This is a genomic window from Acinetobacter sp. YH12142 (assembly GCF_013418435.1).
Lineage (GTDB): Bacteria > Pseudomonadota > Gammaproteobacteria > Pseudomonadales > Moraxellaceae > Acinetobacter > Acinetobacter amyesii.
The window spans coordinates 1-41139 of sequence record NZ_VPCB01000023.1 but is presented as its reverse complement, the minus strand read 5'-3'; the positions used below and the strand labels follow the sequence as shown (position 1 = coordinate 41139).

Annotated in this window: 26 protein-coding genes and 4 pseudogenes; 13 read left to right on the top strand and 17 right to left on the bottom strand. The window is 40.7% G+C overall.

The window, feature by feature from the left end; all coding sequences use genetic code 11:
- Positions 1-63: 63 nt before the first annotated feature.
- The 3 genes and pseudogenes from FTU77_RS14550 to adeS form a co-directional block, all read left to right on the top strand.
- Positions 64-432 (top strand): annotated as a pseudogene (locus FTU77_RS14550) (IS1-like element ISAba3 family transposase); the annotation flags it as partial.
- 271 nt (positions 433-703) lie between these two features.
- Positions 704-1432: an efflux system response regulator transcription factor AdeR gene (adeR, locus tag FTU77_RS14545; RefSeq protein WP_032073130.1), complete on the top strand. Its 729-nt coding sequence runs from the start codon at positions 704-706 to the stop codon at positions 1430-1432.
- Positions 1422-2528, top strand: coding sequence for a two-component sensor histidine kinase AdeS (gene adeS / locus FTU77_RS14540; protein WP_032073131.1), 1107 nt, complete (start codon positions 1422-1424; stop codon positions 2526-2528). The genes adeR and adeS overlap by 11 nt, the downstream gene beginning before the upstream one ends.
- A 103-nt stretch (positions 2529-2631) precedes the next feature.
- On the opposite strand, the gene FTU77_RS14535 is transcribed toward adeS, so the two are convergent.
- The 3 genes from FTU77_RS14535 to FTU77_RS14525 form a co-directional block, all read right to left on the bottom strand.
- The gene (locus FTU77_RS14535) at positions 2632-4146 is read right to left on the bottom strand and encodes an MFS transporter (protein ID WP_032073148.1); all 1515 of its coding nucleotides are present in this window, start codon (positions 4144-4146) and stop codon (positions 2632-2634) included.
- Positions 4147-4259: 113 nt separating this feature from the next.
- Positions 4260-7364 (bottom strand): multidrug efflux RND transporter permease subunit, encoded by a 3105-nt coding sequence (locus FTU77_RS14530; protein WP_270915313.1) that lies wholly within the window; start codon positions 7362-7364, stop codon positions 4260-4262.
- Positions 7361-8524, bottom strand: a complete 1164-nt coding sequence (locus FTU77_RS14525) for an efflux RND transporter periplasmic adaptor subunit (protein WP_032073150.1) — start codon at positions 8522-8524, stop codon at positions 7361-7363. Before FTU77_RS14525 ends, FTU77_RS14530 begins: the two co-directional genes overlap by 4 nt.
- Positions 8525-8950: 426 nt before the next feature.
- Between FTU77_RS14525 and FTU77_RS14520 the strand changes: the two genes are divergently transcribed.
- The gene (locus tag FTU77_RS14520; RefSeq protein WP_180022882.1) at positions 8951-9547 is read left to right on the top strand and encodes a LysE family transporter; all 597 of its coding nucleotides are present in this window, start codon (positions 8951-8953) and stop codon (positions 9545-9547) included.
- 27 nt (positions 9548-9574) lie between these two features.
- Here the strand turns inward: FTU77_RS14520 and FTU77_RS14515 are convergent.
- A pseudogene (locus tag FTU77_RS14515) lies at positions 9575-9973 on the bottom strand (helix-turn-helix transcriptional regulator); the annotation flags it as partial.
- A 64-nt stretch (positions 9974-10037) separates the two neighbouring features.
- Between FTU77_RS14515 and FTU77_RS14510 the strand changes: the two are divergent.
- The 4 genes from FTU77_RS14510 (at position 10038) to FTU77_RS14495 (ending at position 14007) form a co-directional block, all read left to right on the top strand.
- On the top strand, positions 10038-10742 hold the full coding sequence (locus FTU77_RS14510; RefSeq protein WP_043963410.1) for an IS6-like element IS1008 family transposase: 705 nt from the start codon (positions 10038-10040) through the stop codon (positions 10740-10742).
- A gap of 60 nt (positions 10743-10802) precedes the next feature.
- Entirely contained in the window at positions 10803-11648 is an 846-nt protein-coding gene (gene repM, locus FTU77_RS14505) for a replication initiation protein RepM (RefSeq protein ID WP_180049802.1), read from the top strand.
- A 1083-nt stretch (positions 11649-12731) separates the two neighbouring features.
- Entirely contained in the window at positions 12732-13070 is a 339-nt protein-coding gene (locus FTU77_RS14500; RefSeq protein WP_114237945.1) for a hypothetical protein, read from the top strand.
- Between the two features lie 136 nt (positions 13071-13206).
- Positions 13207-14007 (top strand): DUF2310 family Zn-ribbon-containing protein, encoded by an 801-nt coding sequence (locus FTU77_RS14495; protein WP_114237944.1) that lies wholly within the window; start codon positions 13207-13209, stop codon positions 14005-14007.
- Positions 14008-14200: 193 nt separating this feature from the next.
- Here the strand turns inward: FTU77_RS14495 and FTU77_RS14490 are convergent, their stop codons facing one another.
- Genes FTU77_RS14490 through FTU77_RS14475 form a run of 4 tightly spaced genes read right to left on the bottom strand, consistent with a single transcriptional unit; the run spans position 14201 to position 20645 of the window.
- Entirely contained in the window at positions 14201-15067 is an 867-nt protein-coding gene (locus FTU77_RS14490) for a hypothetical protein (protein WP_004676005.1), read from the bottom strand.
- Positions 15058-16302, bottom strand: coding sequence for a hypothetical protein (locus FTU77_RS14485; protein ID WP_005100615.1), 1245 nt, complete (start codon positions 16300-16302; stop codon positions 15058-15060). The genes FTU77_RS14490 and FTU77_RS14485 overlap by 10 nt, the downstream gene beginning before the upstream one ends.
- On the bottom strand, positions 16299-16931 hold the full coding sequence (locus FTU77_RS14480; protein WP_004676008.1) for a hypothetical protein: 633 nt from the start codon (positions 16929-16931) through the stop codon (positions 16299-16301). Before FTU77_RS14480 ends, FTU77_RS14485 begins: the two co-directional genes overlap by 4 nt.
- A 24-nt stretch (positions 16932-16955) precedes the next feature.
- Complete coding sequence (locus tag FTU77_RS14475) at positions 16956-20645, bottom strand: ATP-binding protein (protein WP_257222008.1); 3690 nt, start codon at positions 20643-20645, stop codon at positions 16956-16958.
- A gap of 491 nt (positions 20646-21136) precedes the next feature.
- On the opposite strand from FTU77_RS14475, the gene FTU77_RS14470 reads away from it, so the two are divergent.
- The 4 genes and pseudogenes from FTU77_RS14470 to FTU77_RS14455 all read left to right on the top strand — a co-directional run.
- The gene (locus tag FTU77_RS14470; protein ID WP_004827010.1) at positions 21137-21784 is read left to right on the top strand and encodes a hypothetical protein; all 648 of its coding nucleotides are present in this window, start codon (positions 21137-21139) and stop codon (positions 21782-21784) included.
- The gene (locus tag FTU77_RS14465; protein WP_159153672.1) at positions 21781-22503 is read left to right on the top strand and encodes a hypothetical protein; all 723 of its coding nucleotides are present in this window, start codon (positions 21781-21783) and stop codon (positions 22501-22503) included. Before FTU77_RS14470 ends, FTU77_RS14465 begins: the two co-directional genes overlap by 4 nt.
- The gene (locus FTU77_RS14460) at positions 22485-23195 is read left to right on the top strand and encodes a serine/threonine protein phosphatase (RefSeq protein WP_004827016.1); all 711 of its coding nucleotides are present in this window, start codon (positions 22485-22487) and stop codon (positions 23193-23195) included. Before FTU77_RS14465 ends, FTU77_RS14460 begins: the two co-directional genes overlap by 19 nt.
- 196 nt (positions 23196-23391) lie before the next feature.
- A pseudogene (locus FTU77_RS14455) lies at positions 23392-23628 on the top strand (hypothetical protein); the annotation flags it as partial.
- Positions 23629-23752: 124 nt separating this feature from the next.
- Here FTU77_RS14455 and brxL read toward each other — a convergent pair.
- Genes brxL through FTU77_RS14420 form a run of 7 tightly spaced genes read right to left on the bottom strand, consistent with a single transcriptional unit; the run spans position 23753 to position 37833 of the window.
- A complete protein-coding gene (brxL, locus tag FTU77_RS14450) occupies positions 23753-25792 on the bottom strand; it encodes a protease Lon-related BREX system protein BrxL (RefSeq protein ID WP_159153674.1) in 2040 nt (679 codons plus the stop codon).
- A 29-nt stretch (positions 25793-25821) separates the two neighbouring features.
- The gene (gene pglZ, locus FTU77_RS14445) at positions 25822-28446 is read right to left on the bottom strand and encodes a BREX-1 system phosphatase PglZ type A (RefSeq protein ID WP_180056098.1); all 2625 of its coding nucleotides are present in this window, start codon (positions 28444-28446) and stop codon (positions 25822-25824) included.
- Positions 28447-28489: 43 nt separating this feature from the next.
- Positions 28490-31984: a BREX-1 system adenine-specific DNA-methyltransferase PglX gene (pglX, locus tag FTU77_RS14440; RefSeq protein ID WP_180056097.1), complete on the bottom strand. Its 3495-nt coding sequence runs from the start codon at positions 31982-31984 to the stop codon at positions 28490-28492.
- A 46-nt stretch (positions 31985-32030) separates the two neighbouring features.
- Positions 32031-35711: a BREX system P-loop protein BrxC gene (gene brxC / locus FTU77_RS14435; protein WP_180056096.1), complete on the bottom strand. Its 3681-nt coding sequence runs from the start codon at positions 35709-35711 to the stop codon at positions 32031-32033.
- Positions 35712-35752: 41 nt separating this feature from the next.
- Positions 35753-36328, bottom strand: a complete 576-nt coding sequence (locus FTU77_RS14430; protein ID WP_005403808.1) for a DUF1788 domain-containing protein — start codon at positions 36326-36328, stop codon at positions 35753-35755.
- A 16-nt stretch (positions 36329-36344) separates the two neighbouring features.
- Positions 36345-36956, bottom strand: a complete 612-nt coding sequence (locus FTU77_RS14425) for a DUF1819 family protein (RefSeq protein ID WP_180025626.1) — start codon at positions 36954-36956, stop codon at positions 36345-36347.
- A 10-nt stretch (positions 36957-36966) separates the two neighbouring features.
- Positions 36967-37833, bottom strand: a complete 867-nt coding sequence (locus FTU77_RS14420) for a WYL domain-containing protein (protein ID WP_160255371.1) — start codon at positions 37831-37833, stop codon at positions 36967-36969.
- Positions 37834-38041: 208 nt separating this feature from the next.
- On the opposite strand from FTU77_RS14420, the gene FTU77_RS14415 reads away from it, so the two are divergent.
- A complete protein-coding gene (locus FTU77_RS14415; protein WP_005403805.1) occupies positions 38042-38371 on the top strand; it encodes a DUF4236 domain-containing protein in 330 nt (109 codons plus the stop codon).
- A gap of 273 nt (positions 38372-38644) precedes the next feature.
- On the opposite strand, the gene FTU77_RS14410 is transcribed toward FTU77_RS14415, so the two are convergent.
- Both FTU77_RS14410 and FTU77_RS14405 read right to left on the bottom strand, forming a co-directional pair.
- Positions 38645-39877: an ATP-binding protein gene (locus FTU77_RS14410; protein ID WP_160255372.1), complete on the bottom strand. Its 1233-nt coding sequence runs from the start codon at positions 39875-39877 to the stop codon at positions 38645-38647.
- 550 nt (positions 39878-40427) lie between these two features.
- Positions 40428-40739 (bottom strand): annotated as a pseudogene (locus FTU77_RS14405) (HNH endonuclease signature motif containing protein); the annotation flags it as partial.
- Positions 40740-41139: the final 400 nt, after the last annotated feature.

The following is a 41139-nucleotide window of genomic DNA, read 5'->3' as shown; positions in this document are numbered from 1 at the left end:
TTTGGTAGTGTTTCAAAAAGTATGCTGAAGAAAAAGCCGATTGGATTTTGATAAAATAGAGAAATGCAAATAACTCTAGCAATCAAATGTCCAACCTGCCTCAGTGATAGTATAAAGAAAAATGGTATCAAAGTAGATGGGAAACAAAACTATCAGTGCAAAGACTGTAAACGTCAGTTTATTGGTGATCATGCACTGAGCTATCTAGGATGTAAGTCAGGTATTACTCGTAAAATATTACAGTTGATGGTCAGAGGCAGCGGTATACGAGATATTGCTGAAGTTGAGCGCATCAGTATCGGTAAAGTTTTACGTACTTTAACTGAATCAACCTATGAAATTCAGCCTCAGCAAAGTCATTATGAATCTCTCGAAGTAGATGAGTTCTGGAATTTTGTTGGAAATAAAAAGAATAAACAATGGCTTATTTTTGTTCAAAAGTCATATTTTACCTCGGAGAAACCGGACATTTTTATTGGTGAGAATATAGACACTTTAAATGGGTTCTAACACTCTCTCGTTTCGTATAACAGCCATTATGTTAAATGAATGATAATTGACATTTTGTTCATTAATACTGATATGCAACGAATTTTATTATATGTCACCCCTCAATTACAAATATAAATGACTGCTCGTCTAATCATCTCCATTACACAATTAAATGTTAAAATGCATAGCTACTTCATCTAAGATAAAATATATGTATCCAAATCTACAGCACAGCTTCGAAAACAGCGTCATTCTCGTTGTAGAAGATGATTATGATATTGGTGACATTCTTGAAAAATACATAAAAAATGAAAACATGCAGGTCATCCGTGCATTGGATGGACAACAAGCTTTAGAGTGCCTAAAAGCCAACTCTATCGACCTGATTCTCCTTGATATTAAATTACCCAAACTAAATGGCTGGGAAATTCTACAAATCATCCGTCAAACAAGTCATTTACCTGTCATTATGCTGACTGCCTTAGATGATCAAGTGAATAAGATCATGGGGCTAAAAATGGGTGCTGATGACTTTATTATTAAGCCATTTAACCCAAACGAAGTGATTGCACGAATACAAGCCGTACTTAGACGAAGTACAAGCCAAAATATGGAAATAACTAATATTATTCGTTATAGAAATATTGAAATTAATCCAGATCATCATCAAGTTTACATTTCAAATGGTCAAAGAAATCAGTTGCTCAACCTTACGTTAACTGAGTATAAGATACTGTTTTTGATGGCAAAAACACCGAATAAAGTCTTTACACGTAATGAATTGATCCAAAACTGTATGCCTGAAAGTGATGCTTTAGATCGCACTGTAGATAGCCATATCAGCAAATTACGCAAAAAACTTGAAGAAAATGATGTAAATGGCTTATTAATCAATGTCCGTGGCGTGGGGTATCGCTTAGATCAAAATCATGAAATTTAACTTTTTTAAAAATTCTGTTGGAATTAACTTCCAGTTTATTATCATGATGAGCCTATTCAATTTAGGCATTACGCTGTTATCTTTCATGATTGGCTATTTTGTTTATAGCTGGGCGATAAAAATAGGTTTTCTAAATACACAAGTTATTAATTCAAATGAATTTTCAGTTACCTCCGTTGACTTTATCTGGCTGTTTTTAGTGCTATTAACAGGCTTTTTTCTTTCTACTATCCTCGCCTTTAAATATGGAAAACGCTATACACAGCCAATTAGTGATTTAGCAGATGTTATTCAACAAATTCAACAAGGCAATTTAGCACTCAGAATTAAACAGCCACATCATGATATTCCACATGAAATCAAGTCTCTTATTGAGAACTTCAATGAAATGGCAAACCAACTTGAAGTATCAGTTAAGAATTCAACTGTTTGGAATGCTGCAATTGCACATGAATTACGAACACCTGTGACAATATTACAAGGTCGCTTGCAAGGTATTGTCGATGGTATATTTATTGCCGATAAAGCTTTACACCTAAGCTTATTGAACCAAGTCGAAGGCTTATCTTACCTTGTGGAAGATTTACGGACACTGACACTTATTGAAAATAAACAATTACGATTAGAACTAGAAAAGACCAATTTAAAAAATAGTATTGAAAAATGTCTGCAGATGTTTAATGAACGGTTTCATGTTAAAGGTTTAACTATTGTTTTAAATTTGACGGATAAATTGGTTTGCGTTGATATAAGAAGGATGGAACAGGTCTTTATTGCATTGTTCTCTAACTTTCTAAGATATTCGAATGCTGGAAAAATAAATATTACATCTGTAACCACAGCAGAACATTGGGTATTGACGTTTGAAGATGAAGGTCCTGGTATTGATGAATCGCATCTTAAACACCTGTTCAAACCCTTCTATCGACTGGAAGACTCTAGATCATGTCTAGATGGCGGTACTGGATTAGGCTTGGCAGTGATTGATGCAATTATTGAAGCACACCAAGGTCATATTTATTATTCTAAATCCAAAAACTTAGGTGGCAGCTGTTTTACTATTCAACTAAATCGTAAGACATCAACTCATTTATAATGTGTTAAGTTCAGATTAATACGGCTTAATTTAAACCATAAATTTAAGATAAATTGATGTCTGAACTTAACCATTCTGTTTGATGATCCTCAAATAAATTTCATCACAATGAATTCTCATCTCGATATTTAGCTAGCATAAAAAATACCACAATGGAGAGTATCCCGATGATAATCCCTGCTGTTAATAATAAATTAACATGAGCTGAACTGAAGGCAATTTTACCTGCGTTAATCAATGCTGTACCTTGTTCAACGGGTAACTGGCTCGCCACTAAATAGGTATCACCAATCGAAAGTCTGGCTTTTTCTGCTAAAACAGCAGTTAAATCTGACGGCACTTGAAGATGACTGCCAAATATATAGGCCATGAAAACACCAAATAAAGTAATACCTAGTCCTGTACCCAGTTCATAACCTGTACTTTCAAGTGAACCTGCCGCACCGCCCTTTTCTGCAGGTACTGAGCCCATGATCGCAATGGATGAAGCTGTTAAACCAATACTCAGTGTTAATCCAATCGAAGCTAAAATAAAGGGAACGATGATTCCCGGATGATGAAAATCTGAATAACTCAAACTGACCAACGCAATTGCTGCCAATATTAATGACATGGTCGCAACCAGACGGAGTCCAAATTTATTGGATAAAAAACCAGCAATAGGCCCGCCAATAGCGGCCGCAACCATAATCGGAACCATAAAAAGACCGGCTTGCAGCGGTGTTAAACGAATGACATATTGCAGCTCCATTGCCAAAGTTAACTCAACCCCTGCCAAAGCGCCTGCAGCAACCATTGCCATAATAATGCCGGCTAAAATAGCAGGACGTGAAAATAGCGAAAGATCTAGCATCGGCTGAGGAGAATTCAGCTGTTTGCGTACAAATATGGTTAATAAGCCGATAGATAAAACGACCAAAGGCAAGACAATCAACAACGACTGTTTACCGCCTAAGCCTGCTTTTAGTGCATATACAAACGAAATCAAACCGACAATCAGCAATAGCGCTTGACCAAATGCCCAATGTCCAGGGGTTATAGCTTCTTTTCGGGACAATAAGAAATAGCACATTGGTGCGACAACCAGCATGATTGGGACGTTAATCAGGAAAACTGAACCCCACCAGAAATATTCTAACAATCCCCCACCAATGAGCGGTCCAATGGCGGCACCGGCTGATCCGATTGTGCCCCAAATACCCAGCGCAATGGCACGTTCGCGACTGTCTTCGAAGGTTCTGCGAATAATACCCAATACACAGGGCATAATCATGGCACCGCCTAATGCTAATAAAGCACGTGCGGCAATCAGCATAGAAGCCGTTTGGGAAAATGCCGCAAGGACTGAGGCAATTCCAAATATAACCAAGCCAATCAGCAGAATCTTACGATTGCCGACACGATCAGCCAAAGTTCCCATCGGAACTAAAAGTCCAGCCATAAGTAATGGATAAATATCAATAATCCATAAGACTTGGTTACTTGTGGCACTCAGCGATTGGGTTAATGAGGGAACCGCAACATGCAGTACAGTCATATCAATCACAATCGGCAGAAATGCAAGCACGACAGCGAGCAATATCCACCAGCGTTTCGGATCAAGATTGGTAGCTTTCATGATTAAACCTATATTGATGGTTTATTAAATCAATTCTGAAATAAAGATGTAAATGAAAGATTTGTTGTGGGCTAAACTCGTTAACCCACAGCTTTTATTCTCAGTTTTGATGCTTAATGTGCCGCTTTACGTTTCGAGAATTTCTCAACCATGCTCATGACGACAATAAAGAAAATCGGTACAAAAATAACAGCTAGAATTGTTGCGCTGATCATGCCGCCAAAGACGCCTGTACCAATCGCTTTTTGAGTTTCAGAACTAGCGCCACTGGCAATGACTAAAGGAATAACGCCACAGGTAAATGCCAAAGATGTCATTAGGATTGGACGTAAGCGCAATTTAGCGGCTGCAACGGTTGCCTCCACTAAACCCATTCCTTCTTCTCTTAGTGCTTTTGCAAACTCAACAATCAAAATAGCATTCTTTGCAGATAGACCAATAATCGTGATCATGCCGACCTTAAAGAAAATATCATTTGGCATACCACGTAACATTACTGCTAAAAAGGCGCCAATCAACCCTAGAGGGACAACTAGCATCACAGAGAATGGAATTGACCAGCTTTCATAAAGCGCTGCCAAGACAAGGAAAACGACTAACATCGACAACAGTAATAAAAACAAGGTTTGTGATTCCGACTGTTTTTCTTCTAGAGAAATCCCAGTCCACTCATAACCCACACCTTTCGGAAGTTGTTCAATCAAATTTTCCATCTCAGTCATGGCTTGTCCTGAAGATATACCTGCTGCTGGACTGCCAGAAATACTCAATGATGGACGACCGTTGTAACGATTGTATTGTTGTGGGGAATGTTGCCAAATTGGAGTAATTATTTCAGACATTGAAACCAATTTACCGCTTTGACTGTTCACCTTAATCTGAAGAATATCTTCAATACTCATGCGTGATTTGGCATCAAGTTGCACAATGACTTGCTGCATACGGTCATGATTTGGAAAATCATTGATATACATCGAACCCATTGAGGTTGAAATAATATCGGTCACATCACTGAAATTAACACCTAATGCCTGCAATTTATCTCTATCAATTTTAAGCTGTACAGAACTGCCATCTGGCAAACCTTCAGGATAGACCTCCGCCACGATTTTACTTTGTGCTGCTAATGCTAAAAGCTGATCTTGTGCTTCTCTTAAAGCAGGCATGCCAATATTGCCACGATCTAATAATCTCAGTGAAAAACCAGATGAGTTACCCAATTCATCAATTGCTGGTGGTAACACAGACATGGTTTGACCTTCTGAACTTTCAGCCATCGCTATATTGGCATTATTCACGACTTCTTGTGCCGTAATAGTACGCTCTTCGAATGGCAATAGATTGGTAAAATACATCGCTGTATTCTGACCAGATCCACTAAAACCAAAACCTAAGACCGCCATATTGTCTTTAATCCCCGTTTCTTGGTCTAAATAATTTTGAAACTCAGCAACGACTTTACGGGTACGTTCTTGAGTTGCATCCGCAGGAAGTTGAATCGAAGTCATAAACCACCCCTGATCTTCTTCTGGCATAAACGCAGTCGGAACGTGTTTAAAACTAAAAATCAGCACAATGACAATGCCTAAGAAACATAACATTGCGAGGGTTTTATGTTTAATTACTTTAAATAAACTGCGTTCATAGCGATTGTTCAGCTTCTCAAAACTGCGATCAAACGATGCAAAAACACCCTTTTTCTGATGGTCTTGATCAATCGGTTTTAACATCGTTGCACATAACGCAGGGGTTAATGTCAGTGCAAGGAAAGCTGAGAATAAAATTGAAACCGACATGGTAATGGTGAACTGACGATAGATAATCCCCACTGAGCCTGACGCCAATGCCATCGGCAAGAATACAGCGGCTAACACTAAGGTGATGCCAATAATCGGATTGGTAATTTCCTTCATGGCTTTAGATGTGGCTTCAACTGGAGATAAGCCTTCTGTCGCCATAATGCGTTCAACATTCTCAATGACCACAATCGCATCATCGACAATAATCCCGATCGCAAGCACCATACCGAACATGGTCAGCACATTAATCGAAAAACCAGCAAGCAGCATGACTGAGAATGTGCCAAGCAATGCAATCGGTGCAACAATCGCCGGAATTAAGGTGTATCGAACATTGTGTAAAAAGATAAACATGACAATAAAAACTAATGCCATAGCTTCAAGCAATGTCATGATTACTTTTTCAATCGAGATTTTTACAAAAGGTGCAGTGTCGTAAGGTATAGAGAATTTCATACCATCAGGCAGTGCTGAACCTAACTGTTCAATTTTCGCTTTAACACCTTCTGCAGTCTTGACAGCGTTGGCACCAGGACTCATTTGTATCGCCACAGCTGTAGAGGCTTTGCCATTTTCTAAAATCGCAAAGTTATACATCTGTGCCCCGATTTCGACACGAGCGACATCCGACAGTCGAACATTGGCGCCATTTTGTTGAGCACGTAAACTAATTTTCTTGAATTGCTCTACAGTTTCTAATTGACCTTGAGCAGTTAAAGGAATAGTAATTTGTTGCCCCGTCAAAGCAGGAACATCACCAATACGACCTGGTGATATCGGCAAGTTTTGGTTTTGGATGGCTGTATTCACATCTTGAATACTCAATCCATAAGAAACCAAACGATCTGGATCGACCCAAATCCGCATGGCTTTTTCAGCACCAAAATTTTGGACTTTACCAACACCGTCAACCCGCTTTAATTCTTCAATCACATAGCGAGTCATATAGTCACTGACATCAATTTCACTATATTTGCCATTCGGTGAACTTAAGCCCACCATCATTAAAAAACCAGACGACGCAGCATCGACCATCAGCCCTTGTTGTCGCACTGTTTGAGGTAAGCGTGACTCAATGGCTTTAATTTTGTTTTGCACATCAATTTGTGCAAGTTCTACATCTGTACCTGGTTTAAATGTTGCGGTGATTGTTGCTGTTCCAGAACTATCTGAACTTGAACTGTAATAAAGTAAGTTTTTGACACCTGACATTTCCCGCTCAATCAAGGTCACAACACTATCATTCAATGTTTTTGGCGTAGCACCTGGATAGATTGCCGTAATACTAATCTGTGGTGGCGCAACACTTGGGAATCGTGCAATAGGTAACTTGGGGATGCTTAGTACACCCAACAGAATAATAAATAAAGCAATCACCCATGCAAAAATAGGACGCCTAATGAAAAATTGGGACATTATTGCTGTCCTCCATTTTCCTTAATATTTGTAGGTTGCCACTGCTTAATTTTTAATTTTTGCTCAGGCTGTATACGATCAGCCCCTTCAACAATGACTTTCTCACCTGCTTGTAACCCTTGTTTGATCACATAGTTATTTTGATAACGTTGACCAAGCTGAACAGGCTTGCTTTGCGCTAAACCTTTTTGATTAACAATCGTAACATTGGCTTTACCACTAATATCATGTTGAATCGCTTGTTCTGGAACTAGGAGCGCATTTTCAACTTGAGCTCGGCTCATATTGACTCGAACATACATGCCTGGCAAAAGTTTTTGATTTTCATTATTGGCTAAAATACGGATTGTGACATCACCCGTATCAGGATCAACTTTAGTATCCGAAAATAGGATTTCACCTGTAACGTTATAAGGTTTACCCTGACTATTTAGGATTTCAACCGTATGTTTGGTATTTGACACGTCACCTTGCTGTAAAGCTTCCTGTAGTTTTTCATAATCACTAATTGATTGCTTTACATCAACATAGACTTTATTAATCTGTTGTATTACGGCCATTGCATTAGTATCACCTTGACCAACTAATGCACCCTCAGTCACTAAGATTTCACCAATCGTTCCCGAGATAGGGGCTGTAACAGTCGCATATTTAAGATTAAGTTGTTGTCTGCTTAACATGGCTTGCATTTGCGCCACATCGGCTTTTGCTTTTTGATAATCTGCTTCGGTATTGTTGTATTCCTGCTGACTAACCGCATTTACTTTTACTAATTCAGTGTAGCGTTTTAACAGCACCTGCAAACGTGTCACCTCAGCTTGTGCACGGTTTAAAGTGGCTTGATTGCTTTTTACATCTGCCTGAAATATTTCAGAATTCAATTTAAAAAGCGGTTGACCTGCTTGCACATAAGAGCCTTGCTTAAAAAGTACTTTATCAACAATTCCACCTACTTGCGGGCGAATTTCAGCAATACGGTAAGCGACAACACGGCCTGGAAGATTTTCAATTAAATTCATGGAATGCGGTAATACCGTGATGGTACTGACAACCGCTGGTGGCATTTCTGTTGGGGACTGTTCAGCATCTTTGGCTTGTGTACAGCCGATTAAAAGTACAGTTGTAATAAGTATTGAACCTATTAAATGATAATGTGTTGACATGCTTTTTCAGAGGGGGGGTTTTAGATACTACTATTTTGAAATAGCAGTGTTTATGAATTGCTGATGTTGTGTGGAGATTGTGTGGAGATTGTGTGGAGAGATTAAAAGATTTATTTTTTAATGACACGCTTAAACAGCGTGGCTTGTAAATTAGTATAAATAATTTTGTTGTTCTACAATTTTGATCGTATCTTAGTTTTTTCTCATAGTTCATGAACTTTAAAATTCTAAACCAAGACTAATATTTATATAAGCAATTGAAAATACAATACATAGTTTCTTTATACACTTATGAAGTGAACTTTAGGTGAACATAAGTTAAATAGAAATTTTTAATTAGTTCAGCACAAACGTACAATCTTTAAGGCCTATAACTCGATACCGTTCTCTCTTTGATGTTTATTGCTATCTAATTGAGTGAACTCTGTGGAAATATTTCTTTATACATTAAGCGTTATGTATAGCCCAGGCCCTGTAAATTTTATGGGGCTAAATTCTGGCCTTACAGGTCAATTAAAAAAGACTATAGGATTTTACCTAGGCATTGGTTTCGCCATGTTGATCTTATTCGTATTGTTTGGCTATATAGGTGAAGCTGTTATTCCACATGGATTGATTCATTATATTGCTTTAGCGGGTGCAATTTATACATTCTACTTGGCTATAAAAATGATTAGGGCGAATGTAGAAACAACTCAACAGCAAGAAAGCCATCTAACATTCTTAAATGGCTTATTTATTCAGTTATTAAATCCAAAAGCCATTCTCGTCATTCTACCTGTTACGACAATTATGTACCCTGCAGCCAAAATCACAGGAATCATGATCTTGATAGTTTCTTTACTGATTTCACTTGGTGCTGTTGGCGCACCATTCACCTATGCTCTGGTTGGAAAATTATTAGGCAACAAAATTGCTAATCCTATCTGGTTTAATCGGCTAAATAAGCTGATGGGTATACTCTTGATTTTATCAGGGCTTTTTATGTTCAAAGATTTTCTTAATGGAATAAATCTGCTGTAGGACAAATTAGCCGTTCAAATCGAACGGCTATCTTTTAATATTTATCATTTTCCATTGAGTGGGAGTTAAACCAAATGTTTTTATAAAATGTCTGGTCATATGACTCTGATCAAAAAAGCCTGCATTTAAAGCAGCATTAACAATAGACTCCCCTTGAGCAAGGTAGAACTTAACTGTTTCTAAGCGACGCATGATCATATAACGGTGTGGGCTAGTTCCAAATAATAATCGGAAATCACGAGAAAGGCTCCAGCGGTCACGATCAGCATGTTTCTCTAAATCTGACAAACTTAAGTTTTCATGTGGATACGCCAAAATACACTCACGCGCTCTCTCTGCTGCCTTGTAGTCAAATTTTTTGTTTTGGTTAGATGAAGTATCTGAAATTTCACACAGTGTAGTTGCCAAATCAAATAGAGCATCTTCCGGCACTGTTGCAAATAGGCTGACATGATAAGCTAAATATCTTATTTATTTCGAGATACAGCAGATGAATCCCTTCCACGGTCGGCACTTTCAAGGTGAAATCATTCTTTGGGCTGTTCGTTGGTATTGTAAATATGGCATCAGCTATCGTGAACTTCAAGAAATGCTCGCTGAACGAGGCATAAATGTGGATCACAGTACAATTTATCGTTGGGTTCAGCGTTATGCTCCAGAAATGGAAAAACGGTTACGCTGGTATTGGCGTAACCCTACAGATTTACATTCATGGCATATGGATGAGACTTATATCAAAGTGAAGGGGCGATGGACTTACCTGTATCGTGCAGTTGATCAACGTGGTCATACGATTGACTTTTACCTTTCCGCTAGACGGAACAGTAAATCAGCCTATTGTTTTTTAGGAAAGATCTTCAATACGGTGAAAAAATGGCAAATTCCACGGGTCATCAATACAGATAAAGCAGCGACCTATGGCCATGCTTTATCACGGTTAAAGCGAGAAGGAAAATGTCCAGTAGATATTGAGCACAGGCAGATTAAGTATAAAAATAATGTCATTGAATGTGATCATGGTAAGTTAAAGCGAATCATCAGGGCCACATTAGGATTCAAATCTATGAAGACTGCTTATGCCACAATTAAAGGTATTGAAGTCATGCGTGCACTACGTAAAGGACAAGCATCGTCATTTTATTATGGTCAGCCTCAGGGTGAAGTGTGTCTAATCAACAGGGTTTTCGGTCTCTAAGCACTTTTTAAAGGGAACATCATCGACTCAAATCTCTATTTGCAACAGTGCCCTCGTAAGTTGGGCGATAATATTGAAAGTGTATTGAACAAGACTTTAACTATTCATGCCCAATCTTATATGCAACAGTTTGACGTGGCTAAACATACGGCTTATGAAGCCCTAAAGCGTGGAGTCAATGGTTTATTTGAAGCGGAATTTAATTACACCCAGTTTGTTGAGGGTAGTCAAAAAATTGAGTTTGTCCGCAGTCGCTTTGTGCAAAAGATTAGTTACGTTAATGATTTAGGATTGGTAAGATTAGTATTCGCCAATGACGTTGTACCATTAATTGTAGGATTGGAAAAAAAATTTACCAAATACGAGATAGAGCAAATTAAAGGCTTACAGAGCCGATATGCTATTCGCCTGTATGAGTTTTTGATTAAATGGCGGTCTGTGGGCAAAACCAATGAAATCTCGTTAGATGAGTTAAGAAATCATTTTGGGTTATTGAGTGATGAATATGTGCGTATGCACCATTTCAAAGCAAGAGTTTTAGATTTGGCTATTAGTCAAATTAACGAACACACGGATATTATTGCTGAATATGAGCAACACAAGCAAGGTCGCACTATTACAGGATTTACCTTTAAATTTAAACAAAGAACCAAGCCCAAAACGGTAAAAGCTGAAAAGACAGAGCGTGATCCACATACAGTAGATATGTTTATAACCATGACCGATAATCAACGCTTTGCCTTCGCTAAAAAAATATCTCAATTACATGAGGCATCGTATTTGGCACAAGGGCAAGCAGGTCGAAGTTACGATGTGTTTGCTGAACAAATTGCTGAAGCATTATTAGATAGTGAAAAGCAGAAAGTATATTTACCCTTCTTATCGAAATTAGGGTTTAAATTTTAAGATTTTTATTCGCTGTTTACAGGTTGTGGTAGAAGTAGTCCTTGATATCAAAAACAAAAATTATTTTAAGGGAATAAAGGCTTCTGACTATCACCAAATGATAAGTTATCTGAGTTCTATTCAGTGAAAAACTGCTATATTAGGGGTCAGCACAGAAAACGGAAATTATAGGGCGGTAAGTACATTTATTTACTTCTATGTAGTTGTTATTTAAGAACTTCGTTAAAAATCTTTCAATTAAATTGCATGTTGCCAATCTCTAGCAGACAGGCAAAGCATAAAAATATAAATCTTTGATTTTAATAAATTAATTAGTCGACAAAATTCCTTGTCGTACTATTTTCTCCAAATTCTGGGGTAACCCCTATCAAATCAAAAACTCGATGATATGCGTCATTTAGTTGATCAAATACCTTCTTACGGCAGTCAATCTATACCTAAAATAAACGATCCTAGTTGGGAGGGGTTATTAGATGATCGGAGAATATCTTGGAATATGAACGACATCACCATAATAGAAAGGCTAGTACTTATTTATTATACTTTTAGTATGAAGGTTCTTAGTGTTTTCAATCAAGAATTTGCAGAGAGAGGAGTTTCTTTTTCATACTCTGATTAGTATGCCTATGGCAAACCAATTTCACTGCTTCGGTACCCTAGTGAGGACTAGAACCTTAGGCTGTAGGCTAATGATATTGGTATATTGAGTTATTTAGGTAGTCGCGGTGTACTTCATGGTGTATAGAAAGTTAGTTTTTCGAGCTAATAAAGCCATTTTGACAAAATTTAAGAAGTATTTTAGAAAACTAGATAGTTACACAGAATTTAGGGTAGTCTCAAAATGAAAGTTATAACTAATGGTTCTTTAACATCTTCTAATTCCTTTGGTGAAAAATAAGATTCCATTTTATGCTTAACTCTCAACTTTTTTTCGCTAAATCATTTATTTTACGAAGGTTAGACTTTCAATATTAAACTTACAATTCTTGTAATACAGCCATTCCAATAGGCTTAAGAAGTTGAGAGTGGCATTTCTTGCATAGAATTATTTTGTATTAAATAAAATAACTAAAGGTTTGGCTCGTGAAGATCTCAATAAGAAAACTGTATGTAATTAGCTTAAGTGCATTAATTACTGTGGCTTGTTCCAGTCAAAGTGAATCAGAAGGGATGCTAATTATAAATAACAAAACCTCCGAAGATATAACTAAGGTTAATTTAACTTATAAAACCACTAATAAATCAGAAAATATAGGTAATTTATCTCCTAATCAATCATTTAAGTATCCTATAAAATATTCTGACACCGAAGACTCTATAGTAATTACATATACTGATAGTAATAATACAGTGCATAAGGATGTAGCTGTTCCTTATTTCGGTAAATATGATAAGAAAAATTATAGTTATAATATCAAGTAGTTTAAGTATTATTAATATTTAGAGTGTACGGCATTGACGGTATAGGTTAAATTGACACTACAAGACAGCACTTTAACCAATTTCAACAGCAACATCCCCAAATATATTTAATATAAATTAAGCATGAGATATAAAAATGCACGCCTTTGATATTATCATACCCCAATATACAGGTATCGCTGAAGATGATGATAGCCACGACCATGATGTATTTTGTTATTTAGGAAATTTAGAAGGCAACGGACAAATATTACCCCGTAACCATCATTTAGCTGTTAGCCAAAATGATATTACTCGCGTGACTGTGGTGTGTCCTGAAATGGATGCCCTTGACCGTAAAAATATGAACAGCTATGCCCAAGAAATGCACAATAAAATCGAACAGTTAGCAGGTAAACCCATTCAAACCTTGTATATCGGAGAAGACCATGACTATCCTCTTCCCCGTTATGCCGTACCAACGCAATCTGAATTTTACATGTTGCGTTGGGGCTGGAGTTCGCCTTTACTAGATGGAGTAACCTTACAAGGCATTCCTCTATATAAAATCCCATATACCCAACCTGATCACCCTTGTTATGATAATGTGTGGTCATGGTATCGTCAGGCTGAAGCGTTATATCGTTTGTGGCTTGGTTCTCAACCAGTAAGTGAAGCCTTTGCCTTAGAGCAAATGCAAAATCCCAATTCTGAGCATAGCAAAATAGGTCGAGAATTGTGCCGTATCATTGAACAAAGCACAGGTGTACCCACCTATTATTTTCTAATGAATTACCGTGATTGGACACAGGCAGAAGATATGGAACAAAAATGTCCACTGACAGGGCAGGATTGGCTATTGCCTGCCAATACCTATCACTATATTGATTTTAAATGCGATGAGAGTCGTTTGGTGAGTGAGTTGAGTCAAAATTGGTCGGATGAAAGCGAGGACTGACCGAATGAAAAATTATTTGTGGTAAGCTCATAAAGCCTATCAAGCATAGAGATAAAAATAACACCCAAACTATCTGTAACCAACCGTGAATCGTCTCGATATTTTCGGAGAGTGTTTTACTGGAATCAGGTACAGGACAAGTTTATTTTCAGTATAGTCTAAAGTAACACCTTGAACTTTTGCAACAGTGCCCTTAAATTGCTATACACACCAATGGACCAAGCCGGTTCACGTTCTCTTGCATAACTGCAACTTTATTGAAGTTCACATGCTTCAAGATCGCTTTCATCGGCTCCGACATGCCTTCGGTTTCCGACAAATCCGAAATGTACTCTGACTGGTCTACATACTTATAGAAGTTGTTATCAGGGTGTTGTTCTTTAATGCTTTGCCAACATTGGGGAACCATCACAGAGACTGGTCTGATCAGGTTGAAATTATTGGCGATATTCAACCCATACAGGTCGAAATCGGTATACACCGCTACCGGACATTCTTCTGGCAGAACTTCAAGCAACTGATTGACTGACCGGCAGTTCTTACCATGCCCCCTGTAAAGGAATAGGCTGTCTTGCCATTCGAGTGGAACTTGCTGATACCAGTCCGAAATCCGTACAAGCATAGTGCCATTCTCAATAATGATCAGCTTCCTGATTTTTTCTACTGCAAGATGCTCTAAGGACACGGCTGTTGTCACGCCAGGATGTGCAATGTGCATCTCACCGGACTTTAACGGTAGTTGTGCATTGATCGCAGCAAACCAAAGCTGCTCACCGAAAACGCTGGCATTGCCAGACTTTTCATCTATACGATGATCAGCAAGCGATATTCGGTCTGCATTGGAGTCATACGTTACCTCTGGCTCCGTTTTTACATGCTTTCCGTACAGAACCCGAAGCACATCAAGATCTGATTCACTTAGATGCAGCTCACGTTTGATGATGCTACCGATCTGCATGTCTTTGTTCAGCATTGTCCATGTCTTGTTAAGCTTCACCACTCTGGTTTTAAGCTGTAAAACCGTCTGAATGATTGAGAGTTCTCTTTGCCCTAAGCGCATTGCATCACCTTTCCGTTGCTGTCTTTGCGACGAAACACGATATCTGAAATGTAGTAGTTGCCATTATATTTAGCATCCGTTTCACCCACTAACTGCAACTCAAGATGGTTTGAGTGGTTGAGTTCAAACTCATACAGGAGGCGACTAATCCAGTATTCAAATTTGCATCCAGGCTCTAGGCGTATGTAGGCGTTCTTTGCTGATATTTCATTGATTGCCGGACTGCCAAAAGCGTCAAAGAAGAAAAATGCAGCTTTATCCAGAGGTGAGACTGCCTTCACTATCGTATGCGTTGCCTTCTCTACCGGTGGGCGTTTTTTTTCAACAACTGGACCATCTTTTTTAACACGCTTCTGATTGGCTGTCTGAGCTACCGCAGATAAAGTGTTCTCAAAATCCTCAAGGTAGATATCGGCACGAGCTTTCAGCTTGATAAGTGGTACACGACGGAAGCTATCAGGTGCCTTGTTGAAATCAATATCGGCATTCAGCGTCCGGTTGTTGGCAAAATGACGGTGCAGCGCATCAATCAGATTGATTCGCTCCTGGGTTTTTATGTCCTTTTTCCATTCAAAGAGTTGCTTGTCCAGTCGGTGATGGCTGTGGTTCATTTCTTCAATGGCTTCAAACACGCTTGGCTTGAGACGTTTGGAGATCACTCTCTGCAAGTCTGCATCACCTACCGCCAATTCATCCATCGTATTTGGTGAAAGGATTTCCAGTGCCGTAATTAGCATTTTGGCAGTCTTTAAGCTTTGTTCAGCCTTACGCATTTTCATGTCGTAGTTGTTGAACAGCGACAGATACTCAAAGCACTGATCGGCAAAATTGGTCATGTTCTCGCTGATATTGTTTGAAAGCTCAATAATCAGGTCACTTGCTTCAACCTTTAATACTTCGGCACTTTCCGGGTCCTCGACTTTTGACAAGGCATAGTCGGTACTCACCGTTTTGATACGATCAATCAGACCGCTAATGTCGGGTGCGGAAATGTTGCGTTTCTTTCTGTTTTTATAGAAATTCACAAACTCAATGACGAAGTTTCTTAGATGCAGCGTGTTTTTTTCTGCATCCAGATACCCAAGATCGCAAGACAGCAAATTATCAATCAAGGATTTGTTTGATTCATTGACCTGAATAGACGAACTGGTAAACATGATTGCTTCGGCAATAGCATCAATGTTTGCAGAGAAAACCTTCGCCCCACGTTCAGCCGGATTCACGAAGTCGATCATAGTAACTCGCCCTGCTCCACATCATCTGTTTGAGTGATATCAATCGCATTGTGTTCGGCAAGGTACTCAGCTTCATCGTAGAAAATCGACCAACGTGAAGTTGCCAAAAACTCAGTACCCACAACCCCAACCGGCACTAAATATTCGCGCTGTACCAAAAACTGAATAACACCGTTGATCTGGTCTTTCACTGTGCTTGCGGTCTTACCCAACTTTGCAGAGAGTTCTTTTAGCCCTTTTTGGACATGCTTGGACTTCTCCACTTCAACCAGGATTTCACCAGACGTAATTCTGTCGCCTCCAATCAGAGGTTCATTGCGCCCCCCTGCCTTTCTGAACAGTCGCAGCCAGTCCACAAGTGGCTCCATTTTGCTGACGTTTTCCTCAAACTGTTTGGTGATGACCTTTTTGATCTCAGGGTCACTTTCAATATCAAGGTAAATCAGGAAATACCCACCACCGCACGGTGTCTGAATACACTTTTTGCCTAGAAAACTAATATGGTTGTTTAGTTGATCTAAAAATTCGACATCATTCAAAAACTCAAAGTTCTCAAAATCACTCCACTGGTCAATTAGATAACCTTCTAATAATTTGGTCGCTACTTTTGTTAATCGTTTATCAGCCATTTAAAATTCTCCACTTTTTCCCTATTAGACTGGTTCTGCTGCAAGCAATGGGTTATCGCCTTCGATTTCCAGTGGAACAACAGTGCTGACACCATTGGCTCCAACAATGTAGAGATTCTTAAACTTGTGGTTAGAGGTTGAGTTTTCCGGTTGAGCACAGACCAGATAGATTTTGTTATGGTCCATCATGTCGAACAGCAAATTGGTGTTGATCGCATCAAAGTTGCCAATCTCGTCAAGCGGGATATGGATGTAGGTCGAGTTATCAGGGCATAACTTCCGTGACAATGCGAGGAACATGATCAGCACCAGAATACGTGACGTTCCTGTACTCCCTGCACTGGTAAAGTCGTTGTCAGTACGCAGCTCGGCAAGACGACCATTGTTCATCACGCTCATTTTCAGACGTACCATAGAGCGGATATCATCAGTATGTCCTTTGGTGCTTTCAATTGCCTTTAAGGTGTATTCACAGCAACGAATGAAATCCTCGCTCGGAATGGAGCTGCTTTGCATGTTTTCAAAGGATTGATAGTCCTCACACTGCAAAACAAACTGATTGAGCTGATCTAGGGTGTTCTTGTCATTCAGCACACTTTCCAGATTCATTGAGAAGTCAGTGAATGCCTTGAACTTGTTGCTACGGTTCAGGTAACCAGACAGTTCCGTAGATACGCTCTTTAAACGCTTATTTAGATTAAGGATTTCCTGAATATAGTTACGCAACTGAGCCGATTTATTACGGAAAATGTTTGTGACTGCATCATGCTTTTTCGGCAAGTCGTAGTCCATGATGCTTTCGATGGTAGACATGGAGTTAATGGTGTTCATGGTTTCACTGGTAGTCCCCATACTCTCCATCTTTTCCTCAAACAGCTTGAACAGAGAGAAGGCTTCATATTTGCGCAGTAATGCCTTAGAAGCGTTTGTCTGCAAGCGTAATTGATAAATCTGTTTCTTCTGTGTATCAGCCAACGTACCCAGATCACGAGAGAAGCTGTCGAAGCTTAAAAACTCAGGTCGATCTACCTCTACCAATAGGATATCGTCATCGAACAGGTTTTCGATTTCACGCCCCTGTTTATCCAGCTTTTTGATTTTCTCCCTGAAATCTTGTGCACTCGCTTCAAGATTGTCCACTCTTGTACGAAGGGAGGTTCGGACTTGTTCAAGCTCACTTTCCAGTTTGGAAAGATTGTGGCTGTATTCAGATACAAGTTTCAGAGCTTGGTTCATGTCCTCGATATGGTTCTGCTTGTACTGATAGTGGTTTTTCTTCCACATATCGTACTCAGCCAAAATGCTTTCATAGCCTTTGACTTTGGTGTGCTGTGCAATCGCAGCCTTGATCTTCATTTCTGCCTGTTTCAGGATATTTTCATCCACGCCTTGCTCACGCAGTTTGCTGTGATACAGGTTGGTCAAATCATCCATCTTGGCTTGATAGCTGCTCTCTAGCTGCTTTTCCTTTGTGGCAATCAGATCAAGCTTGATACGCAAGTCTGCATAGGACGCATCATAGCTCTCCTTTAAGCCATTTTTTTCAAGCATGTTGGCTGATCGAAGCTCACCACGTTTCTTCGGCTCAATCTGATTGTTGAAAGTTTGCAGCTCGTATTTCGCTCTATTTACAGCTTCTTGCTCAATACGTGTAGCTTCTGCCTTCTTCGCTTTCAGCTCTTTCTCAGTCTGGTCATAAACCTGTCGGGCTTGCTGCTTCTCGTTTTGCAGGGTATTTAACTCATTTTCGAGTTTAACAACTGCAATATTGGTCTCGTTGATCTCTCTATGGATGGACTGAGCCAGATGCGATTGCTTGTCGTACTGCTCAACCAAAGAAGCCGTGTAAATCTCGGCATCTTTCAGACGTATTTGTAGTTGCTCAAGACTGTCGGCTTCCCCTGGAATCTCCAACTTGTTCAGGTCTATTTCAAGACCATAGAGGCTTAGGGCATTGGCATTCACGCCAGTTTGCCAGACAGGGTTCAGGTTGGTTTTGAAGAAAAGCTCAGGATTGATGACCTTCGCAATGGTAGTACGCCAGTCCACATCTTCATTCGGTGCATCATTCAGGAACCGTAGCAAGGTGTCTTTCTGGAACAGGGTTGTACGCAGATTCTCTTCTGACTGCTTGGCTTTCTCAAGCTTGGCTTTTAATCCATTAAGATCATACTGCGCCTTGTTTTGATCAAAATTAAGTTGTTTAAGCTTGTTTTGAGCCGCTTTCAATTCGTCAGACTTTGCAGACAAGGTATTCTCTTTGACTTCATAAGCCAACTTGAGGCGCTGTAGCTGTAGGTTTTCTTCATCCGTAAACAGTGTTGATTGGTGCATGCGCTCCATAGCTGCTGACTGGATATCCAGAAGCCTTTGACGTTCACTGGAAATTTCTTGATCAAGAATTTGGAGCTGTTCAGCCTGTTTGCGCTCAAGCTCTTTCACCTTGAGATCAAAGCGGTTTCGCAACTGGTTGATTGCCTCCTGAACCTCGTTAGATTCAGCATTAAGGGCTTCACTGGATGCCATTTTTTCACGAAGCAAATCTGCTGAATGCTTGTCGTACTCGCGGTTGATATTTTCGTAGCTTTCAGTCAAAAACTGTTTGTATTTCTTCGCTTCTTCAATCTCGTTGAAGTAGTGCGCACGTTTCTTATATTCCTGTTCCATGACGGAAATATTCATGTCTTGATAACGTCTTTCCGCAACTTCAATATCATGAATTGCCTGTTTAAAGTTACCTGCAGACTTTTCTTTTACTGCAATCAGCTCTTTGACTTGTACAATCTGGTTATTCAGGTTACGGACTGTCTCATTCCCTTTGTTCTTTACCGCATAGATTTCATGCTCTATCGAACTGATCTGCTGCTCGTAGTTCACCACATGGTCCCGGAGTACCAACAGGTGTGCATGAAGCGCATTAAAGGAGGCTAAGACCGCATTCTTTAACTGAATGCCAGAGATAATCTTCTGCTTTTCCGATTGAAGGCTTTGTAGGGCTTTCACATCATTGATGGTTGCTAACCAATCTGCGGTAGAGGTTGGTTTTGTTTTGATTTTCTCGTTGTCCAAATACGCTTCAATTAACATGGTTTTGAAGTTTGAGACAACATTGTTCTGGTTAATCGTTACCTGGGTCAGATTGCTCAGGAATTTTAGCTGTTGTTTGCTTCCAGACAGTGAATAGCGGTTGCATAAATCACGAAGGTTTCTTTCACCTGTCAGTCGTGATTTATCTGCAGTCAGCGTATAGATATATTCAGGGATGCTGTCGATCTGACGGCTCACATCAACGCCAGATTTATAAACCTGATCAAATACGTCTTTCACATTCTGAGAAAGACCCAAGATTTCCAGACTGCTCTCACTTAATAGCGTATCTTCCGCGCATCCATCAACAAATCGGTAGTTGTGCTTGCCCTGATTATTATTGCGATACAGCACCACACACTTTGTACCTGAGTGAGCAAGGTATTCAAAAATCACCATGCTTCGACTGCTCGGCAAATAGTAGTCTACGAAATTTTTCTTGTTTGCAGCTTTCTCTATTAACCCATTTGGTGAGGCACCAAAGAAAATAGGAATCAGGTTCAGGAATGAGGTTTTCCCTGCACCGTTGATACCGGTAATGTTTGTATGACCACCACTAATATCAACTCGGAATAGTTTAGATGAAAGAAAAGAATCATAAAGAATGATTGACTGTAAACCTTTCATAGAGGTTTCTTGAGGGTTAATAATACTCATTATATACCTTTTATAAATATTCATAAGTCTAATGGATACTTCAATTTTAAATAAAAACTGTAACTTTCCCTGATCTTATACTTTTATTAAATATAATGGCGGTTATCCGACATAGACACCAACTATCCCCAATTTCTGCGGATAAAACCGGGACAACTTTTAGCCATTTTTGTACGCCCTGGCGCACAGAGATTTAGGGATTTTGCGGCTAGGGCAGCTGCGGTTTTTTACTTATGATGAAGTCATACAGGAACAGGACGTTCCGGAACATAAAACAATAACGATAAGTTCTAGCATCAGGATTATTAGGTAGACAGCCCTACCTAGCACCAAACATGAAAAAGCCCGACAAGATGTCGGGCTTTTTTATTTAATATTATTTTTAAAAAATACTTGCAAATAGTGTAATGAGTTGATCAAATATGAATTCAGTCCACGGATTAAGGACAAGGTAACTTAATATGATTAAACCTCAAGACATTCTAGTTCTCGTAAAACTGATCTCTATTGAGAATCAGCACCAGATATTCAAAGAATACTATTCAGAAGCACAACTTGAGTGGGATAAATTAGAAGATGAGCAGTTAGATATCTTTTTAAAATTAAGTGCTTTTTATGATTCTTTATCAATCAGAGGGTTGGCTGAAGCAGTAGTTATTAGTAAAAGTGAGGTTGCAGAATCTTTAAAGCGTTTAATCAAGATAGGGCTATTGATCGTAACCTCTAATTCACCATTTAAGCGATTAGAGCTAGTAGAAATGCAATGGAAAACCAATAGAAGAGCTCTCTTAGACCTAATTATTTACAGTTTTCAATACTTTTTCCATACAGAAGTTGGTGCTATTGATATTGGTATTCCTACTGTTTTCAATAATAAAAAACTTTCAGATCATTTATCGTATTCTTCTTCATTACCTTATATTTGGCCCGCTCAAAGCTATCAATCAATTTCAGGATTAGCAGTTGAACCATTATATAAATCTGTACCATATGCAGCGTTAGATGATAATTTCCTGTATGAAGTTTTTGCTCTTATTGATGTGTTTAGAATAGGTTCCCCAAGGGAAAAGAAAATAGCTGAAAAGTTATTACGTGAGTATCTACAATGAATAATGCTTTAACACAAATGAAGATGCTAGAGCAGGTTATAAGTGCTTTAAGCGAGGATCTTATCAAAGACCTAGTATTTATTGGAGGGTGCACTACTAGCCTGTTTTTAGATCCAGAAAATTTATCTTTATCAACTAGATACACTCAAGATGTTGATTTAATTGTAGATATAAAGACTACAACCCAATGGTATGAGTTAGATGAGAAAGTCAGAAAACTAGGGTTTAAAAATTATCAAAGTTCAGATCCATTTGAAAAGAACACGGACTTCACTTGTCGCTACCAACTAGGGGAAGATCTAATTGTAGACTTTATGCCCACTGATGAAAAAATTTTAGGCTTCTCTAATTCTTGGTATCTAGAAGCTTATAAGAAAAAAGTAGAGTATAAGCTAGGAAATAATTTAATTATCAATACCTTAATGCCTGAATATTTCTTAGCAACCAAGTTTGAAGCATTACATGGCCGTAAAGAAGATCCCTTATATAGCAAAGACTTAGAAGATATCATCACAATTTGCTTGGGACGATCCTCCTTAGTTGAAGAAGTCTATAATGCTCCAACAGAACTCAAAGATTACTTATCTGACCAATTTAAAAAACTCACTGAATTAACTGATTTTGAAATCATAATGGAAGATCAATGTAGATTTGGCTCAAGAGAAAGAGCTTTACAAGTAATTCAAGCGATCATAAAACAATGGCCAAAAGCATATTAATAAACTCCTTTTCCTTATGTCAGAATCTTAGCGCACCAGAAAAATTTGGAATCGATGCTGTAGGGAACCTTACTGATAATGAAAATCTATATTTTTGTTACGTAGTGGATGGTCATGGGGGATGTAAAAACAGCGACATACTAGTTAAAAATTTTCAGGCTTATGTGCTTTCTTTGAAGGACGTCTTTGCTCAATTAAATAATACTACACAAGATATACATGATTTTTTTGAACGTCTAACAGAGAATTTTTATATAGAACATCGGGGAAAATTGCGACCTGCAGCAATGAGTATTTTGATGGTTATTTTTAGTCAGACTCAAATTTATTCAGCACATTTGGGTGATTGCAGACTTGGGAAAATCAATAATGAGCAACAAATCAGTTGGATTACTTATCCTCATAATTTAGCGATGAGCTTAAATAATCAAACAGATCCCCAAAGTATCGAAATGATACTTAGGTCTTCTTCAAATGATAATATTGTCACCAAGTCATTTAATACAAAAAAGTTAAAACCCTTGAGCTTTAAGACCTTAGATATTGAAAAAAAATCCACATATATTCTAGCATCCGATGGATTTTGGAAGCTTTCAGAAAATGATATAAAAACAATAATTTATAGCAAAAATTTATCCGAAGTATCTTCATTATTTGATGATATTTCTCTATGGGTTATATCATTCATTTAACATAAAGTCTCATATACCCAATTCGGATGTTAAAATCAAATAAACCTAATTTTTATAAGCAGATACTCGCTATGAACCGTACCGGGTTTGTCGGAGAATTTTTATTTAAGTTAGGCCACCTGACCTAACGGGTTAATCTTATCATTGTACATTGCTTCAAACTCAAAAGGCGATACATTGTCAACGGCATTCTAAAATTGCCCCCTTTTACCTTACAAATGGCAAAGTAAAATTGACCCCTGAAATCAGAGAAAGAGCGGTTCAATTACTAATTGAATCTGAAAAAGATTATCCTTCTACTTGGGCAGCAATCACAGCTATTGCTCCTAAAATCGGTTGTACTCCTGAAACATTGCGTGTTTGGTATCAAAAATATTTAGATCAACAAAATCCTGTCAAAATACAACAGATATCTGATCAAGAAAAAATGAAGGGTAATCCCCCACTAAAATACTAGCTCTTTAAAAGAGGCAGTATTATGCTTTTACAACATGGTGTTTAACTTGAGAAACTGAATTTAAAACAATCTACTGTAACTCTTCCAGACAGATATGAAATTAATCCACCCCTAGCCCCTTAAACACAGCATCTACCGGATCTGCATAAAAGCTGGTCTGGAACTTGGTAAACAGTTCCACAGGAATCGTTGGGATATCTGCCGCACTACTCATTGGCAAAGCAACCTTCTTGGCACCAGCATCAAAAGCAACTTGCAGACATTCGGCAATACTTTCCACCGGTGTCACAGAACCACCCAAGCTCATATCACCCAGTACCACCATCTGACTTTGTACCGATCGTCCTAACAGGCCAGAAGCGAAAGCCACTAAACTTGGTAAGGCAAGATGGCTGAGCGGCCCGGTATTCTGTAATTCAACCACATGTAAGTGGAAGTCATGTTCCAGCACCTTACTGCCACCCGATATTCTGGATGCATTGGCCTTGAAGTAGTCAAATGCGATTTTGACCTGCTCCTTGGCACTGCTTGAATTCCATAAGCCTGATGTCGCCAATTTTCCAGAACCTTTGGTCACTTGAAGTTCTAAGCGGTATAACCCCGGCATGCCTTTATTACTCAGCCCGATGGTATACAGAAAACCTGGCTTGGCTGGACCTTCAGGAATCAGTCCGCCACCCCCCTGCTCTTTGACGGAAACAAAGTGCTCTTCTAGGGTGTCATTGTCGATATAGCTAAAATGCACATCATAGAATTCCATCCCTCCAATTTTCTTCAGCTGTTCTTTAACCCGACGGCGCACCTGCAGTGCATATTGAAGACATTGCCGTACATCTTCTTTATTAAACTGACCGTGTGGGTAGAGCAGCTTCATCAATCCAGAAACCGTCTTGCGAACGGCGATCACATCACGCTGATTCAGGTTATTTCCGAGTTTGAAGTACTTCTCAATGGAATCTGCAAAGCTACGCTTGCGCATTTCCCGGAAGAATTCAGCCAGATAATCAACAATCAGGCCATAACGGTTGGTGAAGAACTCCGGGCGCATCTTGGGAATTTCCCAGCCGGGGATGTAAGCATGAAAACGATCGAAGAATGCCGAATCAATCATGGCTTCAGGGAACGGCGCCAAGAGATGGCTTGTTTTAACCAGAGATTCCACACTTTGGTTAATATTACCCACAAAAACCATCGAAGCTGAGGCTTCCATCTGTTCACGACCACGGGCAAAAGATCCAGAGGCCATGTAGTCTTTCATGATCTGTACGCCATCTTTGTCCTTAAAGGAAATACCAGCGACTTCATCAAAGGCCACCACATCCCAGAGTCCAACCAGACCAATACGGCGGCTACTCATGTTATAGAACAGATTGGCGACAGTGGTTTGCCCACCTGAAACTAGAATACTATTCGGTGAACACTCTTTGTAAATATGGCTTTTCCCGGTACCGCGTGGTCCAAGTTCACAGACGTTATAGTTATTTTCAACGAACGGAACCATACGCGCTAATAGGTGCCATTGCACGTCCTCTTTTAACGAAGCCGGTTCCATGCCGATCGAACGGATTAAACTCTCGCGCCACTGATCAGTGCTTAATGCTGCTCTGCCACTGAAAAGTTCATCCATATTCATATTCGGCATTTGAATCGGCTTGAGTAAACTCACCCCAAATGGAGAATTGGTTTGTCCTTCTTCATAATAGTAACTGAGCGTAGCAATGACCCAGATACCACCAACAAGTAATTTTTCATACTCTTTGACGATGCCTGCCGAGATTTCGGCATCTTTGATGCCCAGATTACTAAATGATGCTTCGTATTTGTCTTTACGCTCATTCAGTTTTACAGTCACCCGATCAATGACCTTATAACTGCCCCGTTCACGGACCAGGGATTTCACCTTCTCGGCTTCATCCGGTCGGACGTAGTTCTCAGCCAGTACGGTCTTTACGTTACGTAGTCCCTGTTCAATGATCTCTGGATCATCCGAGGCACAGTACATCCCCAGCAGGTATTCGAGTACATAGACAGGGACATTTGCCCCTTCTTTGATCAGTTTAGTCAGATCCTTACGTACCACCCGCCCAGCAAAGTGTTCATTCAGCAGCTGATCCAGTTCTTTATCGTTAGCAGATTCCATGTAGGCTACGCTCTATCGTTAATTCGTTATCAGGAGAAGTCATCGGTAAATGCCAGATCAATGGTGACCTTATAGCGTTGCATTTCGATATTCAGGTCTTTGTCCTTCAGCACTAGGAAGTAATCCTTCTTACGGTCAAAATCAGTACCGGATAATGACAGTCTGACCTGTTTGACCCGATCGGCAACAGAGTCGGTACTGCTATCAAAAGTCAAGGTTTCTTCACTGGAAACTTTAAGATCCCCATCATAAATGGCAATGGATAAAGTCACTGGCATGACCAGCTCACTGACAGCTTCGGTTTGCATCAAATCAAACTTCTGGATGTTATTGACCATCTTCAGCGTGGATTTGGTAGAAATGACCTCAACTTTACGCTTGGTCCGCTGTCCAGCCTTTTCACCACGCAGCTGTTTTACTGTCAGTACAGGCACTACGATTTCCTGAGGCATGATTCCGCCATGTACGAAACGTGAGCCTCCCACAAAATGGAAACGGTTCGCCCCTTTTGGAATCCAGAAATCAGTCGCAGATAGTGTGCCTGCCGTAGCTTGGGTTGAGCCTTTCCATGCTTCCTTGCTCTCTGGTAAACCATGCCCAATCACATAGCGTTTTTTGCTTTTCAATGCATTGGTCGGTTTTTCAGTCAAGCTTGAACGATCCGCAGATTCCAGTTTACTTTGCTGGAACAAGAAGCCATGGTCGGCTGTGATCAACAGGGTAGAAATATTGAAATGCATCAAGATTTTGCGGCTAAGTTCGGTCAGTTCTTCAATGGCATGTTCCACCGCCATAAAGGTTTCTGATTCTGTAGAGGCACTGTCTCCCCGAGCATCAATCACGTTGTGATAAACGTAAATCAAATCATGGTCTTTAAGTGCTTCACGGCCTTCATCACGCGACCAACCTTTTACCGTTTCAGCGGTAACCGCCAATCCATTATAGGCAGCCAGAATTTTGGATCGTGCTGCAGTCCCTTTGCTGGACTGCCCATCTACTAAAACATCATCACCTGCGGCCTCTTTGTACTCCAAAGTCTGATGCGGCAACAACGAGGCCATGCCAAGTGTGGTGTAACTTGGGACAACGCCCAGCTGTGAAGACAATGTCGCTTCAGAATAACGCTTTTCATTGATACGATCACGCAGCTCTACCGCAGCTTCATAGCGAAAAGCATCACTGATGATCACCACAATACGGCGTTTCGTTGCAGAATTCAGCAAGGGTCTGACATGGGTATCATAGAAGTTTTGCTGATTTGGGATATCTGCCATTTTCCAGACATTCAGACGTTGCTCTGCTTCAATCCGCTCTCCCCAGTTGCGCGCCATGTGATCGATATACCAGTAGGAATAGCAATTTTCGACTTCTTCATCGAGTTTTTTCAGGATATCGACATGAGCGCGTTGAGAAGCAGCACTGTAGTGGCGATAAGCCATATCAAAGCGATACAACTCCTGCTCGTAGGCTTTATACAAAGCTTCACTCGAGTCGAAATAGAAACCGGCATCAAACTGCTGTCGCAGGCTAAACAGCTCAATGGCTGCCTGCAACGCTGTATAGACAGTACGATATTTACGGCGTGTTGCATCATCCTTATGTTTGGAAGCCCAATAGCCATCCAGACGGGTAGAAATAATCGTTCTGAAATGTTCCAGTTCAGCTTTGGTTGCTGCAGGGATCTGGCTGGCCAGATCGACAATGATCTTTTGTTCAATCACTTCAAAGGTCATGACATCGAGCAGCTGCTCCAGATCAAAGACCCCGACCTTCTCCTGGATCCGCAGTGCATTGGCCACGGTCTGAGAGAGTGTATCGAAGGTTGGGTAGTATTTAGAACTGTCTCTCCAGCGCGACAAAAAGGCTCTAGCCGTCGCACGGGAGCTGACGGATGACATCACCAGTTCTTGAGCCCATACGGGGATATCGCCCAAGCTTTCACAGAAACCTGTGCTCATCAAACGGATAAAGAACGTACCGAGCTTGAATGGTGCTTCCCCATTCAACTCTTCAACCGATGCTGGATAACCAATTTCCGCCTGTAATGCTGTGACTAAAGCTGGCACTAGTTGGAATTTTTCCAGTTCAGCAAAGGAGTCTGGATTTACTTCCAGAGCCAGGTTCTGCTGTACCATTTCATCTGCCAACGCCAGGACAATATGCATCAGTTCGGCACTGTCAGCCTTGACCACAGCTGCAATCATGGCCATATCCAGATTCTGTTCATCTGCATCAGACTGGATATAGCGTTTCAATGTACTCAGACGGGCTTTGGCTTTAAGGAATTCTTCACGTTTGGCCAGATGTTCTCTTAGACTCTGCTGCTGTAAACCCAGCTCATTGAAAATAATCGAGAAACGATCGGCATAGAAGCTACGTGAATACAGCTTGATGTCCAGTAACCAGTCTTTTTCGGTTTCAGGCTCAGCACTTGGGAAATACAGCAAGTATTTGCCCTGCTGATCTTCAAGTTCCAGTTTAAGCTTAATCGCGAGACTCGATTCTTCTGCCATATTTAGAATCTGGACATCATTTAGCTCTAGGGCTTTGATTTCTTCAGTAAATGACTGTTCCGCATCATACCAAAAGACAATTCGATGCTGTTCAGTATAAAAGGCTTGTTCCAGGCCTTGTTGAAGTTGACTTAAGTTCATGCAACCACCTCTGCATGATCTAGTGTGGAAGAAAAGCTATTCATTACTTCTCCCCCGTCACTGCTTTCACTTCAGCCAACAAGTCCCCAAACCTACCATAGTTCACTTTCACCCCATCATCGAGATCCAGTGATATACGCTGATCGGCATAGTGACGTAATTTTTCTTCAAAACTACTGAGTTCAGCCTGTTGCTTATGCAAGTCTTGCAGTTTTTTCTCGATGCGTTTGATTTCAGCCGCAGAGTCACTGCTTTCTTTTGCTGTTTCTAGAGAATTAGCATAGGCAGCCATTTTGGAAATCAGTGGCATGACATATTCAGTACGCATACGTGCCAAAGTGCTTTCGTTATAGCGGTGCAAGTACACTAACGCCTGGAAAGCCCCCTGTTTACCACTGCTGAATAGCCAGTAGATCGGGCGCTTTTTATAGGTCTGCATGTGATCTTTATAGAACTTGCTGGCGAGGTAACGGCGAATGGTGTCTTCAGCCGTTTCACTGGCTTTTTTATCTAAGCTTTCTGCGAGCCACTGCATATTGGCATCCAGTGTCTCTTTCCCCCAAACGGCAGTTAAGAACTCTCGAATACGGTGCGTTGCATCATCTTCAAACCAGTGCATTTCGGTCAATGGAATAATACCGTCAGCATCTGCCGGGAATGTTTGATAACGGCTAGCATCAAAGTCTTGATTACCTGCATGGGCATAGATCAGACCTGGTTCATCCAGACTATAACGCCCCATCATGCAGCCAAGTGCATAAGAGACTAAACGCTGGCTGTCTTTTTCTCGGTCGGCACGGGTTAAAGTGATTTGTGCATCCGGTACATCTGGTGTCAGTTCATCCTGTAAACCATAAGCGTCAATAAACAGCTTATTATTTTCTTCTTCCAGACGTTTCATCTCAGCCACGGCGTCAGCATTTTGCTGTTGCCATGTGTTAAAAGCTTGTTCTAGAGTTGGTTGTTGAGTACGAATAATTGGATATTCATGAAAGTCGATTGAAGTTTCATAATGATCCCAATCTTGCTTTGAAATGTGCAAACATTTTTTAACAATATCATCAATTAATCGATTATAGCCTCCATCTTTTCCGCAGACAGGTAAATTTCTGATATCTCTTAATTGATAGTTTAATGTTTGATTAAAAACCCCTATCAATTTAGTTGCAACTGGTGTGTTAAATAGACCTAAGAAAAAGTTTAAGTCTTTTTCATCTTCAAAGAATATTGAACTTCCACCAACATCAAAAACAGCATTTTCAGGTAAGTATCTAAAACTTGGTAAAGAAGAAGTTATAAACCCCCAAGTAACTCCTTCCTTGTACCATAAATATTCAGGAATAATCCTTGGTACTTTTGAGGTTCTATAGTGGTGGATAGCCTCAGGGCTCCAATTCACTAAATTATCTAAATTTCCATACCATCTTCTAAAACCTCCTCCTTTTGCATAAAAAATCCATTTTTTATTTTTGCCAATTTTATTAGCATCGACTTCCCATAAAAATCTCAGAAATTTATTATTATCACCTGTTAAACATTGGCTACTTTCTTGTACAGAATATTTTGAAACAGAAGTATTTGAAAATATTTCTTTAATAGTAGAATTTGCCCAATAAGCAATTGGACTTCCAGGGATTTTCTTAAAGCCATCTGGTTGCGTATTATAAAACCATCCACACTTGGGATTTTTAATAGCTTCTAAAGTCTTCGGTGCTTGATTTTCTGAACCTTTAAAATCAGATAAACTAATGTATGAACCAGTAAATTCTACGATATGTGCTTTTGCTAATGTAAATGTACAAATTGGAACCGTTGCACCATCAAAACCAGAGTACTCTAACTGAATCAAGCTGGTAATTGTTGTATGATCAATAAAATATTCACGTAAATTTTCATAAGCAGAAATAAACATCCATACAAAAGGAGACATAAAACCAAGCTGCCCACTTTCTTTTGTTAGTTGTAAGTCTCGAATCATAAAAGCTGAAAATAAATCTCTTTCATAACCTTGATAGTTCTTTTTTAAATAGGTTTTAAGATTTGGATTTAAATATTTATTACCCATATACGGCGGGTTTGCAATTACTGCATCATATTGTTTAGCAAGTAATATAGCTTGTTGTACTAAAGGCAATAACTCTTGTGCTGACTGTTGTGCAAAAATATCCCCTGACTCTAAAGCTGTATTCAGCTTGGTTTCTAAATCAGGCAGCTTTTTAGCAAATGCTTGAGGAATTTGAATCAAAGAACCAAAGTTCGAAGCATGTTCAAATAGGTCCAACAGTTCTTTTAAATCTGCCTGTGCAATATTGGCACTAGCTAAATCTTGGCTAAATGCTTCTAAACGTTCAGGTTGACTGTCTTGTAGCGCAATAATATTCAGCTTTGGTGGATTGCTAAATAAACGGCGGTCATCTTCACGCGCTTTCATCAACAGTGCAAAACTGGCGAGCTGTGCTGCACGGGTATCAATATCAATCCCGTACAGGTTGTTTTCCAGAATCAAACGTGGAATATCACGACTGCGGTAACCACGTTCCAAATAAATCGCTTTTAAGCAATCGTAGGCTTCCACCAGAATATGCCCCGAACCACAGGCCGGATCGAGCACGGTAATGCTTTCAGGGTTTAAAGTATCGCCATCTTCACTAATGCGTACATCAATCAGCTGTTTCAGCTGGGCATTGACTTCATCACTTTGCTCAGCCGGCTGAATATAGTATTCCCACTCACTGGCCAGCGTACTATCAGGCTGTGCCATCATCCATAGACGACCAACACTGTTTTGCACCAGATATTTCACAATCCAGTTTGGGGTGAATAACTGTGTCGCGGCAGGAATGTCCTCACTCTTGACGACTTTACCAATCACCTGATCTTTCTTTTCAGAAATATAGAACTGATACAGCCAACCAATAATCTGCACATCCGACCAGTCTTCTTCTGGAATGCTGCTGACCAGATCACGAATCAAAGAATCGGTTTTGGTCAAATTGTCAGGTAATAGTAGTTCAGATTCATCAGACACCTGTTCGAACAGGAGTGGCATGACCTGATTCAACGCATGACACTGCGCTAGTAACAATTCACGATAGAGTTCTTCGTCTTTATTGCCATCCAGCTTGAGTTCAGCCACACGGCTGGCATCTAAATTCGGTAGCTCAATGTCCAGACATTCTTCCAGAATCTGTGGCAAGCCTGCACTACCATCGGCACTGCTGAGCACACGGCGACCATGATCCAGTAAGCCTTTGCATTCCATGTAACGAATGGCACAGAGACGGTTAAACCAACTGTAAGCGATATAATCAATCGTCTGCTCAAAACTGCTGGTTTGAATGCGCTTGATCAGCTTGTCACGTGGTTTCATGACGGATAGCGGAAAAACCTGATCGCCAATCAGCAGCAAGTCGCCTTTCTGTTCTGCCGGTAAAATGCGGTCTGCGGTGATGCCATATTTGGCGGCCTGCTTGCGCATCGCTGCGATAAAATCGTTACGTGCTTGCGGTGCGTATTTTTTAATATGACTGGTATTCATCTTTAAACCTTTAATTAATGGCTGATGCCGATATCCCTAACCCAAGTTAGCGGATACGCACACGCTTTTTATCACTCACAATTTTTTTCAATTCAGCTTTGAGTGCGTCTACAAACTGATCCACTGATTCTTCTGTTTCCAGATAGACACTGCTGGAGGTTTTGCTGTAAATGCTGGCGACATCGACTTCTACCACCGGTTTCGGTGGCACTACGGCTGTCACAGGCTGTACCGGACTCGCAGCAGGTGTTGATGTAACTGGGCTAGCGGTGGTTGCAGTGTTGGTTACACTCTCTGCTTTGCTCTGAGCCAGTTGTGCCGCTTTGGCCTGACGCTGGATTTCCGTCTGAACTTCGCTTTCCAGCTCATACAAGGCTTCATCAAAACGCTCCACGGCGGTTTGGGTTTGCAGCATATAGATGGTGGATAGGCTAGTTTCCACTTCAATATCCGCTTTGAGCAATTGCAGCGGACGTAGTAGCTTGTTACTCAGCTCAGCGCTAGCGATGCCACTGTTTTTAATCTCGGCTTCCAGCTGCTTGATTTTGTCATCAATGTGTTCTATCGCCTGATTGCGCTTCTCAGTCAACAATTGCTCATTGACGCTTTCCACTGTACGAACTAAATCAGCGACTTTATTTAACAGGCCATAGGGTGATTCAAGGGTGGCAATACGATGTAATTCAGACAGGGCTTTTTTTGCCACCTCATCACTGCCCAGCGCCTGTTTGTTTTTCTCAAAATGACGTAAGGCCTGTTGCAGTTGCTGCCAGCTCGGCATCTGGTTAGTGAAGAACTCATGAATATCACGATAATCTTCTTCCAGATCCAGATAGTCGTCCTTGTTCTCGACCACGGCCTTAAAGAAATCAAAGCTGTCGCTATTCGCCAGCAGACGTTCCAAAGTCAGAATCGACTTTTCAATCACTTTCTTGCCCGGGAACTGCCCGACATCAGTTTTGCTTTTGTACGACTTAAAGTTGGCTAACCAAGTCTTAAAATGCTGCAAATAGAATTCAAATAGCTCTTTCTCAGTCGCTGGTCCCATGGCCGAGAATAGGTCTTGGGTGAGTTGGCGTGCCTGTTTCAACACCTGATCATCAGTCTGGCGCTTTTTAATGATCGATACATCACGGCGACGGCGGCTGTTTTGTAAAGGCTCAAAGGCATCTTTTAACTGTAAGCTGCCGCCATTTAACTGCAGTGAAATCCGCCCCATCGCAGCCAGCTGACCTACCAGCAGTAAAATCTCGGCATCTGGCCAGCCATAAGGACGTTTGGCAAAACGATCTATCACATCTGAGACTAGAATACGCTCTGTACCAGTGGCGCGTAGTGCAATGTACTGCTCCACTTCCTGTAGGGCTTTCGGATTGCTTTGACCGCCATCCAGAGACAATCCGAGTTGCGCCATATCATCAACAGTCAAGACGGCGTTCAGTTCACGCCAGGCATCCTGCTGATAGACTTGCAGATAGCTCAGTTTGGTATAAGTGTTTTCTAGCAAATAACGACAAGCCTCATCCAGCTTGGTGGTTGGACTTGAAGATGAAAGTTGTAAATGTTGACCCAAGGCATAACTTTCCGCGTCCAGCAACATTTCTTCGATCCGGACACGCAGACGTTTTTTACGCTCCTGATTCTCACGGCCACGGTCTGCCAGAATACGGGTGATATCGGATTGGGTACCATCATCATTTAACCGAATAAATTTATTGGTTTTCAGCCAGGTGCGCAGTTCATTAAAGAACTGTTTATCGTCTGCCAGTTTAAACAGTATCTGCCCTTCGGCCTCGGCGCTCTTACCAATACAGAAAGCTTCTGTGTAGAGGTTATATTCCGTATCCAGTGGAGAAATGATTTCAACTTTCAAATCGCTCTCATACTTGCCATCCAAGCTATGACCATCCAGAAAACGACCAATCTGATAGTCCATCTTGTTGGCTTGATGGCGGTATTTGTTCTGATCCCGCAATAAATCTTTAAAGATCAGATTGGCTAACTCTTTATTTTCTTCTGAAGCCGCTAAGTCAGTGGCTTTAATTTTACGGGTGATATCGCGTTCTTCATTGGTCAGGAACAGGAACTCATCACCATTCCTAGTGATCAGGCTCTCTTTTTCCAGACGCTGCAGGCTTTCTTCAATCCGCTTGCGCAATGCCAGCTTGTCTTCATCAATTTTCTCAATCGACAAAGTCACCAGGTTATCCAAGGTACCTTTGATGATATCGACATAGCGGATCATGAACAGGGTACGCAGCATCTGCACATCAAAACCATCCAGGGTCTTATTCTGCCCTGCCTGGTCGATGGTACGCTTCACTGCTGTATCCAGAAATCCTTCCACTGAAGTATAGAAACGGTGGAAAGGAACCAGGGCACCGACTTCATCTGTGGCAATCGCATTCGCGGCCATCTGGAAGGCATCCAGCATGGATCGCTCACCATAGGCCAGGTGTGCACCGGTCGCACCGACCTTACGGATTTCTTCAAAAACTTTCTGCACCAGCTGGAAATGGTACGGCGCAAAAGGATAGTTATTGATAAAGCTGTCTGGACCCTCATAATTCTTGAGTGTTGGGCCTGAACGGTCAAAGGTGATCTGGTTTTTTAAGATATCGCCCTTTTGCTCAAACACCGATCTGAGCAATGCTTCAGCTTCTGGGGTTTTACGTAATAAACGTTTCTGGATGACTTCATCGGTATTGGAACTGGACAGTGATAACCGGGTTTTAAAACGTCCAGCAATCTTGGAGAAGTCATTGGCTTTGGAAGAAGACATCTCACCTAAAACAGCATCGATGTCTGCCTGTGAGGTGACGATAATCCAAGCGCGGCCTTTACAGATCGTACCCAGGTTTTCAGTAATGGTTTGCAGTGTCAGCATCAAGCGGGTATCGCTGCCAATAAACTGCCCCACTTCATCAACCAAGAACAACATGCGTTGCTGGGGTCCTTTGCTGTCCAGGTATTCTTTCACCCACTGACAGAAGTTTTCGACCGAAACACTAAAGGTCTGCTCAGAATCCTCAAACCATTTATGCGCTGCTTCTGCTGATAGATTCAGTGCCTGAGAAATCGCAGTTTCGACATCATCCTGATAGAACTGATAACCGTCACGCTCCTCTAGCCAGGACATGCCACTGGATTCCTCAAACGCCTGTTTAAAGCGTTCGTAGACACCTTTCTGGCTCAGGTGACGTTCCATATGGGCAATATGTGGATGATCCGCGCTAAACCCCTGATACTCGTTAAACACACGTAAAAACACATTCAGGATCGGATTGCCATCATCATTGGAGCTGGCTTTACTGTCGATGTTAAACAGGATGACATCGGCATGATGGCTGACGGCCTTGCCAATATCCGCACGGATAAACGCATCACGAATTTTGCTTTCATCAAAGAATTCTGCGGCGCTACGCTCGTTACCTTCCGCATCACGTGCCACTTTATTGGCCAGAATATACGACAAGGTTTTCAGGAAATGTGATTTACCTGAACCAAAGAAGCCCGAAATCCATACGCCGACACGGTTGGCAATCGAAGGATCGCTCAGGTCTGTGCCATAAGACTGGAAAAAGTCCCGAAAATGCTTTTCCAGTTCATTGGTGACCACATACTCATCGAGTTCCTGATAAACCGTAGTATTGTCATTCTGGTCTGCTTTTACGACCCCGTTAATCGCACGATCTAATGGCTTGTAAAAAAGCTCTTTAATGTTCATCTCAATCCATTCCCCCGAATTTTTATTTCTATTTGCCGTGTTTAAGGCACTAATCTGAATGCTCTGTAGTAATTATTGCTTGGAATTTTTCCAAATAAACTCATCGCTTGACCGTCGTAATAACCTGGGTAAAACAGCACCACTGGCTTATGCCCCAGTAACGAATGCAAACTGTTCAATAAGTGATGGGCACGTAACAGTGGCCAAACCGACCCTACCCCAGTCATCAACACAATATCTTGCGCATTGGTGGCATATTTACTCACCAGATACGGCGCGAACTTATCCATATGCAGTGGGCCCTTTAAGGCTTTGAGCAGCGCTTCATCGCCTTTGGCTTTTTGCATTTGAATGGCTTTATCGATGAAGTTACGCTCAGCCAGATAATCCACCACGGCTTGCAGCAGGTTGATATTCACCACCTTCAGCTGACTGTGTTTTTTCTCCAGCATCCCTTCGAGAAAATGCAAATATTCGCGCACTTTCAACTCATCTTCAGGCGCATAATCAAAAATCCAGAAGCCAATTTCATTGCCCAATCCTTGTCCAGTGAGAAACTCAGTGGAAAGAATTCGCTCTGGAATCTGGTTCAGACGCTCATGTATTGTTTGACTCATTGCTGCCCCTCTACAACTACCGCGTCCATAGCGACACTTCCATAGATCTTTTAATGCGTTGTTTATAATGTTCTTCCAACAGGCTACGCAGCTCTGCTCTGACGATCACGCGCTGCAACTCCAGCTTACGGGTACTTTTTAAGTAACCGGCTTCTGCCAGCATGCGAAACACCACCTGCCCCATTTTTTTCTTGCTGGACTCTTTCCAATCAAAGATATCCGGATCACGTTGTGAGCGTTCATCCAAAAAATCTGACCAGATATAACTGTCCAGGTATTGAGCCTGAGAGATATAGGCCTCTCTCATCACCGTTTCCATAAACTCAAGCAGCAACAGGTTGCGTTCCAATGCGCCACAAAAAGCCACCTGGGTCGCCAGCTCATCATCCCCATCACGTAGTGCTTTCCAGAAATCAGGCTCCAAGCGCTCCAGACGCTTACGAATAGCGGTGGCATTGCGTTGCGCCGAAGCCGCAGTTCTTTTTTGCAGAATATTGTCAATCTGAATGGCCTGATGCCATTGTTCTGGAGTCGCCTCTCGTAATAACAGATCCGCGATCAGCCGGCTTTCACGTACCATCAGTGAGCCACCAATTAGGTCACTGTCATAATGAAATTGTTCTAACATAGCCAATCTCCTATGAAGCTTGATCAAACAGGTAAGATGACAGCTTTTCGATATCTGAGCGTTGTAGTACCAAGGGATATTTCAAGGCATCATCCGCCTCAGCCAGCGTGATCGCGGCCTGATATCGCTGCAAAGTATAGTGAGCCAAGGCTTTTTTCACCGGAATCTGTAATCTGCCATCAGGCATGCCGAAGTCTTTTTCGACCAGCGCTTTTTGAGCTGCATTCAATTTTGGATTCGGGATCAGCGTCAGTACAATTTCTTCATGCCATTGCTGATCCTGAGCAGGGTCTACTGACTCAATCGCCATCACAACAGGTGTGCGATCAATTCTGGAGAGTAAAAAGTCCTTAAACTGCTTGCTCTGATGGCAATAGGCACGGACATGCCAGCGAAAACCGGTATACACCAGGGTGTGTGGGGAAATGATGCGTTCATGCCACTGCGGATTCTGCATCGAGGCATAAATCATTTTTAAAGTACTTTGGTTGCGGCAGGCACGCAAAACTTCCCGAATCACTTCAGGACGTACACTGCGATCAGGTAATTGAACTGCTGTAAGATTCGGTTCTGGCATCGCAATAAGGGCATGCGATTCACTGACCAAGCCCGAGAGCATATTGAGATATTCATTGATATGCGCTGTAGTCAGTACAGGCTGGAAGCTGGCCTTAGGCACATAACCCTTGACGGAGGGGTCATGAATCAAGGCATCGGGGTTATACAGCGTATTGTAACGCTTGATATCCGCAGAAGCCTGCTGTCGACTGAGCCCAAACCAGCTCATCAAACGATTGGTAACCAAACGACCTTCCCAGTAAGCAAGCAACTCGATGGCTCGCATTCGAAGAAGCACTTCATGCTTATCTGTCGTCATATACCAATCAGTCAATAAATAGCAGCTTTAAGATTACCCTACAGCAAATATACAGTAAATATTTTTGACGGTATTTAAAGGTAGTATTGCAATCATCAGATAAAAAATATACTAGTATCCTGATGATAGCCGTCAAAGTACGATCTCTAGCAGATCATGGATCCTGGTATAGCGCGTGAATTGAGCTAAGTTTTAGAATGAGAGAAATATGGGTTTTAGATTTCGTAAAAGTATTAAATTATTCCCGGGTTTTAAAATTAATCTGACCCATAAAGGCATCAGCAGTGCCAGCATTGGCAAACCTGGTGCTTCTCTAAATATTGGGAAAAAAGGTACGCGAACCAGTGTCGGCATTCCAGGTACGGGACTATCTTACTCTAAACACCAACCTTACTCTAAAAAGACCCGTGTTCCACAACCGACATCGCTAGAACACACGGAATATAATCCTCAGAATTTAGAACAACCGAAGGCAAAGATATGGCCTTGGATTATTTTTGGAATATTGTGTTTTATGGTGGGTGCCGTCATTTTTTAGCAAGAACCGCATTGTATTTTAATCAAAAAAAAAATGCCCAGATGGATGAATGGGCAAACTAAGGAATTAATATCCTTCAGAAACTCCAGCGCAATTCTCGCTACTTTCAGTAAGCGACTCTGGCTCAATCATGATAGTCTGACTCAATCGAGTCGAGGTAAATCGATCCATCACAATTGGAGCAGAAATTATGCTTGATCACACTCTTGGTTAATGCTGAAAAGTCTTTGAGTTTTAATTAATAAATAATAGTATCCATGTCTACCCTCAACTTTACTTATTTTCAGATAGCAACCAATCGAGAGCACTCATTTTTACAATACCATTATAATTCGCTTCAGTCCCTATCGTGTCTAATGTAAGCAAATACTTGGGATACGAATCAGAAATTTTCTGTAATGGACGTAACTCTCGGCTGAGTGTCTCCTCATTGAGCGTTTCTAATGCCACCTGATAATAAGTTAAATTCTGTAAAGTATCGACAGCAACAAAATCAATTTCATATTCATCAACCCGCCCTACATAGACCGTATAACCTCGTCTGACAAGCTCAAGATAAATCACATTTTCTAAGATATGACCTTGATCAGCATTAGCATCAGGCAACATAATCCGGCGCAATCCGACATCAACTAAATAGTATTTTTCAGAGGATTGTAATAACTCACGCCCGCGTACTTTAAATTGTGCGGCACTATAAAATAACAAACTGTCCTGTAAGCCCTGAATATAGCGTTTTACTGTTTCAAATGAAATTTTAACCCCACTTGAAACAAAGGTATTTTTAATTTTATTGATGGAAATAGCTGAGCCTGTCACGCTTGCCAAATATCTTGTGACACGCTCGAGAGAGTTAATATCGGCAGTATTCAAACGTGGAATAACATCTTTAAACATTACACTGGCATAGACCGCTTGCAAGTAATCATAAGTTTCCTGCTGGCTAGTCATGGCAAGCGTATAAGGGAAACTACTGCGCGTATACATGGCATACAAATCACGATTTGATAATTGTTGGATGATCGGATTATTTTCAATATGCCACTGTTTAAATTCTTGGAATGAAAGGGGTAAAACATGTTGCTCTATATAGCGTCCTGTAAGTAAAGTCGCAAGTTCTCCACTTAGAAAGAATGCATTTGAGCCTGTAATATATAAATCGATATAATCCCGAACATATAAAGAGTCGACTACTTTCTCAAAATTTGTAACATGTTGAATTTCATCTAAAAAAACATAGTTTTTTTTACTTTTATCAACTTTGGATAATACATAATCATGTAGTTTACGGTAATCGGTGAGTTCTTCAAATTCCATAAATTCGAAGTTGATGGCAATGATGTTTTCGGCTTGTACGCCCTGTGCTTTTAGGTCTTGTTGAAACATCGCCAATAAGGTGGATTTTCCAGAGCGACGCACACCTGAAAGTACTTTAATGACATCACGGTCTTGCCATGTATTCAGAAATTTTAAGTAGCCATCACGTCGAATATTAGCGCTTCTCATTATTTACACTTAGAATCTAAAGTTTTAATAAATTCTATCAAATTTTAGAATGTATATGTAAATATATTTAGTTTTAAGAAAAGTTTAAAGGTTAAGTGAAACATTCAAAGCTGCTGTAGAAGCATGTAAACATGCAGATCTGATCAAAATCCAAATTCTGTCTTTTTGATTATTTTCCATGTCATGTTATTTCATTTATGCTACGAGTTAACTGCTATATAAATTAAGTGAAAAGTAAATGGAACTAAGTTGTTAACTAGAGTGGAACTCATTTTTGTTGTGCTGATGGTCTCAGCCTTAATCCTAATTGCTTATGAAATGCTAAAAGGTTTATTTTAGAGCATCTATACAATTTTTGATCAAAAAAAGCCCACAGAGGGAATCTATGGGCGAAACTAAGGACCTTGACGGTCATTCAGAAACTACAGCTAGTTTCTGGTTGTGATTCTGGACTGAATTAAAAATAACCATATTGGCTGAATGTATCAAAAGTTAAATCATGTGATTAATCATTGATACTTCTGCAAAAATGAGCTCATCGCTCTGTTGATTAATACAGTAATTCACCAAACAAATCCGCTCTAATCTCTTCCAGGCTCAGATCTGATTTCATCCTATTACAGATGGGATGAACCAGCAGACCATTCTCTAGAACACCTTGCCCACCTACGGCTTTGGCAATCCGATGATCCGATTCAGTAGAATCAAGATAGATCAATCCATCACAAATGAGGCAAAAGTTATGATTACCCACCAGAAAATTGTGCTTAAGCAGACTCTTGGTTAATGCCGAAAAGGCCTTGGGCTTTGACCGAGAAATTGGACTAATCGACTCCACATATCCCACTCTATTGTAAACAAGACATTTTTATCTTTTATATTCAATGGCTTATTTTCCTGCTAATTGGTAATACCATGAAAAATACCATGCTCAGAAAAGGCTTAACAATATTTTGAAAAATTGCCTACTGAGCGCTGCCGCACAGCTCCATAGGCCGCTTTCCTGGCTTTGCTTCCAGATGTATGCTATTCTGCTCCTGCAGCTAATGGATCACCGCAAACAGGTTACTCGCCTGGGGATTCCCTTTCGACCCGAGCATCCGTATGAGACTCATGCTCGATTATTATTATTATACTCTGTACACGACAAATTTCACAGAACCCTTATCCTATCAGGATTCTGCTTTCTTAAAATTGCCAAAATTTCCTTAAACTCTTCTTTTTTCCCAAAACCAATTAAACGCTGAATCGCCATTTGAACA

Bases quoted from the DNA above. Each gene is read 5' to 3' on its own strand.
- pglX (WP_180056097.1), bottom strand. From the start codon at position 31,984: ATGAATACCAGTCATATTAAAAAATACGCACCGCAAGCACGTAACGAT.
- FTU77_RS14485 (WP_005100615.1), bottom strand. From the start codon at position 16,302: ATGATCGACTTCGTGAATCCGGCTGAACGTGGGGCGAAGGTTTTCTCT.
- adeS (WP_032073131.1), top strand. From the start codon at position 1,422: ATGAAATTTAACTTTTTTAAAAATTCTGTTGGAATTAACTTCCAGTTT.
- FTU77_RS14535 (WP_032073148.1), bottom strand. From the start codon at position 4,146: ATGAAAGCTACCAATCTTGATCCGAAACGCTGGTGGATATTGCTCGCT.
- FTU77_RS14475 (WP_257222008.1), bottom strand. From the start codon at position 20,645: ATGAAAGGTTTACAGTCAATCATTCTTTATGATTCTTTTCTTTCATCT.
- adeR (WP_032073130.1), top strand. From the start codon at position 704: ATGTATCCAAATCTACAGCACAGCTTCGAAAACAGCGTCATTCTCGTT.
- FTU77_RS14525 (WP_032073150.1), bottom strand. From the start codon at position 8,524: ATGTCAACACATTATCATTTAATAGGTTCAATACTTATTACAACTGTA.
- brxC (WP_180056096.1), bottom strand. From the start codon at position 35,711: ATGAACATTAAAGAGCTTTTTTACAAGCCATTAGATCGTGCGATTAAC.
- FTU77_RS14430 (WP_005403808.1), bottom strand. From the start codon at position 36,328: ATGAGTCAAACAATACATGAGCGTCTGAACCAGATTCCAGAGCGAATT.
- FTU77_RS14465 (WP_159153672.1), top strand. From the start codon at position 21,781: ATGAATAATGCTTTAACACAAATGAAGATGCTAGAGCAGGTTATAAGT.
- pglZ (WP_180056098.1), bottom strand. From the start codon at position 28,446: ATGAACTTAAGTCAACTTCAACAAGGCCTGGAACAAGCCTTTTATACT.
- FTU77_RS14495 (WP_114237944.1), top strand. From the start codon at position 13,207: ATGCACGCCTTTGATATTATCATACCCCAATATACAGGTATCGCTGAA.
- brxL (WP_159153674.1), bottom strand. From the start codon at position 25,792: ATGGAATCTGCTAACGATAAAGAACTGGATCAGCTGCTGAATGAACAC.
- FTU77_RS14460 (WP_004827016.1), top strand. From the start codon at position 22,485: ATGGCCAAAAGCATATTAATAAACTCCTTTTCCTTATGTCAGAATCTT.
- FTU77_RS14410 (WP_160255372.1), bottom strand. From the start codon at position 39,877: ATGAGAAGCGCTAATATTCGACGTGATGGCTACTTAAAATTTCTGAAT.
- FTU77_RS14415 (WP_005403805.1), top strand. From the start codon at position 38,042: ATGGGTTTTAGATTTCGTAAAAGTATTAAATTATTCCCGGGTTTTAAA.
- FTU77_RS14425 (WP_180025626.1), bottom strand. From the start codon at position 36,956: ATGTTAGAACAATTTCATTATGACAGTGACCTAATTGGTGGCTCACTG.
- FTU77_RS14420 (WP_160255371.1), bottom strand. From the start codon at position 37,833: ATGACGACAGATAAGCATGAAGTGCTTCTTCGAATGCGAGCCATCGAG.
- FTU77_RS14490 (WP_004676005.1), bottom strand. From the start codon at position 15,067: ATGCGCTTAGGGCAAAGAGAACTCTCAATCATTCAGACGGTTTTACAG.
- FTU77_RS14480 (WP_004676008.1), bottom strand. From the start codon at position 16,931: ATGGCTGATAAACGATTAACAAAAGTAGCGACCAAATTATTAGAAGGT.
- FTU77_RS14470 (WP_004827010.1), top strand. From the start codon at position 21,137: ATGATTAAACCTCAAGACATTCTAGTTCTCGTAAAACTGATCTCTATT.
- FTU77_RS14510 (WP_043963410.1), top strand. From the start codon at position 10,038: ATGAATCCCTTCCACGGTCGGCACTTTCAAGGTGAAATCATTCTTTGG.